The 57,671-nt window shown below is 42.0% G+C and carries 52 protein-coding genes, 1 tRNA gene and 2 pseudogenes (2 of these 55 cut by a window edge); 38 read left to right on the top strand and 17 right to left on the bottom strand.

The genetic code is table 11. From position 1 onward, the window contains the following. The 12 genes from ACYVIL_RS21525 to ACYVIL_RS21470 form a co-directional block, all read left to right on the top strand. On the top strand, nt 1–646 hold the 3' portion of the coding sequence (locus ACYVIL_RS21525; RefSeq protein ID WP_460314917.1) for an amidase. The gene continues 500 nt to the left of window position 1, outside the view; the window shows 646 of its 1,146 coding nt (coding positions 501–1,146); its start codon lies beyond the left edge, outside the window; the stop codon is at nt 644–646. After that, complete coding sequence (locus ACYVIL_RS21520) at nt 639–1,787, top strand: acyl-CoA dehydrogenase family protein (RefSeq protein WP_460314915.1); 1,149 nt, start codon at nt 639–641, stop codon at nt 1,785–1,787. Before ACYVIL_RS21525 ends, ACYVIL_RS21520 begins: the two co-directional genes overlap by 8 nt. Before the next feature lie 75 nt (nt 1,788–1,862). Next, entirely contained in the window at nt 1,863–2,222 is a 360-nt protein-coding gene (locus ACYVIL_RS21515; protein WP_303475203.1) for an IacB protein, read from the top strand. Between the two features lie 18 nt (nt 2,223–2,240). Continuing rightward, nucleotides 2,241–2,762, top strand: a complete 522-nt coding sequence (locus tag ACYVIL_RS21510; RefSeq protein WP_303475205.1) for a nuclear transport factor 2 family protein — start codon at nt 2,241–2,243, stop codon at nt 2,760–2,762. Between the two features lie 8 nt (nt 2,763–2,770). Further along, nucleotides 2,771–4,057 (top strand): aromatic ring-hydroxylating oxygenase subunit alpha, encoded by a 1,287-nt coding sequence (locus ACYVIL_RS21505; RefSeq protein ID WP_460314912.1) that lies wholly within the window; start codon nt 2,771–2,773, stop codon nt 4,055–4,057. An 11-nt stretch (nt 4,058–4,068) separates the two neighbouring features. Continuing rightward, nucleotides 4,069–4,551 carry an aromatic-ring-hydroxylating dioxygenase subunit beta gene (locus ACYVIL_RS21500; protein WP_460314910.1) on the top strand — a complete coding sequence of 161 codons (483 nt, stop codon included), beginning with the start codon at nt 4,069–4,071 and terminating at the stop codon, nt 4,549–4,551. Between the two features lie 9 nt (nt 4,552–4,560). Then, complete coding sequence (locus tag ACYVIL_RS21495; RefSeq protein WP_460314908.1) at nt 4,561–5,313, top strand: SDR family NAD(P)-dependent oxidoreductase; 753 nt, start codon at nt 4,561–4,563, stop codon at nt 5,311–5,313. Nucleotides 5,314–5,332: 19 nt separating this feature from the next. Next, nucleotides 5,333–6,289, top strand: a complete 957-nt coding sequence (locus tag ACYVIL_RS21490) for a PDR/VanB family oxidoreductase (protein WP_460314906.1) — start codon at nt 5,333–5,335, stop codon at nt 6,287–6,289. Nucleotides 6,290–6,387: 98 nt separating this feature from the next. Continuing rightward, complete coding sequence (locus tag ACYVIL_RS21485) at nt 6,388–6,579, top strand: 2-hydroxymuconate tautomerase (protein WP_216050392.1); 192 nt, start codon at nt 6,388–6,390, stop codon at nt 6,577–6,579. A gap of 34 nt (nt 6,580–6,613) precedes the next feature. Further along, the gene (locus tag ACYVIL_RS21480; RefSeq protein WP_460314904.1) at nt 6,614–7,546 is read left to right on the top strand and encodes a flavin reductase; all 933 of its coding nucleotides are present in this window, start codon (nt 6,614–6,616) and stop codon (nt 7,544–7,546) included. A 126-nt stretch (nt 7,547–7,672) separates the two neighbouring features. Then, nucleotides 7,673–8,926: an NRAMP family divalent metal transporter gene (locus ACYVIL_RS21475; protein WP_460314902.1), complete on the top strand. Its 1,254-nt coding sequence runs from the start codon at nt 7,673–7,675 to the stop codon at nt 8,924–8,926. Between the two features lie 103 nt (nt 8,927–9,029). Then, nucleotides 9,030–10,661, top strand: coding sequence for a thiamine pyrophosphate-dependent enzyme (locus ACYVIL_RS21470; RefSeq protein ID WP_460314900.1), 1,632 nt, complete (start codon nt 9,030–9,032; stop codon nt 10,659–10,661). A gap of 334 nt (nt 10,662–10,995) precedes the next feature. On the opposite strand, the gene ACYVIL_RS21465 is transcribed toward ACYVIL_RS21470, so the two are convergent. After that, nucleotides 10,996–11,895, bottom strand: a complete 900-nt coding sequence (locus tag ACYVIL_RS21465) for a LysR family transcriptional regulator (protein ID WP_460314898.1) — start codon at nt 11,893–11,895, stop codon at nt 10,996–10,998. A gap of 123 nt (nt 11,896–12,018) precedes the next feature. On the opposite strand from ACYVIL_RS21465, the gene ACYVIL_RS21460 reads away from it, so the two are divergent. Beyond that, nucleotides 12,019–12,753 carry an SDR family oxidoreductase gene (locus ACYVIL_RS21460; RefSeq protein WP_460314896.1) on the top strand — a complete coding sequence of 245 codons (735 nt, stop codon included), beginning with the start codon at nt 12,019–12,021 and terminating at the stop codon, nt 12,751–12,753. Nucleotides 12,754–12,961: 208 nt separating this feature from the next. Here the strand turns inward: ACYVIL_RS21460 and fghA are convergent, their stop codons facing one another. Genes fghA through ACYVIL_RS21445 form a run of 3 tightly spaced genes read right to left on the bottom strand, consistent with a single transcriptional unit; the run spans nt 12,962 to nt 15,373 of the window. Continuing rightward, complete coding sequence (fghA, locus tag ACYVIL_RS21455; RefSeq protein ID WP_460314894.1) at nt 12,962–13,801, bottom strand: S-formylglutathione hydrolase; 840 nt, start codon at nt 13,799–13,801, stop codon at nt 12,962–12,964. A 55-nt stretch (nt 13,802–13,856) separates the two neighbouring features. Next, nucleotides 13,857–14,987 (bottom strand): S-(hydroxymethyl)glutathione dehydrogenase/class III alcohol dehydrogenase, encoded by a 1,131-nt coding sequence (locus ACYVIL_RS21450; RefSeq protein WP_460314892.1) that lies wholly within the window; start codon nt 14,985–14,987, stop codon nt 13,857–13,859. A gap of 59 nt (nt 14,988–15,046) precedes the next feature. Beyond that, entirely contained in the window at nt 15,047–15,373 is a 327-nt protein-coding gene (locus ACYVIL_RS21445; protein WP_460314890.1) for a DMT family transporter, read from the bottom strand. A gap of 141 nt (nt 15,374–15,514) precedes the next feature. On the opposite strand from ACYVIL_RS21445, the gene ACYVIL_RS21440 reads away from it, so the two are divergent. From ACYVIL_RS21440 to miaE (ACYVIL_RS21410), 7 genes and pseudogenes are all read left to right on the top strand, one after another. Then, nucleotides 15,515–16,381: a LysR substrate-binding domain-containing protein gene (locus tag ACYVIL_RS21440; protein WP_460314888.1), complete on the top strand. Its 867-nt coding sequence runs from the start codon at nt 15,515–15,517 to the stop codon at nt 16,379–16,381. A gap of 455 nt (nt 16,382–16,836) precedes the next feature. After that, nucleotides 16,837–17,082 carry a type II toxin-antitoxin system ParD family antitoxin gene (locus tag ACYVIL_RS21435; RefSeq protein ID WP_303475233.1) on the top strand — a complete coding sequence of 82 codons (246 nt, stop codon included), beginning with the start codon at nt 16,837–16,839 and terminating at the stop codon, nt 17,080–17,082. Next, on the top strand, nt 17,075–17,365 hold the full coding sequence (locus ACYVIL_RS21430) for a type II toxin-antitoxin system RelE/ParE family toxin (protein WP_460314886.1): 291 nt from the start codon (nt 17,075–17,077) through the stop codon (nt 17,363–17,365). Before ACYVIL_RS21435 ends, ACYVIL_RS21430 begins: the two co-directional genes overlap by 8 nt. A 33-nt stretch (nt 17,366–17,398) precedes the next feature. Then, a pseudogene (gene miaE, locus ACYVIL_RS21425) lies at nt 17,399–17,530 on the top strand (tRNA isopentenyl-2-thiomethyl-A-37 hydroxylase MiaE); the annotation flags it as partial. A gap of 64 nt (nt 17,531–17,594) precedes the next feature. Then, on the top strand, nt 17,595–17,873 hold the full coding sequence (locus ACYVIL_RS21420) for a type II toxin-antitoxin system CcdA family antitoxin (RefSeq protein ID WP_303475235.1): 279 nt from the start codon (nt 17,595–17,597) through the stop codon (nt 17,871–17,873). Further along, entirely contained in the window at nt 17,870–18,169 is a 300-nt protein-coding gene (locus tag ACYVIL_RS21415; RefSeq protein WP_303475236.1) for a CcdB family protein, read from the top strand. The genes ACYVIL_RS21420 and ACYVIL_RS21415 overlap by 4 nt, the downstream gene beginning before the upstream one ends. An 8-nt stretch (nt 18,170–18,177) precedes the next feature. Then, entirely contained in the window at nt 18,178–18,945 is a 768-nt protein-coding gene (gene miaE, locus ACYVIL_RS21410; RefSeq protein WP_460314883.1) for a tRNA isopentenyl-2-thiomethyl-A-37 hydroxylase MiaE, read from the top strand. A 7-nt stretch (nt 18,946–18,952) separates the two neighbouring features. Here miaE (ACYVIL_RS21410) and ACYVIL_RS21405 read toward each other — a convergent pair whose 3' ends face one another. Continuing rightward, nucleotides 18,953–19,096, bottom strand: a complete 144-nt coding sequence (locus tag ACYVIL_RS21405) for a hypothetical protein (RefSeq protein WP_460314881.1) — start codon at nt 19,094–19,096, stop codon at nt 18,953–18,955. A gap of 265 nt (nt 19,097–19,361) precedes the next feature. Here ACYVIL_RS21405 and ACYVIL_RS21400 point away from each other — a divergent pair, with 265 nt between their 5' ends. Then, a complete protein-coding gene (locus tag ACYVIL_RS21400; RefSeq protein WP_460314879.1) occupies nt 19,362–19,541 on the top strand; it encodes an SEC-C metal-binding domain-containing protein in 180 nt (59 codons plus the stop codon). A 77-nt stretch (nt 19,542–19,618) separates the two neighbouring features. Here the strand turns inward: ACYVIL_RS21400 and ACYVIL_RS21395 are convergent, their stop codons facing one another. Further along, entirely contained in the window at nt 19,619–20,527 is a 909-nt protein-coding gene (locus ACYVIL_RS21395) for a hydrogen peroxide-inducible genes activator (protein ID WP_460314877.1), read from the bottom strand. A gap of 236 nt (nt 20,528–20,763) precedes the next feature. On the opposite strand from ACYVIL_RS21395, the gene ahpC reads away from it, so the two are divergent. From ahpC to ACYVIL_RS21380, 3 genes are all read left to right on the top strand, one after another. Continuing rightward, a complete protein-coding gene (gene ahpC, locus ACYVIL_RS21390) occupies nt 20,764–21,327 on the top strand; it encodes an alkyl hydroperoxide reductase subunit C (RefSeq protein WP_460314875.1) in 564 nt (187 codons plus the stop codon). 96 nt (nt 21,328–21,423) lie between these two features. Further along, nucleotides 21,424–22,974: an alkyl hydroperoxide reductase subunit F gene (gene ahpF / locus ACYVIL_RS21385; RefSeq protein WP_460314873.1), complete on the top strand. Its 1,551-nt coding sequence runs from the start codon at nt 21,424–21,426 to the stop codon at nt 22,972–22,974. 265 nt (nt 22,975–23,239) lie between these two features. Next, a complete protein-coding gene (locus ACYVIL_RS21380; protein WP_460314871.1) occupies nt 23,240–24,775 on the top strand; it encodes a methyl-accepting chemotaxis protein in 1,536 nt (511 codons plus the stop codon). A gap of 87 nt (nt 24,776–24,862) precedes the next feature. Here ACYVIL_RS21380 and ACYVIL_RS21375 read toward each other — a convergent pair whose 3' ends face one another. Continuing rightward, a complete protein-coding gene (locus ACYVIL_RS21375; RefSeq protein ID WP_460314869.1) occupies nt 24,863–26,947 on the bottom strand; it encodes a M13 family metallopeptidase in 2,085 nt (694 codons plus the stop codon). Between the two features lie 565 nt (nt 26,948–27,512). Here ACYVIL_RS21375 and ACYVIL_RS21370 point away from each other — a divergent pair. Further along, nucleotides 27,513–28,781, top strand: coding sequence for an RNA polymerase sigma factor (locus tag ACYVIL_RS21370; RefSeq protein WP_460314867.1), 1,269 nt, complete (start codon nt 27,513–27,515; stop codon nt 28,779–28,781). Nucleotides 28,782–29,210: 429 nt separating this feature from the next. Here ACYVIL_RS21370 and ACYVIL_RS21365 read toward each other — a convergent pair whose 3' ends face one another. The 3 genes from ACYVIL_RS21365 to ACYVIL_RS21355 all read right to left on the bottom strand — a co-directional run bounded on the left by ACYVIL_RS21365 (nt 29,211) and on the right by ACYVIL_RS21355 (nt 30,973). Next, a complete protein-coding gene (locus tag ACYVIL_RS21365) occupies nt 29,211–29,561 on the bottom strand; it encodes a YciI family protein (RefSeq protein ID WP_460314865.1) in 351 nt (116 codons plus the stop codon). Between the two features lie 134 nt (nt 29,562–29,695). Further along, nucleotides 29,696–30,436: a UDP-2,3-diacylglucosamine diphosphatase gene (gene lpxH, locus ACYVIL_RS21360; protein WP_460314863.1), complete on the bottom strand. Its 741-nt coding sequence runs from the start codon at nt 30,434–30,436 to the stop codon at nt 29,696–29,698. Nucleotides 30,437–30,478: 42 nt separating this feature from the next. Then, nucleotides 30,479–30,973 (bottom strand): peptidylprolyl isomerase, encoded by a 495-nt coding sequence (locus tag ACYVIL_RS21355; RefSeq protein ID WP_303475260.1) that lies wholly within the window; start codon nt 30,971–30,973, stop codon nt 30,479–30,481. Nucleotides 30,974–31,173: 200 nt separating this feature from the next. Between ACYVIL_RS21355 and cysS the strand changes: the two genes are divergently transcribed. Beyond that, the gene (cysS, locus tag ACYVIL_RS21350) at nt 31,174–32,550 is read left to right on the top strand and encodes a cysteine--tRNA ligase (RefSeq protein WP_460314861.1); all 1,377 of its coding nucleotides are present in this window, start codon (nt 31,174–31,176) and stop codon (nt 32,548–32,550) included. Nucleotides 32,551–32,720: 170 nt separating this feature from the next. Here the strand turns inward: cysS and ACYVIL_RS21345 are convergent, their stop codons facing one another. The 3 genes from ACYVIL_RS21345 to gloB are packed head-to-tail and all read right to left on the bottom strand — an operon-like array spanning nt 32,721 to nt 36,340. After that, nucleotides 32,721–33,776, bottom strand: a complete 1,056-nt coding sequence (locus tag ACYVIL_RS21345) for an ion transporter (protein ID WP_460314859.1) — start codon at nt 33,774–33,776, stop codon at nt 32,721–32,723. A gap of 34 nt (nt 33,777–33,810) precedes the next feature. Then, entirely contained in the window at nt 33,811–35,502 is a 1,692-nt protein-coding gene (locus tag ACYVIL_RS21340) for a LysM peptidoglycan-binding domain-containing protein (RefSeq protein ID WP_460314857.1), read from the bottom strand. A gap of 43 nt (nt 35,503–35,545) precedes the next feature. Further along, a complete protein-coding gene (gene gloB, locus ACYVIL_RS21335) occupies nt 35,546–36,340 on the bottom strand; it encodes a hydroxyacylglutathione hydrolase (protein ID WP_460314855.1) in 795 nt (264 codons plus the stop codon). A 76-nt stretch (nt 36,341–36,416) separates the two neighbouring features. On the opposite strand from gloB, the gene ACYVIL_RS21330 reads away from it, so the two are divergent. Both ACYVIL_RS21330 and ACYVIL_RS21325 read left to right on the top strand, forming a co-directional pair. Continuing rightward, entirely contained in the window at nt 36,417–37,196 is a 780-nt protein-coding gene (locus tag ACYVIL_RS21330; RefSeq protein WP_460314853.1) for a methyltransferase domain-containing protein, read from the top strand. 30 nt (nt 37,197–37,226) lie between these two features. Next, nucleotides 37,227–37,334, top strand: a pseudogene (locus tag ACYVIL_RS21325) (RHS repeat-associated core domain-containing protein); the annotation flags it as partial. Between the two features lie 248 nt (nt 37,335–37,582). Here the strand turns inward: ACYVIL_RS21325 and metG are convergent. Continuing rightward, nucleotides 37,583–39,625 (bottom strand): methionine--tRNA ligase, encoded by a 2,043-nt coding sequence (gene metG, locus ACYVIL_RS21320; RefSeq protein WP_460314851.1) that lies wholly within the window; start codon nt 39,623–39,625, stop codon nt 37,583–37,585. A gap of 117 nt (nt 39,626–39,742) precedes the next feature. On the opposite strand from metG, the gene apbC reads away from it, so the two are divergent. Then, entirely contained in the window at nt 39,743–40,804 is a 1,062-nt protein-coding gene (apbC, locus tag ACYVIL_RS21315) for an iron-sulfur cluster carrier protein ApbC (protein WP_460314849.1), read from the top strand. A gap of 89 nt (nt 40,805–40,893) precedes the next feature. Continuing rightward, on the top strand, nt 40,894–41,484 hold the full coding sequence (gene dcd, locus ACYVIL_RS21310) for a dCTP deaminase (RefSeq protein WP_303475280.1): 591 nt from the start codon (nt 40,894–40,896) through the stop codon (nt 41,482–41,484). Nucleotides 41,485–41,502: 18 nt separating this feature from the next. Here the strand turns inward: dcd and ACYVIL_RS21305 are convergent, their stop codons facing one another. Both ACYVIL_RS21305 and ACYVIL_RS21300 read right to left on the bottom strand, forming a co-directional pair. Beyond that, entirely contained in the window at nt 41,503–42,522 is a 1,020-nt protein-coding gene (locus ACYVIL_RS21305; RefSeq protein WP_460314846.1) for an AraC family transcriptional regulator ligand-binding domain-containing protein, read from the bottom strand. Further along, nucleotides 42,515–43,429: a GGDEF domain-containing protein gene (locus ACYVIL_RS21300; protein ID WP_460314844.1), complete on the bottom strand. Its 915-nt coding sequence runs from the start codon at nt 43,427–43,429 to the stop codon at nt 42,515–42,517. Before ACYVIL_RS21300 ends, ACYVIL_RS21305 begins: the two co-directional genes overlap by 8 nt. A 334-nt stretch (nt 43,430–43,763) precedes the next feature. Here ACYVIL_RS21300 and ACYVIL_RS21295 point away from each other — a divergent pair, with 334 nt between their 5' ends. The 3 genes from ACYVIL_RS21295 to ACYVIL_RS21285 all read left to right on the top strand — a co-directional run bounded on the left by ACYVIL_RS21295 (nt 43,764) and on the right by ACYVIL_RS21285 (nt 49,523). Continuing rightward, nucleotides 43,764–46,454 carry a TonB-dependent receptor gene (locus tag ACYVIL_RS21295; protein ID WP_460314842.1) on the top strand — a complete coding sequence of 897 codons (2,691 nt, stop codon included), beginning with the start codon at nt 43,764–43,766 and terminating at the stop codon, nt 46,452–46,454. 130 nt (nt 46,455–46,584) lie between these two features. Further along, nucleotides 46,585–47,553 carry a metallophosphoesterase gene (locus ACYVIL_RS21290; protein WP_460314840.1) on the top strand — a complete coding sequence of 323 codons (969 nt, stop codon included), beginning with the start codon at nt 46,585–46,587 and terminating at the stop codon, nt 47,551–47,553. A 2-nt stretch (nt 47,554–47,555) separates the two neighbouring features. Continuing rightward, nucleotides 47,556–49,523, top strand: coding sequence for a phytase (locus tag ACYVIL_RS21285; protein WP_460314838.1), 1,968 nt, complete (start codon nt 47,556–47,558; stop codon nt 49,521–49,523). 55 nt (nt 49,524–49,578) lie between these two features. Here the strand turns inward: ACYVIL_RS21285 and ACYVIL_RS21280 are convergent, their stop codons facing one another. After that, nucleotides 49,579–50,262, bottom strand: coding sequence for a PEP-CTERM sorting domain-containing protein (locus tag ACYVIL_RS21280; RefSeq protein WP_460314836.1), 684 nt, complete (start codon nt 50,260–50,262; stop codon nt 49,579–49,581). A gap of 271 nt (nt 50,263–50,533) precedes the next feature. Here ACYVIL_RS21280 and ACYVIL_RS21275 point away from each other — a divergent pair. The 5 genes from ACYVIL_RS21275 to ACYVIL_RS21255 form a co-directional block, all read left to right on the top strand. Continuing rightward, nucleotides 50,534–50,610: transfer RNA gene (locus ACYVIL_RS21275), tRNA-Pro, on the top strand. A 1,124-nt stretch (nt 50,611–51,734) separates the two neighbouring features. Continuing rightward, nucleotides 51,735–54,242, top strand: a complete 2,508-nt coding sequence (locus ACYVIL_RS21270; RefSeq protein ID WP_460314834.1) for a TonB-dependent receptor — start codon at nt 51,735–51,737, stop codon at nt 54,240–54,242. 119 nt (nt 54,243–54,361) lie between these two features. After that, nucleotides 54,362–55,633: an MFS transporter gene (locus tag ACYVIL_RS21265; protein ID WP_460314944.1), complete on the top strand. Its 1,272-nt coding sequence runs from the start codon at nt 54,362–54,364 to the stop codon at nt 55,631–55,633. Between the two features lie 116 nt (nt 55,634–55,749). After that, a complete protein-coding gene (gene gtfA, locus ACYVIL_RS21260) occupies nt 55,750–57,237 on the top strand; it encodes a sucrose phosphorylase (protein ID WP_460314832.1) in 1,488 nt (495 codons plus the stop codon). 42 nt (nt 57,238–57,279) lie between these two features. After that, nucleotides 57,280–57,671: the beginning of a LacI family DNA-binding transcriptional regulator gene (locus ACYVIL_RS21255; RefSeq protein WP_460314830.1), read on the top strand. Its footprint extends 655 nt past the window's final position; the window shows 392 of its 1,047 coding nt (coding positions 1–392); its start codon is at nt 57,280–57,282; its stop codon lies off the right edge, out of view.

Here is a 57,671-nt window from a genome sequence, read left to right as displayed (position 1 = left end):
TACAGCAATGGGATGTATTGATAGTACCTTTGCCCCTGTTTCCATCGATAGACCGATTAAACTGGCGCGGGTAGAAGTCGCTGCCGACGACCAAATAAATCAATTAGTCAATGAAGCCATTGATAACCAAAGCGTCGAATTGGGTCATACCTCCTTACCTTTAATAGAGGACGCATTTGATGCTGCTTTGAAATTAATGAATTTTGAAATGTGGCAAGCGTTCGGTGACTTACTCAATACCGCTGAGTTGGGCAGCGATATCGAAATGAGATTGCAAGGGGCAAGTCAAATTGACCCTAAAATCGTCTTTGAAGCTGAAACTATTAGACAAAATTTCAGCCAGCAAGTTGACGATGCATTAATAGGTGTTGATGCCCTCGTATTACCAACACTGGCCTCTTTCCCACTTAAACGTGTGGATGCATTAGCAGGTAAAAACGACCTTATGATTAGCTCTTTAACCAGACCTTTCAATTTGTCTGGGCATCCTGCCATTACTATCCCATTGACTAACGAATTGGGAAAACCGGTAGGAATGCAGCTGGTAGGTGCCAAAGGAAATGATGAACTACTTTGCGAAATAGCTAGAAAATTAAGCCGTCCGAATAACAACAACACTGAAAGTGTGGAGAAAAACGATGTATAAAAATTCAATGGATATGACCCAGTGGGGTGGACCGGAAAAAGTAAATGCACTACTCGCTGATATTCGCGCCCGCAGAGGTGAATTCGAAGAGCAACGTTTTATTTCAAATGATGTTGTTGAACAATTTAAAGATATTGGAATTTATCGCTCTTTTGTACCTCAAGAATTTGGTGGTAGCGGCAAAACTCCAAGCGAATTTTTAAAGGCCATTGAAACTATTTCTGCTGCAGATGGTTCAGCTGGATGGGTTGCCAGTTTTGGTATGAACCCTGCGTATTTAGCGGCATTGCCCATGGATACGCTCAAAGAAGTATGGAAAGAGTCAGCGGATATCGTTTTTGCTGGAGGTATTTTCCCACCACAAAAAGCAAAAAAGGTCACTGGCGGATACATAGTCAACGGTCGTTGGCAATTTGCTAGCGGCTGCATGGGCGCATCATTATTGGGTGTAGGTGTTATGCCAGATGATGGCAGCAAATTACCTAAAATGGCTGTTATGCCTGCAGATAAAGTTAAAATTGAAAAAACTTGGAACGTTCACGGCATGGTTGGAACGGGCAGTTTCGATTTAATTGTTGAAGATGTGTTTGTACCCGAAGAATGGACCTTTGTTCGTGGTGGAACACCCACTGTCGACACGCCGTTTTTTAAGTACCCTTCATTGTCATTTGCCGCGCAAGTTTTGTCTGTGACCGCTTTAGGTATTGCTCGTGACGCTATAGATGTGGTGGTTACATCTGCTAAAGGCCGAAAATCCGTTACTGGCGCACCTAACTTAGGTGAGCGTCATTATGCACAAATAGATATCGCCAAAGCTGAAGCTAAAGTGCGTTCATCCAGAGCGTTCTTCTATGAAGCTACTGACGAAGTTTGGGACGCAATTATGCAAGGCGATGAGCCAACTAAAGATCAAATTAGTCTCATTCGCTTGGCAACTACAAACGTGGCACGAGAATGTGCCGAAGCCACTCGCATTGCTTATCAATTGTCTGGCATGCAAGGAGCGTATGTTGATCACCCCTTATCTCGTTGCTTAAGAGATGCACATTTGGTCACTCAACATGCCTTTATGGGTGAGGTGACTTATCAAAATGCCGGGGCGATCATGTTTGGACACCCACCGTTTCCCGGATATTTATAATTTTAGAACTTATCAAGTCAGCATTTTTAAACGTAATTATTAAAAAAATAATAAACCCCATTGGAGGAAAATATTATGAGTGAATCAACTTCCCATCGCGTGTTGTTTTGTATCGGCGTGAATCAAAATTTTATGGACTCTACAAAAGAGGTCATGGGTGATGTTTGGCAAGCCTTTAGTGCCATGATGAAAGGCATTTCTGAGTTACCTGGTGTTAACGTGCTAGGCATTATGGACGATGATCGTATTCAAGTGGGTCCATCGGCTTCTGCGCCATGGACAGCCTATATTATGGCTGATGTTCCTGACCTCGAAACTGTCATTGCTGGCTGTGATTTCTTCCGTTCAACGCCAGTTGGTGATGGTACCTATAGCTTGTGGAAATATTGCAAAGTAGAAGCTCGCATTGGCCGCGAACTTGTTGTTCCAAGCTAACCTTTTGGACCAAAAATCATGATCTCATTACAACAATTAGATGCCTTGCAACAACGACTCTTCACTTTAGAGAATGAGAAAAGAGTGAGTGCCTGCATGAATCAATATATGCACCTTTGCGACGATTTAGCGCCAGGCTTTGAGCTTAAGATCTTGATGGATCTTTTCACTGAAGAGGCTATCTGGGAAGGCAAAGGTCAGCGTTATGCCAAGACTTTTGGCCGCTATGAAGGTAAAGCTGCCATTGAAGCTATGTTTGCTAAATATGCGACTTTGCCGGGGCATTTTAATTTGAATGTGCATCTGTTGGGTAATGAAGTTATTTCAGTTGACGGTAACAAAGCGACCGGAACGTGGTTACTCATGCAGCCTTCAGATTTTGTTGATGGTCGTTCACAGTTAAGTTGCGCAAAAATTACCGCAACATTTGAGCTAACTGAGCAGACTTGTCAAATATCTCACTTTGTTACTGAAAATAAATTCAGTCGTCCTATGGCTAAGCCATGGGATAACAGCGCGGCATTGCCAGTGCCAGAATAGGACCTCTCATGAATACAGAAATTAAAGTAAAAAACCTAAACAGTACGGCTGATTTAGTACTGGAAGACAGAGTTCATAAATCCTTGTACTCAAACCCAGAAATTTTCGATGAAGAACTAGATAAAATCTTCAACAATACTTGGGTATGGGTTGCCCATGAAAGCGAAGTGCCTGAAGCAGGTTCATACAAAACTGCATCAATAGGCCGCCAACCTGTCATTGTGGTTCGCGACCGCAAAAAGAACATCCATGTCATGCTCAATCGTTGTCGTCACAGAGGGGCAACGGTTTGTGAAGGGAAATCTGGTAAAACCAAAGCCTTCACTTGCCCTTATCATGGTTGGGGATATGGTTTAGACGGCAGTTTACGTGCTCTGCCGAAACCAGAAGAATATGAAAATATTCTTGATAAAGCCGAATTTGGGCTAGTTAAAGTGCGTACCGAGTCTTATAACGGAATGATCTTTGCCACCCTAAAAGATAATTTAGAGTCCCTCGATGAACATTTAGGCGGCGCTAAAAAGTGGATTGATTTATTTATGAAGCAGGGCGGTGGTTATCCTCTGCAAACCTTAGGCGATCACAGATTCAGATTTCCGGGTAACTGGAAGATCCAATTAGAAAATACCACTGATGCTTACCACTTCCCCATAGTGCATAAGTCATTTATTGCTTCGGTTGATGAAGAAGCCGCCGAAGTGTTTGATTTTCTTGATGGCGAAGGTTATGTGGAAGACTTAGGTAATGGTCACAGTGTTATGGTGATGATCCCTGAGCTGGTAGATTTAGAAGAAAATCTGGATGAGCCAATTCCTGAACGTTTCGAAGATTTGGCGAAAAGCTTAGCTGATGAAGGCCATTCAGATGAAGAAGTTCGTCGCTTAGTCAGAGCGGTGGGCGGTAGCGGATTTAATTTGAATTTGTTCCCGAATATTGCGTGTTCAATGGCGTTTTTCCGTAACTTAGTGCCTATCAGTGCAAATGAAACTGAAATTCATCATATTGCCATTGGTGGTAAAGGTGCGCCACAAGCTTTCAATCAAAAGCGTATTCGCTTACATGAACATTTCCAAGGGCCTATGGGCTTCGGTACACCAGATGATGGTGAAGCTTGGGAACGTGTTCAAGCGGGTTCAATGGCTGGAACTGATGGCTGGATCATGGTGAATCGCGGAATGTCTAAGTTATCTACTTCTGCTGATGGCAATGTTAAAGGGGCAGTATGTTCTGAAACCGGAATGCGTGCAGCGTATCAGAAATACAAACAAATGATGTCTGTGGAAAGCGGAAAATAAGGAGCGATAAAATGAAACTAGATACTCAATTATTAGCCGATGTCACTGCTTTTCTCAACATTGAAGCAGACATGCTTGATAACAAAGAATACCAACAATGGTTAGATCTATGGCTAGAATCGGGATTGTATATTGTGCCCGTTGAACACAATGCCACTGACTACGCCAATACTCTCAATGTGGCATACGATGATGATGAAATGCGTAAATTACGTATTGAACGTTTAACCAGCGGTGATGCTATTTCTACCCAATTAGGCGAAAAAACCGTGCGTACTATGTCGCGTTTTCGGATCCTAGACGATATTGATGGCTTTGTAAGAGTGCGCTGTGCATATAGTTTGTATGAGAACAACAAAAACGGCTTGCGTATTTATCCTGCGAACTTGCAATTTAAGTTAGTTCGTGACGGTGGCAGCTTTAAAATTGCTGAAAAGATCGTCAAAGTGATGAAATCAAGCGAGCATCTGACCACTGTCAATTACTTGTTTTAAGGGGCTGATATGAGTACCAACAAAAAAGTGGCGTTGGTCACCGGAGCTGCCCAAGGGTTAGGCTATGTGATTAGTGAGTCTTTATGCAAAGCAGGTTACTCGGTGGTGATGAGTGACGTGGACGTGTCTATGGCCGCCGAAGCCGCTAAGGTACTTGATCCCACAGGGAAAAAGGTCGTTGCCACTAAACTTGACGTATTAAGCAAAGACGATTTTGTTAACGGTTTAGCTTTTACAACTGAAACTTTTGGGGACTGCAACGTATTAGTGAACAACGCCGCAATGACGCCTACAACGCCACTAATGGACATCAGCCCAGAAGAGTTTAGCCAAGTGTTAGATATTAATTTACGGGGTAACTTCATTGGTAGTCAGGTGTTTGGACAATATTTTGCTGACAAAGGGTTTGGTCGAATCATCAATTTAGCCTCTCTTGCCGGGCAAATGGGCGGTACAGCCTCTGGCGCTCATTATGCTGCTTCGAAAGCCGGTATTACCACCTTAACGAAAATCTTTGCCAGACAGTTTGCTGACAAAGGTGTGACCGTTAATGCAATTGCCCCAGGCCCGGTAGATGTGCCTTCTGTGAGAGACAAAGTTCCAGCAGATAAACTTGAACATATTATTAATAACATGATCCCCGTTAAGGCGATGAGTAACCCTGAATTTATCGGCTCAATGGTCGTAATGTTGGCAACCGAAGAAGCAAATACGGTCACAGGTGCCACTTGGGATATTAACGGTGGAATATACATGCGTTAAGCATGACTAGGAGAATCTTGTGGATAATGAACTAATCGACGTTGTAATAAAGTCTCGAACTGAACAAGGCGCGGGTATCGCTGTCATGGATTTGGTCAGTGCCAATGGTGAATCTTTGCCTGCTTTTTCTGCCGGCGCTCACATTGATGTGCATTGCGGAGATGATTTAATACGTCAATACTCGTTGTGTAATGATCCAGCATCAAGTGAATCGTATCGAATCGGTGTGCTGAATGATCCTAATTCTCGTGGCGGTTCGGCTAAAATTCATGCTGAATTTGCCGAACAACAACATATTAAAATTAGTGCACCACGGAATCATTTCCCCCTTAATTTAGACGCACAGAAAAGTATTCTTGCGGGTGGTGGAATAGGTATAACGCCAATGATCGCCATGGCGTATGAATTGTTAAAGGCGAATAAAGAATTTGAGCTTCATTATTGTACTCGTACTAAAGGCGCAGGTGCTTTTGAGGAAGAGTTAGTTGCTGCTTTCGGTGATCGAGTTTGCTTCCATTATGATGATCAAGATAAATCTCAGTTGTTCTCCCCACAAACCACCTTTGGCTCACCGCAATCAGATACCCATATCTATGTATGTGGCCCTACTGGTTTTATGGATTGGGTGATAAACAGTGCCAAAGAATTGGGGTATCCATCGGAGCAAGTTCACTTTGAATACTTTAGTGCTGAGGTTGATACATCCGGTGATAGCTTTGAAGTCTACTGTGAACAAAGTGATGTCACAGTGACGGTAGGAAGCGAGGATACGATTGCTAAAGCCCTTAGAAAAGTAGGTGTGAAAGTGAACATGTCTTGTGAAGAGGGGGTGTGCGGCACCTGCATAACCGACGTCATCGAGGGTATTCCTGATCACCGAGACCATTTTTTAACTGACGAAGAAAAAGAAGACAACGACCAAATCGCATTATGTTGTTCTCGTGCTAAATGTGAACGTTTAGTGATTGATATTTAATATTATTACCGAATTTCGGGCGTTTTTGTCTAGCTAAGCTAGTGCACCTTAAACAACGGTTTATTAAGGGAAAAGCGCCATCAAAAATGGAGTCAACTATGCCAATAGTAAATGTAAATATGATGGAAGGTCGCTCAGTTGAGCAAAAAGAAGCGTTAATCAAAGCGGTTGCTGAAGCCGTGATGGATTCCATTGGTGCGCCGGAGGAAAATATTCGGGTGATCATTAGTGAATATCCAAAAGCCCATTGGGGAATAGGGACGTTACCGGCCCATAAAGCCGGGCGCTAGTCACTCATCAGAAAAAAACGTTAGGACAAAAATTATGACAGAGACTAAGTTTGATAAACGAGATTTTAGAACCGCGTTAGGCCAGTTTCCTACTGGGGTAACCGTGATCACCACTGTTGATGAAAATGGTTCTCCCATTGGTTGTACGGCGAGCAGTTTTAACAGCGTATCCATTGACCCCGCACTCGTCTTGTGGAGTATTGATAAAGGCGCATTCAGTAAATCCATTTTTGAAAGTGCAGAATATTTTGCGATCAACGTGTTAAGTGAAAATCAGGTTGAAATCTCGAATAAGTTTGCAGGAAGAGGAGAGGATAAATTTAAAGATGTCTCCTTTTCCAAAGGTCTAGGCGGCGCGCCGTTACTAACAGGATGCGGTGCACAATTTGAGTGTAAAACCTGGAAGGTTTACGAGGGGGGCGATCACCTGATTATTGTCGGTGAAGTGCTTAAATACAAACACGATGATTCACTTACACCTTTGGCATTCTCTCGGGGGAGTTACGCCATCACCTCAGCTCATCCAAGTGGTAATGTTCAGAGAGATCAAGCAGAAACTGGTAACGAATTTTTAGATAACTATTTGTTATATTTAATGAATTCTGCTATTTCTAAATACCGTCAAGATTTATATCCGAAATTAATTGATGGCTGTGATGTGACTCCAGAGCAGTGGCGGGTGGTCACGATTTTGTCAAACACCCCAGTGCATACCCTGAAGACTCTGTCAATTTTGGCCATGCAGCCATTGGAAGATTTAAGTGAATCAGTGGATACCCTCAAAGAAAGAGGGGCATTGACGGTTATAGACGACAAGCTTGTTCTAACAGATGCGGGCATGGCGTTACAGAAATCCTTACTAGAAGTTGCTGCTCAGCATGAAGAACATATGTTGAGTGACCTAAGTTCTGAGCAAACCAATGTACTCAAAACGGCGTTGAAAAGTATCATTGAAATGGAAAGCTAAAAAGCAGTCAAAAAGGTGATGCTAGATCACCTTTTTGGCTGTGTGATGATCGAATAACCTTCTAGCGAGCACATGTTTCAATATATTTAATAGCTTCACTTAAGAATAATAAAAGAGAAAGTAAATATGAAAGGAAAATATAGCTCGTTCCTGAGTGTCTTAGGACCGGGAATTCTGTACGCAGCAGCGGCAGTAGGAGTCTCTCATTTAGTCCAGTCTACCCGTGCCGGAGCAGATTATGGCTTAGGGCTAACATTTATTATTATTTTAGCCTGTTTAGTCAAATATCCAGCCCTACGTTTTGGTGGTGAATTTGCCGCATCTACGGGTAAAAACTTGATCACAAGCTACCGCACAGCGGGATGGTTTATATTTGCGATTTTTGCCTTCGCGGAAATTTTTAGCATGGTTTTTGTGGTCGGCGCCATCGCGCTTTTCACCCTAGGCTTATTTCAAGCGGCCTTTGATTTTTCGGTTAATCCAGTTCTAGGTGTCAGTGTTTTGCTGTCGGTTATCGCGTTATTTTTGATTAGCGGCCACTACAGCCTATTAGAACGATTAACCAAGTATATTGTTTCCTGTTTTACCCTACTAATTATTATTACGGTGTTTTTGGTTGCAGGTAAAATGGAATGGTCTCCTTCAGTTTTCGCCATTCCTGCTATCGATTCCTCAGTCATTCTTTATGTGGTTGCGTTGATAGGTTTCATGCCTTCACCAACCGATGGTTCAGTGACCCAATCCCTATGGATTTGCGCTCGAGCAGAGGATACGGGGAAGTTGCCAACACCCCGGGAAGCCCGCCTAGATTTTAACGTGGGTTATGTGATGAGCGTGTTGTTGGCTCTGTGTTTCTTAGTTCTTGGCACCGGCTTAATGAACAATACCGGAGTGGCTATTGAAGCGAGTAATTCCGGCTTCTCACGGCAGCTAATGGCACTTTTTACCCAAACAATTGGTCCTTGGAGTTTCCCACTCATTGCGACTATTGCCATCTTCGTGATGTTCTCAACGCTGTTCGCGGTGGTTGATGGAATGACACGCGTGCTGGTTGGAATACTTGATAGCGGCGTTAACCGCCCTGAATTAAACCTGAATTCTAAGAAAAATTATAACATTGCCATGATCATATTGTGTATTGCAGCAATTCTGATTTTGGCGACCATGCTGAAGTCTTTCGCTACCTTTATCGATATTACTTCGGTCATTGTCTTTGTTATCAGCCCTATTTTGGCCTACTTGAATCATCGTGCAATGTGGAGCGAGGCTGTTCCTGAAGCGTTGCAGCCAAGCCGGTTTATGAAAATGTGGAGCTTGTGCGGGGTGTTTATCTTAACCACTTTCACGCTCATCTATTTTTACTATCGCTTATTTGCATAACGTTCTCATTTCGCATTTGTGGTTTAGATTTCTGCAAATGCTAAAACTGAATAATTTTTCACATCTAAATATAAATAAAAACATCAATGGAAGTTATTAGACTATGACACAAATTACCTGCTCAGACGCCATCATTCAATATCTGATTAAAAATGGTGTCGATACTATTTTTGGCATACCTGGTGCCCAAACCTATGCTTTTTTTGATGCACTCAGTCGATATCAGGACAAAATTAAATTGGTCGTGACCCGGCATGAACAAGGTGCTGGCTACATGGCTTATGGCTATGCCAAATCTACTGGAAAAATAGGCGTATATTGTGTGGTTCCAGGCCCTGGAGTACTCAATTCAACAGCGGCATTGTGTACCGCACATAACACTCCGGTATTATGCATCACCGGTGAAGTTCCTAGTGAGTTTGTGGGAATCGGACACGGCATGCTACATGAGCTTGATGATCAACTTGGGATCCTAAAAGTGCTGACCAAATGGGCTGCGCGCATCAATCATTCTGTAGATGCACCAGCCATCATGTCTAATGCATTTACGCAACTTAGTTCCGGTCGCAAGCGACCAGTGGCAATAGAAGTGCCGATGGACATTTTTGGGCAAAAAGCCAATGTCGATGTGAATTTTCCTGCCATTCCAAGCCCAGCTTATGAGCCTCTTGATAAGAAAATCAAAGCTGCAGTCGAGATTATACGAAAAGCAAAAAATCCGATGATAATGGTGGGTAGTGGTGCGGTTGATGCCAAAGATGAAATACTGAAATTAGCGAAATTACTGCAAGCACCAGTAGTGTCATTCAGAGGAGGTCGAGGCATTGTCAGTGATGACTCGCCTTATGGGTTTAACTGTGCTGCGGGGTATAAGCTGTATTCAGAAGTAGATGTAATGATTGGCATTGGCTCTAGAATGGAATTACCCGCGTTTCGTTGGCAAACCGGGGTAGCTACATGCGAATTGGTACGGATTGATATTGATCCTACACAACTGACTCGTTTACGTGGTGATGTGTCTATTGTTGCAGACGCGACCTTAGCGACTCAAGCTCTGTTAAATGTCTTAGAAGAAGATGCCACGGCTCGTCCCAGTAAAGAAGCCTATTTTAATGAAATCAAAGCACAAAGCTGGCAAGAAATTCAAAAAGTTCAACCGCAAATGACCTATCTAAACATCATTCGAGATGTTATGCCAAGAGACGGTTTTATCGTAGAAGAAATTTCCCAAGTTGGCTTTACATCTTGGTTGGGCTTTCCAGTATATGAGCCTCGCCATCTTGTTACTTGTGGTTACCAGGGCAACCTTGGCCACGGCATTCAGACGGGGATGGGGGTGAAAGTCGCTAACCCTGACAAAGTTGTGATGTCTATTGCCGGTGATGGCGGGTTTATGTTTGGCGTGCAAGAGTTAGCCACCGCTGTGCAATTTAAGATTGGCCTGATTATTCTACTGTTCAATAACAACGCATACGGCAATGTGAGACGGGATCAAATTAACTTTTTTGATGGCAATGTAGTGGGTTCCGAATTGACCAACCCTGATTTCGTTAAGCTGGTTGAGAGTTTTGGTGCCAAGGCTTATCAATCCAATTCACCTGAACACTTCAAAGAATTACTCGAACAAGCTGTTGTCGATTCAGAAGATGGTCCGGTTGTGATTGAAATACCCTGTGAGCGCGGCAGCGAAGCGTCCGTATGGGAATTCTTGATGCCAGCAGGATACGGTAATTAAGGTTTCAAAGTTAATTAATCGTTTCTAATTAGCAAACGATTTTTTACTTGCCAGGCAGTTAGTTACTCCGAAGCTAGCTGCCTTTTTTATGCAACAAGACATATGGCATAGGGTGTTAAGTTTTTCTATCCTAACCCTTAGCCTCCCACTCAGGTTTTCATCTTACTAGTTGATTTTAGCCTCACCGAATAATAGGCAAAGAGGCATTTAGTGAGTGAAGTGGGTAGTTGTTTGGCAGTTAGTTACTTTTACATATCAACATTTTCGACGATAATATTTACCACTAAAAGTGGAGCATACTTAGGGAAGCTTCATCATTTATGGATGCGTCTCATTATAAGTAGTTTGTATGAGCTTGAAATTGCAGAGCTAACCAATCAACAAAAACGCGCGTTCTTAAGGGAAGGTGTTTATTTTGTGGATACAATGCAGAAACTGGCATATTTGGCGGTGGGTAGTTGCATAACAATTCGACTAAGGTACCCGCTGTTAATTCCTTGGCTATTCTATAGCGGGGCACTTGTATCAACCCCAATCCTGCAATTGATGCGCAGGTATACATATCTGCACCTGCAACGATGATTGATGTTGCTAAATCAACACTAATGAGTTTTTTTCCCGACATAAAGTCCAGGGAAGTGGGTCTTGATTTCGCTTCTAATGAGTACCCAATGGCTTTATGTCGCTTTAAGTCGCCAATTTTAGTAGGCGAGCCATATTTGGCAATATAATCAGGGCTTGCAACAGTTACTTGTTGCATCGTTGCCAAGCGTTTTGCGATAAGACTGGAATCGGTTAATTCACCTGCCCGCAAGACACAGTCTACGCCTTCTGCAACTAGGTTTACTTGTCTGTCATCTTCTGCCACATGCATTGTTATATTTGGGTACTGGGTTAAGAATTTGTTTAAAAATGGCATTACAAAATGCTTAGCTAACGTGCCTTGTAAATTGACCCTTAGTAATCCTGAAGGTGAAGCTGGCGAAAATAAATTTTCAATTTCGTCGAGATCAGTCAGTAATTCACTGCAGCGAAGATAAAAGAGCTCCCCATCATGGGTTAAGTTGACTTGACGAGTTGTGCGTTCGAACAGTCGCGTGTTTACCCTAGCTTCAAGGCTTTTGATTAGGTTCGTCACAGTAGATCTTGGGAGCAGAAGATCTTCTGCCGCTAGGGTAAAACTTTTACGTTCAGCAATTCTGACAAATACTTGCATTTCCCTAAAACGATCCATAGGCACCTTCTGATAATTGTTAGCTATTTTGGAATAGTGTTTTCAATATTTATCTAATTATTTGTAAAAGTAAATCAGTAATACTGGGTTTCAATATCAATAGTAATGAAAGAGGATATAAAAATGTCTAAACCAAAAGTTGCTTTAATCACAGGTGGTTCCAGTGGTATCGGTGCAAGTATCGCGACGCAATTCGCTAAGGGAAGTATGAATATAGCTGTTAACTATGCACAAAATACTGGGCAGGCGGAGTCAATTGTTGAACAACTCAGACAATACGGTGTTAATGCATTGGCATTTAAATGCAATGTGGCTGATGCTTCCAAAGTTGAAGACATGTTCACTGATATTGAGAATACCCTTGGAAAAATCGATATCTTAGTGAATTGCGCTGGTATTATGAAACTGGCAACCTTGGCTGAAAGCGATGATAAATTGATAGACAGTCTTATAGCTGTTAATTTAAAAGGTACTTTTAATACACTGCGACAAGCGGCCACTCGTTTAAATAGTGGTGGCCGTATTATCAATTTATCTAGCAGTGTCGTGTGCCTTAAACTAGAAACCTATGGCGTTTATGCAGCGACTAAAGCCGCAGTTGAGTCAATGACTTCAATTCTTGCAAAAGAGTTACGTGGGCGGTCTATTTCGGTCAATGCGGTTGCTCCAGGACCTACCTCTACAGAGTTGTTTTTATCGGAAAAATCTCCCGAATTAATTGAGCGATTCGCAAAAATGAACCCTTTTGAACGACTTGGCAGCCCAAAAGATATAGCAAACATAGTTTCCTTTCTCGCTGGACCAAAAGGGGATTGGGTAAATGGTCAAGTTCTGCAATGCAATGGCGGACTGGTTTAATCAAATTGGAGGGAATGTAAGCATACCAACTAGAAAACCCTCTGTTCACTATCTGTTGTAAATAATAACACTGTTAATGTTGCAATTACCCCCCATTAACAGTGTTATCTGTATTCCCTTATTAAAATAAAAGATAAGGCGTTATATCACCGTTTCCGCTGCTTCTTGAAATACTGCGGCTTTTCAGTATTAAATGACACAACAAGGCTTATTGAAATAAGTGGCTTGCATGAAAACGCAAGTGTTCTTCAATGAAACTAGCGATAAAGTAATAGCTATGGTCATAACCTTCATGAATTTTCAATTCAAGAGGGTAATTACGTATCTTCGCTGCAGCTTCTAACATTTCGGGTTTTAACTGCTCAAGCAGGAAATCATCAGCGCCACCCTGATCAACTTTTGCTGGCACAAAGTGAGTCGCTTGTTTCATTAATTCACTGGCATCATGATTCTGCCAAGTGGTTTTATCTTTGCCTAAATATGCACTAAAGGCTTTTTGTCCCCAAGGCGTTGATATGGGGTTACAAATAGGACTAAATGCCGACATTGAGCTATAGCGTGTAGGGTTCAACATAGCGATGCTGAGTGCGCCATGTCCTCCCATTGAATGACCACTGATGGCGCGTTTATCAGAAACTGGAAACGTCTCTTCGATGAGTTTCGGCAGTTCTTTAACCACATAATCATACATTTGATAGTGACGGTTCCATGGGGCTTGCGTAGCATTGACATAAAAACCTGCGCCCTGTCCCAAATCATAATGCTTATCATCAGCCACTTCTTCACCTCGAGGGCTGGTATCGGGAGCAACAATAGCGATACCCAACTCGGCAGCGACACGTTGAACACCAGACTTTTGCATAAAATTCTCATCGGTACAGGTTAAGCCTGATAACCAGTACAATACCGGAACCTTTTTGCCACTTGAAATGTGTGGCGGAAGGTAAATTGCAAATCGCATACTGCAATTTAACGCCTGCGATTGGTGGCTATATTGTTTGTGCCAGCCCGCAAAACTTTTGTTGGCACTTAAATTTTCAATTGTCATTGGAATACCTCATGGAATGCCCAAAATAATTACTATTTTGGGCAATGTAGTGACTTTATTTATCAAAATGAATGACGGTACGGATGCTTTCACCTTTGTGCATCAGATCAAATGAATCATTTATCTCTTCTAGAGGAATAGTGTGGGTGATAAAATCACTCAATTTAAATTCGCCCGCTAAATAACGTTCAACATAGTCAGGTAATTCTGAGCGCCCCTTAACACCACCAAATGCTGAGCCTCGCCATACACGGCCAGTCACTAGTTGGAACGGACGAGTAGATATCTCTTGTCCTGCACCGGCCACACCAATTACCACTGATTCACCCCAACCTTTGTGGCAACACTCTAAAGCAGAGCGCATTAGGTTCACGTTACCAACACACTCGAATGAGTAATCCACACCACCATCAGTAAGTTCTACAATGACATCTTGTATGGGCTTGCTGTAATCTTTTGGATTAATACATTCTGTTGCGCCCAGTTTTTTCGCCAGTTCAAATTTATTTTCGTTGATATCTATTGCAATAATGCGACTTGCTTTAGCCATAGTCGCGCCAATGATTGCGGACAGACCAATTCCACCTAGACCAAAGATAGCTACGGTTGCCCCTTCTTCAACTTTCGCGGTATTCATCACCGCACCCATACCCGTTGTGACTCCACAACCCAATAAACAAACCTCTTCTAGTGGTGCGGCTTTATTTACTTTGGCTAAGGATATCTCAGGTAATACAGTGTATTCAGAAAACGTAGAGCAGCCCATATAGTGGAAAATAGGTTTTCCATCTTGATAAAAACGAGTAGTGCCATCAGGCATCAAACCTTTACCTTGAGTTTCTCGGATCTTTTGGCACAAATTGGTTTTGCCTGAAAGACAAAATTTACATTCGCCGCACTCAGGAGTGTAGAGGGGGATAACATGGTCGCCCACTTCTACGCTGGTTACGCCTTCACCAACTTGCTCAACAATACCACCACCTTCATGCCCCAAAATAACTGGAAAAATACCTTCAGGATCTTCCCCAGATAGGGTAAATGCATCGGTATGGCATACACCTGAGGCGATAACCTTGATGAGTACTTCACCTTTTCGAGGTAGCATGACATCCACTTCTTCGATGGATAATGGCTGCTTAGGCCCCCAAGCGATGGCGGCTTTTGATTTAATAAATTTATCTGACATATTTTTCTCACTTTGTAGTTAGGTCTAATTTAAAAATAGCAATGTTTTGTGCTGTATCTTTAATGGGCGTGACCTTGAGATAGGTTAATGATGGCTACCCCTACAGCGACAAACGCCATGCCAAACCAGGTTGTTAGGTCAAGGTGTTGGCGATAAATGACCGTTGACAGTAGGGTGACAGTAATAATGGCAAGACCTGCCCATAGGGCGTGCACAATACCAATAGGCATGTTTTTCATAGCTTGCCCTAGAAACATAAACGCACCCAGGTGACAGAGTAACACTAGAAGACTTGGCAGCGGTTTGGTGAAACCATCGGTCTCTTTCAAAGCCACATGTGAAATGGCTTCAGCAGCGACACCTAAAAACAAAAATAACCAGCTCATCGTTGCGTCCTCTTAACGTTTGCGACATGAAACGCCGTGATATTTCACAGCATGTTTCGGATATGGCAGCCATTATAGTTATTTCTAAATAAGTGATAATATGCTATTTAATTAAATTACTTTTACGATATGGTAATAATCATGCAATGGGAAGGTATCATTGAATTTGTTTATGTCGCCGAAAACGAGAGTTTTACTCAGGCCTCCAAAAAAATGGCTATTTCGACCGCTCAAGTCAGCAGACAGATAACAGCGTTGGAAAAACGACTTAATACTAAATTGTTTTATCGTACAACACGCAAAGTATCCTTAACTGAAGAAGGGCGGGTTTTTTATCAACACTGTCGCAGTGTACTCGATGGGTTAGATGCAGCAGAGCGTGCCATAACAAACTTGCAATCGAAACCTCAGGGAAAAGTAAAGCTGACGGCTCCCGTAACCTTTGGTGAACAACAAATATTACCGCTAGTCAATAATTTCGCCTTGCAATACAGCGATATTGAGGTAAATGCGTTGCTGACTAATCAGAATTTAGACTTGGTGGAAGGAGGGTACGATTTAGCGATTCGGCTTGGCAGGTTAACTGATTCAACGATGATGGCGAAAAAACTGGGAAAGCGAACCAACTATGTGTGTGCATCATCAGAGTATATTGATAAACATGGCATACCTCACTCCTTGTCTGAATTGAGTACACACGTTTGTTTATTGGGAACTCTGGATTATTGGCACTTTAGAGAGTCAGGCAAAGAGAAAAATATTCGCGTGAATGGAAAACTTCGCTATAACAGTGGTTTTGGACTTGTTGACGCGGCATTAAAGGGCTTGGGCATAGTACAATTGCCCGATTATTATGTTCAAGAACACCTGCAAAGTGGAAGTTTGATTTCATTGCTGGATAATTATCGCGCCCCTGATGAAGGCATTTGGGCTATTTACCCTCAAAATCGCCACCTATCTCCCAAAATAAGATTATTAGTGGATTATTTGGCAGAGCAATTACATTAAAGGCCGTTATATTATTCAGCGTATCAATCTAATGTAATTGCAAGCATGGGGAGATTGAGATGTGATGTTATTTACGGCAGTATTAATTTTGTTCTTTATTGCCCAAGGGCGTTTTATCATCGTATTTTAAGAAGTCTTATTTGCCTGGAAACGTTGTTAATCCTCATCAAAAGCTTGTTGAGGTGTGACCCCCAAGATTGGTTAGACGTAGCTATCAAGCCTAAAATCTACCTACGTTATTAGTCGATCACGCTAACTGTGAGCTAAAGGCATAGGTGTGCAACAGTATTTGATACAAAATTTGTTTACGAGCTATTACTTTGTCCAGAGGTACCTATCCAGTAAATATCAAAAATCAATCCCAACTTTATACACTACAATTCCTTTTGTATAACAGTCGAATTGAACTATAATCTCATCAATAGTATGAATATTTCATATTTTGGGGGAGTATAATGTCAACAACTCGCAAAACTATTACGGTGACAGACCAACAAGATAAATGGATAAAAGCTCAAATTGCAGCTGGCCGTTATACTAACGATAGCGAATATATCCGCGCTCTTTTACGCAATGATCAGGAACAAAATAGCCATGATGACGCTATTAGAAAAGCATTAATTGAAGGCGAAGCAAGCGGAAAACCTCAGCTATTCAATGTAAGTGAATTCAAAGAAAGAATGAAGACTAAACATGCCTAGTTACCGTCTTGCTCCATCGGCTGAGCAGGACATGGAAGCTATTTGGGAATACTCTTTTGAACAATGGGGTATCAATCAAGCTAACATTTATATTGATGAACTGGTTTCAGCTTTTGAAGGTTTGGCAGCTTCATCTTCACAGGCGATATCCTGTGACAATATTCGGGTAGGATATAAATTCTATCGCCAAGGAAAGCATCTGATCTATTTTAAAACAACCAATTATGGTGTGGCGGTTATTAGAATTCTGCATGAGCGAATGTTGCCTAGTCTTCATCTTTAACCTTTATCTCTCAAAGGATACCCTTTCTTGCATATTTCAGAGCTACTTTCTCCAATAAACAATTTCCTACAATGCTCAACCCCACAAAGCTGGATTGATGAAACAATTAAAGGGGAAAATCTACCTACGTTATTAGTCGATCTCGCTAACTGCGAGCTAAAGGCATAGGTGTGCAATTGTTCTAACGACGGAGAAATAGCCAGTACGCCAACGTCCAACTTGACTGCGCATGAAATATGCGCATAATAAAATCAATGTTTTAGAAAAAGGTCTGTTTATGGCAACGACTAACAAAATTCCTTGCAACACATCAATAGACGCTCAACTAATTAATGAGGCTAGAGAACTTAAATTAAGCCCATCGGCGATTTTGGAAGAAGCACTAGGCAAAGCAGTGAAGCTAGCAAAATACCAACGTTGGTGCCAGGAAAACAAGCAAGCGATTGAAGATCACAATAATGTTGTAATGAAGCACGGAACTTTCTCTGAAAGAATTAGGCAGCTATGAATTTTACGCAATTTTCATTGTGTGAAGCCTATGAACAACGCTTAGTTATTCTGACAAATACACTCTTCAATGATGTTGAGAGTATTTTGGTTGCACCTATCCAAATTCAAGCAGAACGAATACTGATAAAGGGGTTACAAATTCCACTAATCATTAATGATACAAATTGCTACGTCGATTTGTTAGATATTGCGACGATTTCAAAGAAAAACATTAAACCTGTTGCCTGTTCTGATTTGTCAGAGTATCGAACTGCAATCAAAGCTGGCTTAGATTTATTAATTGATGGATTTTAAATAGCACAATGTCTGCAATCATTAACCAACTGCTTGAGCCAATTACCAATTTTCTCTATTGCCCAACCCCGCAAAGCTGGATTGATGAAGCCATCAAGCCAGAAAATCTACCTACGTTATTAGTCGATCACGCTAACTGCGAGCTCAAAGCCGCGCAAACTGCTATGTTGTTATTACGTCGCTATGCGGTGGATAAAGAAAGCGGCGACGCATTATTGGCTTGGCTAAAGCCTTTCGAAGACTTTGTCTATCGCAAAGTGGGTGATGGTAATTTTAAAGAACATGTTAACTTGTCTAAAAAGTTGATTAGCAAGTCAAACTTTGAGCATGGTGATGAGTTAATCAATAAAATGGTCATGCTGATCAAAGAAGAATTGCACCATTTTCAACAGGTGTGGGAGATTATGCAAAATCGCGGTATTGAATACGCTAACCTGACAGCATCACGTTATGCTCGAGGAATGATGAAGCGCGTGCGTACCCATGAGCCTGCAAAACTGACAGATACCTTGATTTGCGGTGCTTTTATTGAAGCTAGAAGCTGTGAGCGTTTTGCTAAATTAGCGCCTTTTTTGGATGATGAGTTAGAGACTTTCTATATATCTTTACTGCGTTCTGAGGCGAGACATTTTCAGGATTATTTGAGCTTAGCTGAAAAGATTGCGTTGCAACCAATCGACGACAGAATTGAATTATTTAAACAAAAAGAAGCGGAATTAATTCTATCTGATGATAGTGAATTCCGCTTCCATAGTGGTGTATTAATCGGTAACTAAACACCGATTAATTAACTGACTTTTCATCGTCGTTTTTTGCACCACAAAGTTGATCACCGTAGTAGTTATTTGCGTAGTTACAATTCGTTGGGTGGTTGTTTACTGTTTTTGCATTGAAGATAGACTTAACGTTTTTGATTAGAGTTTGCATGTTATTCACCTTGTTTGGAATGTGAGTTAATCATGAACTACATTTCATAAACTTTAAATTTGAATAAATCAATTATCTAATTCGATTAATTAGAATGACGCATTTATTAAATTTTTGCCAAATCCTGCCATATCGTCAACATACAAAAGTTTATTCATACAACACGTTTTTATAATTTTGGTAATGTTATAATATTGCATTATATTGATGTTCAGCGTAAATTTATTAGCGTTTTCAAAAATTATACCCATTATCAGGTTTTATTATGAATGAAGAAGAAAGTAAACAAAGCAACTCATTTTCAGAAAGTAAAAGTTCATGTTGTAGTAATACAAGTTGTTGCGCTCCGCAAACACCAGTAAAACGAGATTTACCCAAAGTAGGGCGCAATGATGCCTGTCCATGTGACAGTGGCCGTAAATTTAAAAAATGCTGTGGTCAATAAATATTAGAATACTGAGTGGCAGGTATCAATTAACCTAACTCTAGAAGAAATATCAACTTCTATCTTACTGATACGTACTAGAGGGGCCCGCATTTATCTGTCAGTTGCTTACTAAATATATCCCTTAAAATAGTCAATTCCGAGGTCCTCACATAATTGGGTCGAATGATTAGCGCAATGGTGCGGTGCGGACCCGGTTCGTTTAAATGAATCGCGCGTAATTCTGACTGGTGATGGATAAGTTGGTCTAAGGCCATTTGCGGAACTAAGGTGGTGCCTAATTTCCCAGCAACCATCTGTACTATGGTGTGCAAACTGGCGGAATCGAAATCTGATTGCTGTTTCTTGTTTTGCAAACTACAGGCCACCAACGCATGATCTTTCAAACAGTGCCCGTCTTTTAACAGCATCAATTTTTCTATTTCCATTTCTTCACTGGTAATTTCTTTCATTTGACTTGGGCTTTCATCTTTATGGCTTACCCAATAAAAGTCTTCTTCCCAAAATGGAAATGTCATTAAGCCATCAACGGGATAGGGCAGTGCAAGCACTGCTGCATCGATGTCACCATTACGCACTAAATCCACAAGTACATGGGACTGTTCTTCTACTATTTGTAGCTTGAAGTCTGGATATTGCCTACGGACTTCAGGGAGTACTTTGGGCAACATGTAAGGCCCAATGGTAGGGATCACGCCTAAGGTCATTGATCGAGATAGGGGCATTTTGTTAGTTTGAGCTAGTTGCAATAGCTCATCCATCTCTATCTTAATCCGTTTTGCTTTAGCGAGGATAATTTCACCATCTGCAGTTACTAACACCTGTTTATTGTTTCGCTCAAATACTTGTAAGCCAAGTTGCTTTTCTAATTCATTTATTGCCGTACTCAATGCCGACTGGGAAACATTGCAGGCTTCAGCGGCCTTTTTAAAGTGTCGAGTCTTATCGATTGCTAGGGCGTATTTTAATTGTTTTAAAGAAACCATAAGTGTTGTTCCAAAAAATTGAACATAAGTCCAAATTAATTCTAATTACAATTATTCTATCAGCAGCGATCAGTAAAGGCGTTACTTTTATAGTTCTAAAAAATAGAAGATAAGTATAGATTTAATTTAATTTAACTGCACGACCCTTAGGCCTATTATTGACCCCGTTGAAAGCAAACAAGCTTTTTAAGAAAAAACTTTTTTAAAGCTAAACATTAAACATGAGGAAATTAAACATGGCTCAGATCGGCAAAACTATCCCAGAATTTAAAGCAACCGCATTTCATAACGGCGAGTTCGTTGAAGTTACATCAGAAAGTGTAAAAGGTAAGTGGGGCATCTTCTTGTTCTATCCTGCTGACTTTACTTTCGTATGTCCTACAGAGCTTGAAGATATGGCGTCACATTACGAAGAACTTCAAGGTCTTGGTGTAGAAGTTTACGCAGTATCAACTGACACACATTTCTCACACAAAGCATGGCACGATTCATCAGACGCTATTGGCAAAATCAAGTTTCCAATGATTGGTGACCAAACTGGCACAATCACACGTGGTTTTGATGTGATGATTGAAGAAGATCACATGGCACATCGTGGCACATTCTTGGTTGACCCAGATGGCGTTATCCAAGTTGCACACATCCATGCTGGCGGTATTGGTCGTAACGCTAAAGATATGGTTCGTAACGTTAAAGCAGCTCAATACGTACGTGAAAACGACGGTGAAGTATGTCCTGCAGCATGGGAACAAGGTCAAGAAACCTTAACGCCTAGCTTGGACCTAGTGGGTAAAATCTAAGTTTACATTAATCCACTTAAACTGGCGGGTTAGGGAAGTCGAGGCTTCCACCCGCCATTTTTTTCACCAGTTTATTTGCAGTAAAAAGGTAACACTATGTTAAATAACGATATTTTAAATGCTCTAAAATCTTATACAAAAAATATGACTAACAGCGTGGCACTAGTTCTACAAACTGGTGAGCATGAAAAACGTCAAGAATTAGTCCAATTTTTAACATCATTGTGCTCAGTTTCAGACAACCTGAGGCTAATTGAGCGTGATGATAATCTACGTAGCCCTATTACTTTCAATTTGGAAGTTGACGGAAAACCAAACGGGGTTTCCTTCTCTGGCATTCCCAGTGGGCATGAGTTTAATTCCCTAATTTTAGCTGTTTTGCAATCTTCAGGAACGGAATTAAAACTCGATAAGACATTACAAACCATGGTGCAGAAAATCAAAGATGATTTGCATTTTGAAGTCTTTATTTCTTTGAGTTGCCACAACTGTCCAGATGTTGTGCAATCGTTAAATCAATTTGCATTATTGAATACCAATATAAGCAGTGAAATGCTCGATGGAGGCTTGTTTCCAGAGCTAATTGAGCAGCGTAATATTCAAGGAGTACCTAGTGTTTACTTAAACGGTGAGTTGTTCGCTAATGGTAAAATTGATACTGCCCAATTGGTCGATAAATTAATTCAACGTTACCCTTATATTGTTGGAGGTGACGACAACGAAACCTTACCTTTGCAAGACGTGACCGTTATCGGTGGTGGTCCAGCAGGGGTCGCGGCAGCGATTTATTCTGCTCGTAAAGGTTTGAACGTGACCATGATTGCTGATCGCATTGGTGGTCAGGTAAAAGATACTGTGGGAATCGAAAATTTAATCTCTGTTCCTAAGACAACAGGGACTGAATTAACCGGTAACTTGCTAGCTCATTTAAATGATTATGAAGTCAACATCAAAGAGTTTTTACGAGTTGATAAGATTGAAAAAGGCAAAACTAAGAAAATACATTTATCCAGCGGTGAAGTTATTGAAAGCAAAACAGTCATTATCGCTACAGGGGCAAAATGGCGCGAGTTAGGTGTCCCAGGAGAGAAAGAAAATGTGGGTTCAGGAGTGGCGTATTGTCCACACTGTGATGGACCTTTCTTTAAAGGCAAAGATGTGGCGGTTGTGGGTGGAGGTAACTCGGGTATCGAAGCGGCCATTGATCTAGCTGGTATGGTTGACCACGTTACTGTGTTTGAGTTCTTACCAGAATTAAAAGCAGACAAAGTGTTGGTGGAAAAAGCCGAAGCCAACAATAAAATTACCATTATCAAAAATGTCGCCACTAAACAGATATTGGCAGAAAATGGCAAAGTCGTTGCTTTAGAATACGAAGATAGAATTACAGGAGAAATAAAACAGCAGCCTTTGGCAGGCGTATTTGTTCAAATCGGACTTGTCCCTAATAGTTCATTTTTGAAAGATGTAGTTGAATTGAGTAAATTTGGTGAAGTGGTTATTGATCAAAAATGTGCCACGTCTGAACCCGGTATTTTTGCCGCTGGGGATGTAACCACTGTGCCATATAAGCAAATAGTCATCGCCATGGGAGAAGGCTCTAAAGCGTCTTTATCTGCCTTTGATTACTTGATACGCGAAAGTTAATCTTTTACTACAATTTAATCCTTTTGCTAAAAAGACAAGCTTCGGCTTGTCTTTTTTTTTGTACCCAAAATGCGATTTCCATTATACGTTTAGGTACTTTAGCCGATATTACAGCATAGAGTGACTATACTGTTACTTGCATACTGTTACCAATAAATTATCTCGCAAAATCAGTGAGCTTTTAACGAAAGTGATTTATAATGATAAATTCAAATAATTCAACACCTTAAGTGTTGATTGTAATGGATTAAGTGGAGAAGGGTTAATGGCTAAGCGCAATCAAAGTATTGTCGACCAAGAGGTTACTTTTGGCGTGAATGAAGAATTAGTCTCAGTTACGGATCTCAGAGGAGTAGTAACCTATTCAAATGACAAATTTTGTGAAGTTGCTGGCTTTCCAAGAGAAGAGTTAGTCGGTAAAAATCACAATATTGTGCGTCACCCAGAAATGCCAAAAGCTGCATTTGCTGATATGTGGACAAGACTAAAAGCCAAACAGCCTTGGCGCGGCGCGGTGAAAAATAGATGTAAAGATGGTCGTTATTATTGGGTTGATGCTTATGTTACCCCTGTCTACGAAAATGGCGAATTGAAAGGATTCCAGTCTGTTCGCCGTTTTTTACAACCTGAGTATCGCCAGCGTGCAGAAGCCCTCTATGCAAAATTAAACAAGGGAGAAAAGGCAGAAAGTAAATGGGCGCTAAACTGGGGAATGAAACACGCTTTATTCTTGTGTTTGTCCATAGCTATTTTAGCTCTAACCATGTTCATACCTTATTTTGCGGTGCTGTTAGTGGGTCTGCCTTATCTGATCTTTAAAAATGAAATGGTTAACTTACCGGGCTTTCTTAAACAGTCACAGCAAGATTATGACAGTGTTTCTCGATTTGTTTTCTCCGGTACCGGTATTGTTAGCGTAGCGGATTTTCCTGCAAAAATGCATCAAGGTGCTATTCGCACCATTATTGGCCGCGTTATAGACAGTTCGTCTTCACTTTATGATGTGGTTGTTGAGCTAAAATCCGCCGCGGAAAGGGCGACCGAAGGCGTTGAAAAGGAAACCCTAGAAGTGCATCAAGTTTCTGCAGCCATTGAACAAATGGGGGTGTCGATTAGTGAAGTTGCTAATAACGTTAATTTGACTTCGCAGAAAATTGAAAGTGCCAATCAGGGGTGTGAAAACGCGACTAAAGCCATGACCGAAACTATGCAAAAAGTCTCTAATTTGGCTGAAGATGTAGAAAGTTCGGCGAACGCTTCTGAACAATTGGCCGAAGAAGCTAAAAGTATCGGAACCGTTATGAGTGAAATTCAAGGTATAGCAGATCAAACGAATCTATTGGCGTTGAACGCAGCAATAGAAGCCGCTAGGGCAGGGGAGCACGGACGTGGTTTTGCCGTAGTTGCCGACGAAGTCCGCGCATTGTCGAGTCGCACACATTCGGCTACAGAACAAATACAATCTTCTATTAATGAAATTCAATCGACGTTATTGAAGTGGGCTAAATCTATGAATGAAGGGAAAGATGCAGCCATTGAATGCGTTGCTGATACTAGACAATCTCGAGAGTTGATAGAAGGTGTTTACCAGCAAATTTCCGAGATTTCGGGGTTGGCCTTTCAAATATCAACGGCCGCAGAACAGCAGAGAGTCGTATCCCAAGATGTCAGTAATAGCATTATGAGTGTGAGTAATATTTCCCAAGAGAATTTAGAACAAGTTAATTTTGTGAAACAAGCCTCAAATGATATTAATACTAAAGCGAAGGTCTTAGCATCGTTGGGCTTAACATTCGGATAGCTTTTAGTTGATTCGCGTGAGATTCAGATAGTTTTAAAAGTGGAAACAGCAAGCCCTTTTTGGTTGGGCTTGCTGCGTATTGGTTTGTTACCAGATACGTACCCGTTCTTCTGGAGCTAAATAAAGTGCGTCACCAGGTTGAACGTTAAAGGCTTTATACCAAGCATCGTGGTTGCGTGGTGCAACCGTTCTGTAGCGAGCAGGTGCATGGGGATCAGATTTCAATTGTGTCATTAGGCTTTCTTCAGTGCGTTTTTCGCGCCACACTTGTGCCCAAGCTAAAAAGAATCTTTGATCACCTGTTACCCCATCAATGACCGGGGCTTCTTTGCCATTTAGGCTCAGCTTGTAAGCATGGTACGCCATGGCTAACCCACCTACATCACCGATATTTTCACCTAAGGTAAGTTGGCCATTTACATGGCTACCTTTTATAGGTTCATAACCATCATATTGGGCAACAAGGGCATCTGTACGAGCATCGAATGCAGCTCTATCTTCATCTGTCCACCAGTTACGTTGGATGCCATTTTCATCAGATTTTGAGCCCTGATCGTCAAAACCATGGCCCATCTCGTGCCCTATGACGGCACCTATACCGCCATAATTCACCGCGGGATCGGCATTGGGATCAAAAAATGGTGGTTGCAAAATAGCGGCTGGAAAGACGATCTCATTAAATGAGCTGTTGTAATAGGCGTTCACTCGTTGTGGTGACATGCCCCAACGTTCACGATCCGTTTTTTGCAGCTCTTTTGCAACACTATCATCCCTAAAGAATTGGCGAATTCTGAAAATGTTTCCCAACAAGTCATTATCTTTGATTTCTAAACCATCAAAACTCTGCCACTCATCTGGGTAGCCTATTTTTGGACGAAATGAAGCTAGCTTAGCGTGGGCGTTTTTCTTAGTTTCTTCTCCCATCCATTCCAAACTATCAATACGTTCACCTAAGGCGGTTCTAAGATTTTCAACAAGTTCTGCCATTTGTGCTTTGGAGCTTGCTGGGAAATGTTTTTCTACATAACTTTTACCAATGGCAAATCCCAGGGATTGAGTTCCTGACATCTGCGCTATGGCGCGTTTCCAGCGAGGACGGGGTTCTTGTTGCCCATTTAAGGTTTTACCATAAAACTCAAAGTTTGCTTTGAACATTTCGTCAGACAGCAATTCAGCTTGATTGGTGATCGTATGATAGGTCATATAATCTTTCCAAACTGAAAGGGGTTCATTGTTGATCAGTTTAATGACGTTTTTAATGGGCTCAGGTTGAGATATATTTAAGTGGGGCACCTTATAACCGGTTTCGGCAAAATAAGTGTTCCAATCAAAACCTGGGTAATCGGTGAACAATTGCTCTCGTTTAATTTGATTTAACGTTAAATCTCGGTCACGACGTTTTTCTCGTGGCCACTGAACTTCCGCTATCTGAGTTTCCAACGCTAATATGCTTTTAGCTTTTTCAGCAGCGTTCTCAACCTTAGCAAAGTTCAACATTTCTTCAATATGGGCAACGTAGGCTTCACGAATTTTTATAAAGCGTTCAGTGTCTTCTAAATAATATGAGCGATCAGGTAGCCCCAAGCCGCCAACACCGACAGACAATTGATATTCATCGGGATTTAAGCGGTTAAACCACATTCCACCATAAATTGGGCTTGCTAAGCCGTCGAGCCAAGCACGACCAAACATGGCTGTCAGTTCCGTTTTATCAGCAATACTGCTGATGCTGTCTAACACTGGTGAAATGGCAGAAATACCTTTTGCATTTACTGTGTCAGTATCCATGTAAGCTTTATAAAAGTTGGCAATTAATTGTTCTTCTGAAGTCAATTGGTTGCCGTCAGTGTTACTAGCGATTTCATCGATGATAGCTTTAATTTGCTTTTCACTGCGTTCAGCTAATTTTGTGAAGGCACCATATCTTACTTTATCGCTTGGGATGACAAAGTTATCGTACCAAGTACCGCCGGCGTAGCGGAAAAAATCGTCACCGGGTTTAACTGATTCATCTTTTGCATCTAGTTCGATACCAAAGCTACCTAACTCAGCCTTTGTTGTTTGTGTAGTGGCTGTCACTTCTTCATTGTTGCTAGTTGTCTCTGTCGCCTTATTACATGCGCTTAGAACAAATACGCTAGCTATACTTACTGCTATAAGTGTTTTTTTCATAAATCCTCAATTTGTCGCTTTATGATGTAGACATCACAATCCAAAGCAATATGAAACGCTGAATCCTGTGCCCGTTGTTTATTCAATGGTCACAGAAGTTTTACAAAGTCATTTAATTTACATTAACCGCGACACTCTACCTATAATCCAAGGTAAATTACATAGTTGTCAGATAAACGGTACATAATTTAAGAGTAAAGAACACAGGACAGAAAATATCTTCCTCATGCTGTAGCATGGTCTTTAGGCCATGGGCTGTGAAGGTCAATTAACCTCTCGGGGCCTGTAGCATGGTCTTTAGACCATGGGCTGGGAAGGTCAATTAACCCCTCGGGGCCTGTAGCATGGTCTTTAGACCATGGGCTGTGAAGGTTAATAAACCCCTCGGGGCCTGTAGCATGGTCTTTAGACCATGGGCTGTGAAGGTTAATAAACCCCTCGGGGCTAAAGCCGCCGACTACAGGCTATGGAATTATCGGTTTTGGGAACAATTATTATTTTCAATTTACATTTTTTCTTTGTATTACGTACACTTTATCCATGAAAATCGTAGACATACTGAAACATGACAAAGTGCGAACAGTTAGTCGCTGAACTCCAACTCTCACAAAGTCCCCGCTTATTAGCTGTATTGGTGAGGATTTTTGGTGTCCATAATTTTGACTTAGCCGAAGATGTCTTGCAGGAGGCCTTTTTTAAAGCGCTAGTCGATTGGAAAAGTAAGGGGATACCGTCAAATCCACAAGCTTGGCTAATGCAAACTGCAAAAAACCGAGCCTTGGATTGTATTCGGCAATCTCGTACCCAACGCAAATATGCACAAGATTTAAGCCATTTTTTAGAAAGCGAATGGACGGCGAATACAACTTTAGATTCAGAATTTACCGAACATCGGATTAAGGATGATCAATTACGTATGTTGTTTATGTGTTGTCATCAGCAACTGAGCTCTGAAAATCGTTTACCTTTTATGCTTAAGCATTTATGTGGCTTGTCTATTAATGCCATAGCCAAAGCACTTTTTACACCAGAAGCCACCATCAAAAAACGGCTTTTACGAACCCGTCAAAAGCTTCATGATTATCAATATACCCTTCCCAGTGAAAGTGAACTTCCACAAGCGTTGGATAATGTGCATACCGCACTATATCTGTTATTCAACGAAGGGTTTCATGCTGATCCTAAGGATAGGTCAGAAAAGCGAATATTCTGTCGAGATGCAATGGGACTAGTAGATCTACTTATTGATGAAAACAGCATTGCCAATCAGGATACATTCGCTTTGTTGGCCTTGATGTACTTTCAAATGGCCAGAATAGATAGCAAAAATGATCAGCAGGGACAGCCAATACCCATTGACCTACAAAAGCGCAGTATCTGGAACAAAGATATGATTTTCAAAGGTTGCACATTACTTGAATTAGCCGATAAATTAACCATATTGGGCACTGGCCGGTTTTATTTAGAAGCACACATTGCGTATCAGCATTGTAAGGTAGATTCCTTTAGTCAAACGCCTTGGTTCGATATTTATTGTTTATATCAGCAACTATTTGAATTGACGGGATCGCCAGTAACCCAGTTAAATTTAGCCGTCGCCCAAGGATATAGCGGAGAGATAAGCGCTGCCATTGAGTTGGTGACGGCCCTGAGTTTAGATCCTGTTTTTAAACAATCTCATTTACCTTTGGCCACGTTAGCCCACCTTAACGCGTTACAAGGAAATGAACAGCAAGCCTGGCAGTTTGCCAAACAAGCCAACGAGAAAGGTGGCGATAAGCATCAACAAAAAATCATGATGGCGCAAATTCAACGCCTGTTAGTATCTTCTTAAATCATATAGACACGGAAAACAGGGCCTGTAGCATGGTCTTTAGGCCATGGGTTGTGAAGGTCAATTATCCCCTCGGGGCTAAAGCCACCGACTACAGGCTATGGAATTATATGGAGGTATCAAACAATCCTCGGGGCTAAAGCCACCGACTACAGGCTGTGGAATTATCGGTTTTTGCGCGGGGCCTGTAGCATGGTCTTTAGGCCATGGGTTGTGAAGGTCAATTGCTCTCTCGGGGCTAAAGCCACCGACTACAGGCCATGAAATTATATGGAGGTATCAAACAATCCTCGGGGCTTGTAGCATGGTCTTTAGGCCATGGGTTGTGAAGGTCAATTGCCCCCTCGGGGCTAAAGCCGCCGACTACAGCGGGCTAAAGCCAGCGTTTACTGGCTTCGAAATAGCGATACCTTTGCGGATTAGATGAAACTAATCAATGTTTGCGATTTCTCTGATTTCTACCGTGATATCAGGATAAAGAAAAATAGGACACTTCTTCGCAATTTCTATGGCATCTTCCATGGTTTCTGAGCGAACAATGCTGTAACCCGTAACCAGTTCTTTAATTTCAGCTAAAGACACATCTGTCACCACGCCATCACCCGTTAACCGCTTGCCTTCATAATTTAATGGCGATCCTCCTGACACTAGTTGTTTGCGTTCTTCAAGCTCTGCCATCCACTGTCCCCATTTCTCCATGGCTTCGGCCATATCTTCTGGGCTGGTGTCAGTCATCCAGTCTTTGTTTCCACCACGATAAATCAACATATAATCATTCATAACGATTCCTTTTTGTAATTTTTAAGGTTGAACAGGAGGACAATCTACTGTCTTCCATAAGACTATGACGTTTGATGCCTAATAATAGGAGACAAATAAAAGAATAAAATTACAAAATAATAAAATGAGTTAACTTATGTTATTTTTTCAAGGTTTTCACTAAGCAGATCAATGGATTTTGGAGTGATTTTTAGCATACTACCTTGATCGTACCAATCACCTAAAACGATGCGCAGAGCGGGTTTATCATTTGCGACAAGTTGATGTATCGCAGGGCGGTGAGTGTGGCCGTGTATCAATTGTTGAACATTAAATTCCTGCATATAATTAACCACTTCTGAAGAAGTGACATCCATAATTTCCATACTTAGTTTTTGCTGATTCTGTTGGCTAGTTTTGCGTCCTTTTTCGGCGATTCTTTTACGTACCCATAACGGCAAGGTTAAAACCATTCTTGGCCACCACCAACCTCGCGCTTTTTTGCGAAACTTCTGATAGGCGAGGTCTAATGTACAGAGTTCATCACCATGCATCAAAAGAGTGGGGGTGCCATAGAGATCGATGACATGCTGTTCTGGTAATATTGTCATGCCTGCACGGCTGGCAAATTTTTCTCGAATTAAGAAGTCGCGATTGCCGTGAATAAAATAGATGGGCACGCCGGTTTGAGAATACTCTTTGAATAAACTCGCTACCTGTTCACTAAACTCGTTGCGATCGTCATCGCCAATCCAATATTCGAACAAATCGCCTAGCACATATAAAGCATCAGCACCTATGGCTTTAACCCGCAAAAAATCAGCCAAGCATTGGGTTATGTCTGGACGCTGGGCACTGAGGTGTAAATCAGAAATAAAGTAGGTAAATGGTTGCATAAGACGATCAAAAAAGGCTGATAAAAATCAGCCTTTATTTTTTTACTCCGTTATTTCAGCTTTTTGAATAACGACGTCTTCTACTGGCACATCATCGTGCATGCCGTGACGAGAGGTCTTCACCCCTTTAATTTTATTGACGATATCCATACCTTCAACGACTTCACCAAAAGCACAATAACCCCAACCTTCCATTGATTCACTGCGAAAGTTAAGGAAGCTATTATCTTTAAGGTTGATAAAGAACTGAGCAGTCGCAGAGTGTGGATCATTGGTTCTTGCCATGGCAATAGTGCCCGTGTTGTTGGCTACGCCATTATTCGCTTCGTTTTGAATTGCTTCGTTTGGCGTTTTTTGATCCATTCCAGGCTCAAATCCACCGCCTTGGATCATAAATCCATCTATGACTCGATGAAAGATTGTGTTGTCGTAAAATCCATCTTTTACATAGCTTAAAAAGTTTTCAACCGTCTTCGGTGCTTTGTCTTCAAAAAGGTTAAGTACGATTACGCCATAGTTTGTATGTAGTTTTACCATCAAGGGTTCCTGTGGATAAAATAATGATTTTAAAATTGTTTAAGCGGACTATTGTATCTCAATCATTCAAATAATTCAGCTATTGCGCGCATATTGGAATGATATTAGTGTGAATTTTTGCAAACACGCTGGTTTATGTCATCTTGAGTCAGTGCTAGAATCCCGCAACTAAATTAACCTAACCACATGGAACTCATATAATGCAGCAAATATATAACACCCTCACTCGACAAAAAGAGACTTTTAAGCCGCTGGTGGCTGGAAAAGTAGGGTTGTATGTCTGTGGTATTACCGTGTATGACGTTTGCCATATGGGACATGCCCGCACCTATCTAAGTTTCGACCTCATGGTGCGCTACTTGCGTCACAAAGGATATGAGGTGAATTACGTGCGTAATATCACCGATGTAGACGACAAAATTATTCAACGAGCTAACCAAAATGGCGAAACTCCTGAGCAGTTAACTCAGCGCACCATTGCGTTAATGCATGAGGATTTTGCAGCAATTAACTTGTTGGAGCCTGATGTCGAACCAAGAGTCACAACCCATATGCCGGAAATTATCGATGTAATTGAGCGATTAATTGCCAAAGGTCATGCCTATCAGGCGCCAAGTGGTGATGTGTTGTTCGATGTGAGTACCTACGAGCAATATGGCAAGTTGAGTCGACAAGACTTAGATCAGCTTAACGCTGGTGAGCGCGTCGAGGTGTCGGCTGACAAAACCGACCCATTAGACTTTGTATTGTGGAAAACTGTTAAACCTGGTGAGCCTTTTTGGGAGTCTCCTTGGGGGCCAGGTCGTCCAGGGTGGCACATCGAATGTTCGGCCATGAATAGCAAACATTTAGGCACACACTTTGATATTCACGGTGGTGGTTCTGATTTGATCTTCCCCCATCATGAAAATGAAGTCGCGCAATCTTGCTGCGCCTTTGATACGCCCTATGTGAATTACTGGATGCATGCTGGCATGGTGCAGGTTGACTCAGAAAAAATGTCTAAATCATTGGGTAACTTTTTTACTTTGCGTGATGTATTAAAAGACTATGATGCGGAAACCTTGCGTTATTTCTTAATGTCTGCTCACTATCGCAGTCAGTTAAGCTATTCTGAAGATAATATCAAGCAAGCTAAATCTGCTTTGGAGCGTTTATATACGGCCTTGCGTGATAGTCAGCCAAATTTGCACGTAGATATGAAAACAGGTGATTATTTAGAGCGCTTTGAAGCCGCTATGGATGATGATTTTAATACTCCGGAAGCCTTTGCAGTCATGTTTGATTTGGTTAAGGATATCAACAAAAGCAAAGGCCAGGAAAAATCAGATTTGGCGGGTGTTTTATTGAAGCTAGGGGATATTTTAGGGTTTTTACAAATGGATCCTGTGGATTATCTACAAGGTGGCGCAGCCCAAGGTGATGAGGCATCAGTGATTGAAGGTTTAATCCAAGCCCGAAATGATGCTAGAGCCGAAAAAGATTGGGCCGCTGCGGATAAAGCTCGCGACGCGTTAACCGCAATGGGCGTGGTGTTAGAAGACGGAGCCAACGGCACCACCTGGCGAAAAATCTAAATGTGTAGCCTGGTCTTTAGGCCATGAAATTGCAGGGTTTAGCGAGGGGCCTGTAGCCTGGTCTTTAGGCCATGGAATTACATGGAGGTATTGAAACCATCCTCGGGGCTAAAGCCGCCGACTACAGCGGGGCTTTAGGCCATGGAGGGTTTCGGGGCTGAAGCCGCCGACTACAATTGTGGCGGTGTGTTTGGGTCTGTTTCTTTGATTAAATCCGCGCTAGGGGATGTTTTTTCCTCAAACTCGGATTTCCAACGCTGCTGGGAAACGTGATGTTTTATCAATTCAATACACTCATTAACCACTGCCAGCACTTCATCATCTAAGGCTTCATCTTCACTCGAGAAACGACCAATCCCGTGTTTGACAAAATCGTCGATTTTTTCTGGGGTGACATCTTTAAGCAAATTGACTATCGATTGGGTCACAATATCGGTTACTGCCGACTCGAGTGTTCGTTCAATGGTTGAGCCTACTACCGGAACCAATTTTAAGGTGGAAATTTGCGGATTGCCCGTCACCGCTTTACCAACACTCTTACTCACATGTTGCCTAACCGATTCTCCGTGATCGTTGTGTTCGATTGACTCCCCAATATGGCTCATAACCGACGCTGTCCATCGAGTAATGACCGGCAGCCTAGACGCTAAGACATTTTGGGTAATGTCCTCCACTAAGGGAGATCCCGCTGCGATATCTTTTTGCGCATCCGACAGCACTTTTACAACAATACGATCAGACAGTTCTTCGACAAACACATCATAATAAAATGCCACAAAACGAAATAGTGCAGTGCGCCTGAGATCAATAATTTGATATTTGTGCAGGCGATGTAATATTGAAAATATCCTTAAAAATCGGAATATTCGAGCGGCGCCAAGTGGAATACAGCCAATCAAATCATAAAAATGGATAAACGGGAAAAAATACCATCTTAAATAGGTTTTTTTGACAATCGCCACTATCCAGCGCAAGCAAAATTCACTTAAGAATACTGCCACAAAGGCTAAATCGATTAACAGAAAGTTCTTGTGGATAGGCGCATAACCTGTGACCAAAGATTCCGACACATAAGCCAAGGATTGTTTAACAATTTCAGTGCTGTAGAGGGAGTCAAAAATGATCCAGATAAGATTAATAAATAATAATCCTAACATCACCAAATCGAGTAAAAGCCAAGGTCCTTCATGGCTCTTATTTAGATTGCTGCGATTAAACCCTAGCATCGATGCTCCCTTTTAACTCTGCCATTTCTGCCCTTTAGGTACGGGTGACGTCAACATAGACTTTAATCTTTTGGCCTGGCTGCAAATATTTACGCAGTTTATCTTGGTTCCAACGTTTTAAGTCGACCAAATTAACCTTAAATTTATTAGCGATCCGAGCCAATGAATCCCCTTTTCTAACGGTATAGGTTAAAGTGCGCATGACCGCATCTTTACGCTGAGACTCCGATGCCTGCTTGAGCCAGATCACTAAATCTTTACCCGGCATTAAGGGGTCGTTGGGGGCCATACCATTCCACTTGGCTAGACTGCGCATATCCACTTTGTACTTGCGGCTTAGATCCCAAAATGTATCACCACTTTGTACTTTGTGTTTTAAAGAGTAAGTGCCGCGAGGTTTAGATTGAGTACTCGCCAGTCGCTGATCTTGGGAAAGGGAATAGGAGTCTAAGGATTTTAAGGATACAGGGACTAAAATATATTCACCTAATCGTATCAGGTTCCCCTGCATATCATTCACTCCTTGAATGACATCCACGGTTGTATGATATTGTTTAGCCAGTTTTAATAAACTATCACCACTTTTGACTTTATGACGAACCCAGTTAAGGCGTTCATTCTCCTCAATATTATTCAAGGCAAGCTCAAAGTTTTCGACACTTTCAATGGGTAATAATAGTCTGTGAGGGCCGTCTGGATCCGTTGCCCAGCGATTAAATCCAGCATTTAATGAATGCAGCTCTTTGAGGGTTAAACCAGCAAGATCTGCCGCTAAAGCTAAATCAATTTGCGACTCAACATCTACCACCTTAACAAAAGGTTTGTTTGGGATGGCTGTCCATGCAATATTGTTTTCATCTGAGTCTTTTAAAATACTGCTCAGTGCTAATAATTTCGGCACGTAAGCCCGGGTTTCTTTGGGCAAGTCTAAAGACCAGAAATCAGTCGGTTTACCTGCTTTTTTATTTTTTCTAATGGCACTTCTTACTCTACCTTCGCCCGAATTGTATGCTGCCAATGCATGCAACCAATCGCCATCAAACATTTTATTCAGGTAAGTTAGGTAGGCAATAGCTCCTTCTGTGGAGGCCACCACATCTCGTCTGCCGTCATACCACCAGGTTTGTTTCATGCCAAAGCGCTTTCCTGTGCCGGGAATAAACTGCCACATCCCTGCTGCGCGTCCATGGGAATAGGCGAAAGGGTCAAATGCACTTTCTACAATGGGTAGAAAAACCAGCTCCAGAGGAAGTTGATTCTTTTCTATTTGCTCAACAATGTAGTGCATAAATGGCTTAGCACGGGTGGCAACGCGTTGCATATAATTGCTGTGCTTTAAGTACCAGTTCTTTTGCGCGTTTAAGCGCTCATTATCGGGGATAGGAAAGGTTAATTGGTGTTTAATTCTAAGCCAGAGGTTGTCTGGGCTTTCAGTTGAGTCTGGACTACTGGTTACTTCGTCGTTAGGTAATTCCACGTAATTGTCTGGTTCAACGGTTATTTCTACTATTTCTGTAGGATGAGTAACCGGAATTGTGCCGTGGGAGGCTGAGGTACAATCAAAAAGCTCATCGGCTAGCGCATGTTTTTGTTCGCAGGTTTTATTAATTTGCTCTGCGATGAGTTGTTCTTGATGGGTTTCTTTTTCCACGTCTGCATGGGAGTCCGCCATAAACGTTTGGCAACCCGCTAGCACCATAAGCAATGAAAATGATGTCATTTTCATTGTGGTTTTAAAGATACTTGTTTGAGTGTTGTCATTGGCTCCACTAAAAGTTGTCTTTCCACTTTCTGACTGCGGCGAAAACCTCGGTTTCGTTGGGTAACTTCTTGCCAACAAATTGTTCTGCATTATTTTTTATTTCATCCTGTTGCGCGCGTAAAAACGGATTGATCGCTTTTTGTTGTTCGATATTCGATGGCAGGGTGGGTAGTCCCTGATTTCGTTGTTGTTTTGCCCAATCTGAATAGGCTTGTAAAGCACTGTTCTGTGGCTCAACGTTTAACGCAAAGTCCACATTGGCTAATGTATATTCGTGGGTACAATAGACCTTAGTTTGCTCTGGGAGTTTCATTAATTTCCCTAAAGATTCATGCATTTGTTGTGGTGTTCCTTCAAATAACCGGCCACAACCAGCGGAAAATAAGGTATCACCACAAAACAGCATGTTTTGGCCATAAAATGCAATATGATCCAGGGTGTGACCAGGTACCTCTAGCACTGTTAATTCAAGATCCAAGTCATCTAGCACCACTGAGTCACCTTCTTGCAACTTTTTTGTTAATCCTTGAATACTACCATACTCAGGTCCCAACACAGGGATCTGCGGTGCGTATTTTACTAGGGACATAATTCCACCAGTATGATCACTGTGATGATGGGTGATTAAAATACCTTTTAAGGTTAAGCCTTCCGATTGAATGTGATCTATGACAGGGCTTGCATCACCAGGGTCGACTACCCAACAATTCATGCCGTCATGGATACACCAAATATAATTATCTGTGAAAGCAGGGATAGGAAAAACCCTAAGCTTTGATTGAGTTTGAGTGGTTTGGGACATAATTACCTTGCTTGTGTCGCTTCGCTAGTGTTGTACTATAAGAAGTTGTTGGTAGCTGCGCAATTGTTTGGACAATATGAAGCCTGCTTTAATCTCTAAAAAACCGATTTATCCCACATCTTGGCAAGCTCTGCCGGTTGGTGATGACATGAAACAGCATGTGCAAACTAATTTGGAAGCCTGCAGTCGACGTTTTTTCGGCTACCATATGGTGCGATTAGGCTGTTTGAGCAGTCAAATCGATTTACCTGAATGTGCAATTAAACACATTGTTAATGTGGTTGATGCTAAGTGCCTTGAGCAACATCAAAGCCTGCATGGGGTTAATGTGATTGCTCAAACCCACGAGCTTCCCTTTAGTGAAAACAGTGTGGATGCCTATCTGTTAGCCCATGAACTAGATTTTTCAAAAGATCCCCATCAAATTTTAAGGGAAGTGGATCGCACTTTAATTCCCAATGGCTATGTTGTTATTGTGGGGTTTAATCCCTTCAGTTTGGCTGGAACTTTTCGCTACCTACCTTTGAAGTCGAATAAAGTGTTACGGGAAGCGCGTTTCTTCAGCAGTATGCGAATAAATGATTGGTTGCATTTACTCGGCTTTGAAATTATCGAACAAGACCAACTGGTTTTTTCCAGTTTGTTGTTTAAGCGTAAATCGCGGATTTTTTCCCGAATAGAAACCTTTTGCCGACAATATTTACCGATTTTTTCTAGTATCTACGTCATAGTCGCTAAAAAACGTGTGGTTCCCTTGTCATTAATTAAACCGAAATGGAAACCGTCGCCCAAATTTTCCGCGGTGGGAGCAAGCGTACGTACTTCAATGCAGAAAAATAGTGTAGATAGTCGTTAGCTGAGGGAGATGAATAACCAATAAAGGTAAGTGCATATGAACGGGCGGGTGTACGACTACAACCTAGGCCGCTTTATGTCGGTAGACCCCTTCATACAAATGCCCGAAAGCAGCCAGAGTATCAACCCGTATTCGTATCAAGGTCATATTCACTCAAGCCATTTCAGTGGCTGTATTAAAAAGTTTTCAAGATTGAATCTTGATGATCTTTCCTTCAAAGATGAATTTTCTAAACTACCGCCAGACGTAAATCCAACACCGTAAAACAATAAGAACTGTTGTTTAAAAACTCCAGTTCGCTTATGACATACACTGTTTTAATTCATAAAAAAGGCGCTCACTAAGTGAACGCCTCTGTATCGCTGACTTCAACGGGGAAAATAGGCTTATTTAACCTTCATACCAGGTTGTGCACCTTCATGGGGTTCCATGATCCACAGATCTTTGCCTCCGGGACCCGCCGCTAACACCATGCCTTCAGACAAACCGAAACGCATTTTACGAGGGGCTAAATTCGCCACCATTACCGTTAACTTACCTTCGAGCTCTTCAGGTTGATATGCAGACTTAATCCCGGCAAATACTTGTTTAGTGTCACCGCCTAAGTCCAATTGAAGGCGTAACAACTTATCTGCTCCTTCCACATGTTCTGCTTTGGCAATTTTAGCAATACGCAGGTCCACTTTAGCAAAGTCATCAAAACTAATGGTCTCACCAATGGGGTCTTTGTCTAGTGGACCCTCTGTTGCCGTTGTTTTAGGTGCCGGGGCTTGTTTAGGTTCAAGGTTTTCTTTTGAATCTTCAATAATGGCATTCACCTTATCCATATCAACACGTTGCATTAAGGCTTTAAATTTGTTGATTTGATGCTTACCTAAATCACGTTGTGCACTATCCCAATCAAGACTATCGTTTAAGAAAGCTTCTGCTTGTTCAGCCAACTTTGGCAACACCGGTTTAAGGTAAACCACTAGTATACGGAACAGGTTGATCCCTAAAGAACAAACATCGTGTGTATATTGCTCCTTGCCTTCTTCTTTAATAGTTACCCAAGGTGCTTGGGCATCAATGAATTGGTTGGCTTTATCTGCCAGAGCCATAATTTCACGAATCGCACGGTTGTATTGGCGCTTTTCGTACATATCAGCAATGTCATCGGAGGCTTGTTTAAATTGCGCTAGTAATTCCGGCTCAATGACGTTATCAGACAAGGTAGCGTCAAAGCGCTTGGTAATAAACCCTGCACAGCGACTGGCAATATTCACTACTTTTCCGACTAAGTCAGAGTTTACTTTCTGGGCAAAATCTTCCAGATTTAAATCGATGTCTGTGACGCCATCACTTAATTTAGACGCATAATAATAACGCAAATATTCTGGGTTAAGATGGTCTAAATAAGTGCGCCCTTTAATGAAAGTACCACTTGATTTCGACATTTTCGCGCCGTTTACGGTAACAAAACCGTGCACGTTTACGCCAGTGGGCTTGCGTAAACCAGCCCCTTCGAGCATGGCAGGCCAGAATAGACAATGGAAGTAAGTGATATCTTTACCAATGAAATGGTAAAGCTCAGCATCTGAATCTGGATTCCAAAAACTATCAAAATCAATATCGTGTTGGTTACAGTAGTTTTTGAAGCTAGCCATGTAACCCACTGGTGCATCTACCCAAACATAGAAGAATTTATTCGGTGCACCGGGTATTTCAAAGCCAAAATAAGGGGCATCGCGGCTGATATCCCATTGTTGCAATCCTTCGTCAAACCACTCTTTGAGTTTATTGGCTATCTCTTCTTGCAGCGCGCCACTGACCAGCCACTCTTTGAGCATATTTTCAAATTTGGGTAAATCGAAGAAATAATGTTCTGAATCTTTCAATATTGGCGTCGCACCCGATACCACAGAACGCGGGTTAATCACCTCGGTTGGGCTATAAGTTGCACTGCATACGTCGCAGCTATCGCCATTTTGATTTTCCGCTTTGCAAGACGGGCAAGTGCCTTTAATGAAGCGATCAGGCAAGAACATGTTCTTTTCAGGATCATATAATTGGCTAATTGTGCGTTTACTAATGTATCCCGCTTTATCTAATCGATTATAAATTTCTTCGCACAGTTCTTTGTTTTCATCGGAATGGGTAACATAGTAGTTATCGTATTCAATATGAAAGTCTAATAGATCCTGATGATGTTCTGCACGGGTTTGCGCAACCATTTGCTCAGGGGTAATACCTAACTCCTGCGCTTTTAACATCACGGGGGTTCCGTGTGCATCATCGGCGCAAACACTGTAGCATTGGTGGCCTCGCATTCGTTGATAACGTGTCCATATATCAGTTTGAATGTGTTCCAGTAAATGGCCTAAATGGATAGAACCATTGGCATAAGGTAAGGCACTGGTGACGAGTATTTTACGTGGCTGATTTGGCATGTTTGATTACGAGTCTTGATTAGTTGAAAAAAGGACGCAAATGGTAACGAAAATGCAGCCTTAATGCATTAGTAAAACGACAGAAATTCAGATAAATTGCATCAAAAGGAGTCCCCTTTGTCGAATCTCATCTTTAATCCACCCCAGATACAGCAAATTTGTCAGCTTATTGGCCAAATGTTGAGCTTGTCTGAATCGCAAACCTTGGCGTGTCTCACCTCAACCCAGCAAAACCTGCAATTTTGTTTTCCATTTGCCTGTGAGCAGGATTTTCCGGTGATCTTAGACGCTATCAGCGAATTGGGAGTCGATGGCAGCAAAGTGCTATTAGGTTGCGAAATAGCCGCAAAAAAAACCAAAATAAAGCGATTGGCGAAGATCAAAAATATTATTGCCATTGCCTCAGGAAAAGGCGGTGTGGGTAAGTCTACCAGTGCCGTCAATTTGGCGTTTGCGTTACAGGCACAGGGGGCGAAAGTGGGGATTTTGGATGCAGATATTTATGGTCCTTCGGTGCCTATCATGTTGGGTAATCCACATGCAAAACCTGAAAGTGAAGATAATAAACACATGATCCCGTTGAATTGTCATGGTGTGGTGGCAAATTCCATTGGCTATTTAGTCCCTAATGAGGATGCTGCGGTGTGGCGGGGGCCAATGGCCAGTAAAGCCTTACAGCAAATATTGAATGAAACCCTATGGCCTGAGCTAGATTATTTGATTGTGGATATGCCGCCAGGTACCGGCGATATTCAATTAACCATGGCGCAACAGGTACCGTTAACTGCGGCAGTAGTGGTGACGACGCCTCAAGACATTGCTTTGGCTGATGCAACAAAGGGAATTGCCATGTTTAATAAAGTAAGTATTCCTGTTTTAGGCGTGGTTGAGAATATGAGCTATTACCAGTGCCGCAAATGCGGAAATAAAGAGTTTGTGTTCGCCACAGGTGGCGGAGAAAAGCTAGCCGAGCAGCAACATTTAGCGTTACTTGCTCAATTCCCCTTAGATATTCAAATACGTGAGCATGCTGATAATGGTCAACCGTTAATTATCCAGCAACCCAACAGTGAATTGGCTCAAGCATATTTGCTTGCGGCTAAAAAAATGTCACAACAGCTGGCCTACAACGAAACCTTAAATAGCGATGATTCAATTCCAATTGTTGAAAAACATTGAACAACCGCAGCTAGGCGATCATAATGTGCGCGAATTGAGCTTTAAACCAAACACCGCAGGTTGCGCGGTACACTTACAGAGAATATTTCATGCGCTTATGTGATAAAGATATCTATCAATACATAAAAGAAGGCAAAATTTCGATTTCTCCTGAACCTGATTACTCTGAAATCAGTGGTGTAACCGTGGATATCCGACTTGGTAATAAATTTCGGGTGTTCGAAGATCATACCGCGCCTTTTATCGATCTTAGTGGTCCTAAAGCGGAAGTTCAAGAAGCCATGAATACAGTGATGAGCGATGAAATTGTTGTTCCTGATGACAAGTCGTTTTTCTTACATCCCGGAGAATTGGCCTTAGCAGTAACCCATGAGTCTGTAACCCTACCGGCAAATATTGTGGGTTGGTTAGATGGGCGTTCTTCTCTTGCGCGCTTAGGATTGATGGTCCACGTCACAGCCCATCGCATAGATCCAGGTTGGTCTGGCAATATTGTGTTGGAGTTTTTCAATAGCGGCAAACTGCCACTGGCATTAAAACCTAAAATGAAAATAGGGGCTATCAGCTTTGAAGTTCTATCAGATTATGCTGAAAAACCCTATAGCAGTCGTGCAGATGCCAAATATCGTAATCAAGATGGTGCTATAGCTAGCCGCATCAGCGCAGACGACAAATCCTGAAACCGTTAATTCAGGGGGTTAACTCACAATGTTGTGGGTGGCCATTCTGAGTTGACTTGGGGTTAAGCCCGTCCAACGTTTAACCGAACGCCGAAAATTAGGAATGTCATTAAACTGCATAAGGTTGGCGCTTTCTTCATTGCTTAATTGCTGCACTTGCAATAAATAAATTGCTTGTTGTTTTCCCACTTCATCTTGTAGTTGCTGAAAACTGTAACCATGTTGTTTGAGTTTTCGCTTAAATGTGGATGGACTCATTAAAAATTGTTCGGCAGCAGTTTGTAGGCCTAAATGCTGCTGAGCTATTGCTTTGCGAACCGCCGCTAAAAATCCCAGTTTTGGGATAGCACTGTTCTTACACTGGCGTAAGGCATGCCATTTGAGGCTGTCACTGCGATGTAAACAGGTTTTTGTAAGCCATTTGTTGTCAAAACTGACGCTCATCACTGGCTGTGAAAAACGCAAGCGATGGCTCAGATGCACTTCGTATTCTTGAATGTATTTTGGACGAGCAAAGGGAAAGTTAAACTCATACGGAATACGTTCGCCAAACAGTAACTTTGTGCCCGCAACCAAGGCAGTACAATAGAGTTCTGCAATGAATTGAAATTGCTCTTTACAGCCTATGGCATCGGTAAATAGTAGGTAATGATGGGACTGGGTTGCATACCCTTTAACATCTAAAAACGGACAAATTTGATTGAGTTGCTGGTGTAACACTCGAAAGGCATCGGTTAAATCTCGACTGTGCATTAGGGCATTCGAAATCGCCCCATAGTTGCCAGGGAACAGCCGTTTTCCGAGTAAAAAAGCACAATCGTTTCCCGGCGTTAAGGCTTGGGCGTTGCTTATGAGTTGCAACAGTTGATAAACACTTAGTTTTCTATCTGAAATCACATCTTCATTAAATATTCCGGTACCGCGTAACAATTTATGCTTATTCACTTCGCGAGAACGACTGAAATCCAGTACGCTGGCAGCCAATTGGTGAGCGGGTACGACTTTATCCTCTAAACTGTAAAAATCCCTTTTAACCATGTGCTGGACCATTTTGTTTAAAATTTTCCAAACGACGGTTTACCCGCTGTAAAAGGCTTTCACTCACGTCTCCATACTTGGCCGTTTCGGCTGCAAAGGTGAGTTGATGAAATACTGACTCCCCCGACAAGGCAGGTTTAAAAGCAATATTAGCGATGGCCTTTTTTATTTGTTCTGCAATGTGCTCCGCTGTGGATAAATCTGTATTGGGGAAGAATAAAATAAATCTGTCTCCAGCGTAGCGACAGGCCAGATCGCTGGGGCGCAGATTCATTAAAATTAAATCAGATAACTCACGCAAAAGTTGATCGCCTTTATCGTGTCCATATTTGCGGTTAAATACGTCGAAGTTGTTGATATCTAGCATAGCCACCGCAAAATCCGGGCTTGGCGTGTTGGCTAATTCTGAGTCGATTTGTGAGCGCATGTACTCTGCGCTATATAGCGCGGTAATGAAGTCCACCTGATGGTGTTGTCGTAAAGACGATTCCCGCTTGTGTAATTGTTTGTTCAATATCAATTGCTCTAGGTGCCATTGATACAGGGCATAACTCATGATAATCATGCCAACCCCCGCAGGGATTGACTCAACCATGCTTAACCCTTCAGCGCTATTTTCATAAAACATGAATTCATCAACTAGATCCAAATTAGCGGAAAATAGAAAGCAGCTTAAGCCGACCACTAGCGCTGTGGTGACCCTGCCTGGAGGGCGACTGACCAATATGAAAAATATCCACAGTAAGGACAAGAGGGACACGCTACCTTCCCCTAAAATATCGAGCCAAGATATGTCGGCTAAGGGTTTAAGCTGTCCAATACCGATGCTCAAGGTAATAGATAAAGTGACTGATGCACACGCTAATGAAAAGAGTCGTTGATGGCGTGCTAGAAGTGAAAGGTTCATGTTAATACTCATTTAATGCTATGCGATTGATGCTGTGCAAGGACAATGCTGACACAGTTTTATTTCAGCGCAGGGGTCATATTGGCTCACTAAGATGACAATATAATGAATGTCATTGCTTTTTTGCGTAAGGGATTTACGACAATCCTTTGACTCATAAGGGATAGCAGGGAGGTCAAATAAGCTCACTAAGGTTAATAATGCTTGCTAAACAGGGGATTATTGCAGGTGATTGCGGCAAGTATTTGATTGCCTGTCATAAAAATGTCATTGCTGCTACTTAGGTTGTCTCGCCATCAAACACCATCCTTAGAACGCAACCAGAGACGTTATAATGAAAATGATTAAATCCACTTTAGCCATGGCGTGCTTCGCCGCACTTTCCTGTCAAACTGTTTTAGCTGAAGACGGCGGTATTCAAGGTTTACTTACTGATAAAAGTCAAACTAGCTACATTCAAGGGGCTGAAGTTAATATCAAGGAACTCGGACAAAGCACCGTTTCTAGACGAGACGGAAGCTTTCGTTTTGTTAATTTGCCTGAGGGTAACTACACCCTAGAAGTGAAATATTTGGGTACACCCACTATCGAAGTGCCTGTGACTATTCGCGGTGGAAAAATTCTGCAACAAGACATTAGCGTAGGAGCGCCGGCTAAAGAGTTAGAAAATGTCATTGTATACGGTCAGCGAGCAGGGCAGGCGAGTGCGATTAACCTGCAACGCGTTGCAGACAGTATCAAATCCATTGTATCGGCAGATGCTATTGGTCAATTTCCAGATCAGAACGCAGCAGAAGCATTGCAGCGTTTACCGGGTTTATCCATTGAGCGAGACCAAGGCGAAGGACGCTTTGTTGGTATTCGCGGTATCGATCCAAACCTGAATAATGTCACCATCAATGGCGTCAATGTGCCGTCCCCTGAAGGCGGTGTGCGCTCTGTGGCGTTAGATGTCATCCCTTCGGAGTTGATCCAAGGGTTGGAGGTATCTAAATCAGTTACCTCTGATATGGATGCCGACGCCATCGGTGGCTCCATTGAAGTGAAAAGTTTAAGTGCATTTGACCGCCAGGGTACCAGCGCCAGCGTTAATGTGCAGGGGAGTCAAAATCAGCTGCGGGATGAAATGAGTCCAAAAATATCTGGCAGTGTCACCAATGTCTTCGATGATGTGTTTGGGGTGGCTGCTGCATTATCATATGCAAAACGTGACTTTGGTTCAGACAATATTGAATCCAACGGTGATGATGAAATAGAGCAACGCTATTACAGTATTTCAAGGGAGCGCATCGGTGCTGCGGTGAATTTAGACTTTCGTCCTGATTTTAACAACCGTTATTATTTACGCACCCTTTACAGCAGCTTTGCCGATGATGAATATCGTATGGCCAATACCTTTACATTCGATGGCGAAGATTCAGAAATTGAACGCGGCAGTAAAGATCGTGAAGAGACACAAACCATCTTATCTATATCTGCTGGTGGTGAGCATCACTTAGATGATTGGTTAGTTGAATACCAAGTGGGCTATTCAAAAGCCGATGAGGATGATCCTCAAGCCTTGTATTACACCTTCGTGGGTGAGGAAATGGCCATCGATTCTGATATGCAGGGGCAGATCCCGCAAATCACCCAAGATGCCGCCGCGATGGATTTAGCGAATTATGAATTGGATGAAGTGAGTTTAGAAAAGAGTCTTGCCGAAGATACTGAAACTATGCTCAAAGCGGATTTTACCCGTTTGTTTGATTTACAAGATGGCTCGTTTGAGCTGAAATTTGGGGCCAAATACCGTGGGCGAGAAAAAACGACTACGGCAGACATCTTCATTTACGATGGTGATTTTGATGACATCGACCCCACAATGTTTTCAGTTGATCAGCCAGATTGGGGATTAGGCGATTTTGGACCCGGTTTAAATCGTTCAGGTTTACGTAACTACTTTAACCAAAACAACACTAGCTTCGAATTGGCCGAACTGGATTCCGAAGTTGAATCTAATGGCGCGTCCTATGTGAGTAACGAAGATATATTTGCCGCTTACATTATGGGACGCTACGAGTGGGAAAAACTAACTGTGGTAGCAGGTGTTCGCTACGAAGATACGGATTTCAATACCTCGGGTATGCGTGTAGAGCTCATCGAAAATGAACAAACTGACGTAGAAGAGGTTGTTAATACGCCGTGGGAAAGCGATAGAAGTTACGATCACTTATTACCCAGTTTGAATTTGCGTTACGAGTTCACCGATAAACTCATTGCCCGAGCAGCGTTTACCCAAACCCTTTCGCGTCCTAAATTCGAAGACGCGGCGGCATTTCAAATTATTGAATCTAAAACCGAAGAGGACGAAGGAGAATTTATTACCGAGCGCGAAGCAGAAGTGGGTAACCCTGAGTTGAACCCATTTGAGTCTGATAACTTTGATTTAACCTTAGAATATTATCCGGGTGATATTGGCGTGCTTTCGGCAGGGTACTTTTACAAAAATATAGACAATTTTGTGATCATTGCTGACGTCGCTGATTCACCAGAATGGGACGGTTTTGATGAAGTGATGCAACCTATTAATGGCGAATCAGCTAAGGTCAGCGGACTTGAATTATCTTGGGTAAAAGCCTTCGATAACGGTTTGTTGTTATCTGCAAATGGTACCTTCTCAAGCTCGGACGCCACCACTTTATTAGACGGTGAGCGTTTTGAAACATCTTTGCCAAATCAATCGGACAAAATAGGTAACTTCACTGTTGGATATGAAAGTAACCTAATGAGCTTACGTTTAACCATGACCTACAAAAGCGAAAACTTAGAAGAAATAGATGGCGATTTAATCCGTATGGAAGATGATCACCAGCAACTCGACTTTACCAGTAAGTACTTTATTCAACAGAACATGTACCTGTACTTCAATGCGATTAATATCACCGATGAAGGCTTCTACAACTATTTCGACCAGCGCAGCATCAATGCGCAGTATGAAGAATACGGTCGGACGTTTGAACTTGGATTTAGTTGGATGTTGTAACTTGCATAAAGCGAACATCCTTTAATGGGGTGTTCGCAATTAAGGTATTGAGCTGTCGTTTCACAGTTCTCAATGTACGAGATGATGTATTGAAAATCTCGTTTGTCTTATTTCGTAATCTGGAATAACAATGTTAATTAGATATTTATTACTGCTGGGGTTATGTTTAAGTTCCATCGATGCTTTTGCCAAGCAGGTTTATGATCAGAACTTTTATAATACCCATAGTGTGCAAGCCCTTGAGGTTCCTGAAAATAGTCTTAGCTTTTTGATTTTGGGGGATTGGGGCCGCAATGGTCATTATCAGCAAAAGCCTGTGGCTAGAATGATGGACATTGCCATGCAGCGCCTTGATGGTGAGTTTATTGCGACAACCGGTGACAACTTTTACTCAAACGGTATAGCCTCAGTAGACGACCCGTATTGGCAAACCTCCTTTGAACAAATATATAATGGCCCGAATTTATTTGAAGATTGGTACCCCACATTGGGGAATCACGATTACCGTGGTAATTGGCAGGCGCAAATAGATTATTCTAAACGCAGTCGTCGTTGGGAATTTCCCGCGCCTTACTATGCTAAAACCTTTGCGGTGGGTGATAACAGCCATATGTTAGTTTTGTTTATTGATACTAATCCGCTTAATCCCGAGTACAAAACTCGTGCTAAATATGCCGAAACCCAAAAGCAAGATGGTGAAAAGCAGTTACACTGGATTAAACAGAAATTAGCTAATTCTACCGCTAAATGGAATATTGTGATTGGACACCATCCTTTGTATTCCAGCGGTAAACGTTATGGTAAAACCGCAGGAATTCAGCAGGTATTGGAACCGATTTTTGAACAGTTCCAGGTGGATGCCTACTTCGCTGGCCATGAACATGACTTACAACATAATCGCCCTGAGGGTAAACAGGTAGAGCACTTTGTGTCTGGTGCAGGATCGGAACTACGTCCGGTGCAGCAGCGAGAATTTACGCAATATGCTATTAGCCAAGCCGGGTTTTTAACTGTCTCCGTGGGAGATGACACTATGCTAGTACAATTTGTTAGCGCCGCAGGCGAGCGCCTGTATCACTATAGTATTGGCAAGGAATAAATATGAAATCACTTTATTTATGGATTGCGGCCTCAGTTGTTCTGTGTGCCTGTCAAACCGAAACTGCGGTCACCTCCAGGCAAGCCGCCGACTCCCATCATCCAACCGAAATTAAGCAAACGCGTCCACTATTGGCCGACGAAAAGCAAGTGGTGGCGGGTAAGTCCGCGTTACCTATTTTGCACAATAAACAGCAATATTGGCTGTTAACTAGCGAAGTTAATGGCATTTCATTAGTTGATGAACATGGACAGATCCTCAGTACCTTTGCCGGTAACATGGAAATGCTCGATTGGCGGGATAATATCCAAATAGGCAATGACACCTTTGGCTTAATAACAACCAACGACAATAACAATCAAGAAATACTGGTGCTCGGTCTGGACTGGCAAAGCAAACAGTTATCGTTGCTGACGACCCTTGCACACCCTGAAGGGCAGGTGGAGGCACTTTGTTGGTATCAAATGCCCCAAGGACACTTGTCAGTATTTATCGCCGACGCCCAAGGCACGGTGGAGCAACGTATTGTGGTTGATGGTACTTCTGAAACCTTAGTCGACATGCCTGTCCATGAATTTATCGGTACCCTTCAAACTAAAAGCTGTGGGGTAGATGACCAAGCAGGCATTTTGTATTTAGTCGAAGAGAATATTGGTTTGTGGCAGTATCCCGCTGATCCAGAGGCGGAACTTGTTAGAGACTTAGTGGCTGCAGTTAAACCTTTTGGCCAGTTACAAGGGGAAATAACCCATGTTGACGTGCTAGAAAACGGTGATGTGTTACTCAGCACCCCAGATCAACAAGGTGTGTGGCTTATACATGGACAGAACCGAGAAAATACTCGTTTTATACCTTTACCCGGGATACAAAAACCAGAAACGACGAATGGAGTGCTCCACTCTTCAAAACTGTTGTTGGGGATCTTTGATGATGAACACACGGCATATTCCCAACTTGAACTCAACTTTCCAAGTTCAAAGCAAACGGCTTCTCAACCTAGTTTTGCCACTGTTAAGGCATATGCTCAAACACAGCCCATGGAAGTGTTTGGTGATGCAGCCGATGACCCTGCTATTTGGGTAAATACCTCTGAACCTGCACAAAGTAGAGTGCTTGGCACCAATAAAAAACAAGGCATGATGCTGTACGACTTGCAAGGTAAGTTATTGCAACAGCTTAATGTAGGGCGCGTAAACAATGTGGATATTCGTTATGGTTTTACCTTAGGGGAGCGTACTTTCGATTTAGCCGCGGCCAGTAACCGTTCCACCAATAGCATTAGCTTGTTCTCATTGCAGCCAGATAGTGGTGACTTAGCGTATTTGTCAGATATTCAAACAGATTTACGGGATCTCTATGGCCTTTGTATGTATCAACAAGATGACCAATTTCATGTTTTTGTAAATGATACCGACGGGCGTTTTCAACAGTATTTATTAATACCGGAAAACGACAAGATCAACGCTAAATTAATTCGGGAGTTTCGGGTGCCCAGCCAGCCTGAAGGTTGTGTGGCTGATGATAAGCATCATCAGCTGTACTATGGTGAAGAATCTACCGGTGTTTGGCAAGTGAATGCTCGTCCTACCAAAGCTGCTGCTAGACTGATCGCAACCACCTCAGACACTTTCGTGGCCGATGTTGAAGGCATGGGCATTTATAATCTCGATGACAAACGTTATTTGGTGGCATCCAGCCAAGGTAATAACAGCTTTGGCGTGTTTGACTTAGATGAGAACACGCGCTATTTAGGTAGTTTTCGCATCGACATGGATTTAGCGGCGGGTATCGACGGTGTTTCTGAAACCGATGGTTTAGAGTTAACTTCCCAACCGTTAGGTTCACAGCTCCCAGACGGCTTATTGGTGGTGCAAGATGGCCGAAATCGGCTACCCAATGCCCCGCAAAACTTTAAGCTGGTGGATGGAAAGTTAATTAAGCAGCTGATACAACAATGGTTAAATAAGTAATACGAAAAAGCCCCGTTAAATCGGGGCTGTTTGGATATTAGTAAACGAATTTAGATTAGTGTTTTTTAAATTGGCGTCTACCTAACATTAATAAGCCCAAGCTTAAAATTGCAATTAATGAGGGCTCTGGAATATCGTTTGGATCTGGTTCAACAACCTCGGCTTCACCAGCAACACCAATGGTGAAACCATGCCAATACTCAGTTAAATGAGTAAAACTAATTGAGGTGTGACTCCCTGCTGCAAGCACCACACCATGCAATTCGCCACTAGCGGTGAAACCGGTATTGTCACCGTTCACGGTTGCTGTGCCACTACCCCAGTAGCCGGTGCCTATACTTTCAAATTCAATTTCTGTATCGAATAACACATTTTGGCCATTCCAACTATTGAGCGCGATATAGACATTTTCAATGGCTGAACTAAAGGATATAGTGACTTCACCTGCCGCGCCTAATGCTACTTGTTCACTAGGCAATGGTGCATTATCAATGCTACCGTTGGTATAAGCATTGCCTGTCCAGTAGTTAGTAGCTGTGCCGGTTTGTACAAAATAGTGACTGCTGCTGTTCGTATACGTGACATCAATTATACTACCGCCAATGTCTAATTGCCCAGTTGCAGAAGAAGCACTATCCTCACTCATCCAGTCAGTCCAATACACAGGGAAACTGTGGGCTTGTAAACTAAATAGGCTGAAAAACAAAGCTATACTCAAAATCTTGGGAAATAATTTCATTGATTTGTCCTCTAACATAACAATATTACGTCTTTGTGCAAAAAATAAGCAAAAATACTGCCAAAGTGCTAACTGCTTGTTCTTAAATTACTTGTAAATTGTTTCGTGGTAGTAGTTGTAATTTGTGTTAAAAAAATTGACATAATTCTTTGAAAAGACATGAACACAAGCTAAATGAAAGGAAAAACTGGTCAATCTATCAACAGTTAACAATTCAATCGATATTTGTCGTTGCAAAGTGTCGAAAAATAAGTAAACTGCGCAGCTCGGTCGGTGTGTAGCGCAGCTTGGTAGCGCACTGTCATGGGGTGTCAGGGGTCGGAGGTTCAAATCCTCTCACACCGACCAATTAATCTGCTCCCCTTATCTAGCTTGACTCTCAAGCGTTTTCCATATCAGAATATCCCTAATTTATTGAACACAAGAAAGCCATTGGGTCACCTTTTGGGTCACTACCCCATGGCCTAAAGACCATGCTACCGATTTTATATCTTGTAGGTGGGGGATTTATCCCCTACATGTGTCCTTATCATCCATGGCCTAAAGACCATGCTACCGATTTTATATCTTGTAGGTGGGGGATTTATCCCCTACATGTGTCCTTATCCTCCATGACCTAAAGACCATGCTACCGATTTTATATCCTGTAGTCGGGGGATTTATCCCCTACGTATGTCCTTATCATCCATGGCCTAAAGACCATGCTACCGATTTTATATGTTGTAGGTGGGGGATTTATCCCCTAGGTGTGTGTCCTTATCATTTATGGTCTAAAGACCATGCTACCGATTTTATATCCTGTAGGTAGGGGATTTATCCCCTAGGTGTGTGTCCTTATCATCCATGACCTAAAGACCATGCTACCGATTTTATATCCTGTAGGTGGGGGATTTATCCCTTGCGTTTTTGTTCTCATGTTTCATGGCCTAAAGACCATGCTACCGGTTTTATATCCTGTAGGTGGGGGATTTATCCCCTAGGTGTGTGTCCTTATCATCCATGGCCTAAAGATCATGCTACAGGGGGCTGTATTCTTCCCTCGGTGTTGTAGGTGGGGGATTTATCCCCTACATGTGTCCTTATCATTTATGGCCTAAAGACCATGCTATCGATTTTATATCCTGTAGTCGGGAGCTTTAGCCCCGAGAAGGTGCTGTCAGCCCTCAGCCTAAAGACCAAACTAATCGCAAAATACGCGTTGTGACTCTTGCACCAAGAATATCTGGAATCAACAAGCTGCTAACAATAAATTCGCCATAAATGGCTGTTTGAACGAATTTGTTTTTAACTAAATTTCTAATAATAACAATCAGATAAAATTATTCCTCATCGTCATGTTAAATTTTTGTTTACAATCTGCGTCCATTTAACTAACATTTACTTAATCGATTAAGTAAATCGTTTCTTAAAAACTAGAATTAACAGATCTACCAATATATATACAATAATAAACTTAACATGAGGCACTCAACATGAGCTTTAACTACAAAAGATCAACACTGTCCCTAGCAGTGCTCTTTGCGATAAATAATACCGCAGTAGCACAACAAAACTCTGAAGACACCGAAGTAAAGCAAGAATTTGAAACTATCGTTGTGACGGCAGTGCCTACTGGCGTCGAGGCTCAGGAGGCTTCAGTATCAGTAAGTACTCTGATCCCAGACGACATTGTTAAGTTGGCACCGCGCTCGACAGCTGAAGTATTTCGAGGGCTGCCAGGTATCCGCGCCGAATCCTCAGGAGGTGGCGGTAATGCAAACATTACTATCCGCGGTATTCCTCTGGCCACAGGGGGCTCGAAATTCATGCAATTACAGGAAGATGGATTACCCGTTCTTGAGTATGGTGATATCAACTTTGGTAATGCCGATAATTTCCTGCGTTATGATTGGTCAGTTGGTTCAATACAGTCGGTACGCGGTGGCTCAGCTTCAACATTTGCAAGTAACTCACCGGGTGGCGTAATCAATATGATCAGCAAAACAGGTGAGTCTGGTGGCGGTGCTATTGGCGCGTCTTTTGGCGTGGATTATGAAGAGTTTCGTTTAGACTTCTCCTACGGTGGCGAAATTAGCGATGATCTGTATTTCCATGTTGGTGGCTTTGCTCGTGGTGGTGAGGGCACCCGTGAAACTGGTTACAATGGTGATCAGGGCGGTCAAGTTAAGTTTAATATTACCAAAGTATTGGATAACGGTCATATCCGTTTTTACTTCAAAAACTTAGATGACAGAGTAACGACCTACTTGCCTGCACCGGTAAAAGTTAACGCTAATGGCGATTATGGGCCGGTTGAGAATTTTGATGCAAGTAGTCAAACTTTGCACTCTGCTTATACAACGAATGTATCTACATTTGATTCGTTTGGAAATCCAGTAAACCGTGATCTTACCGATGGTATAGAGTCTCAGGTAACTTCCTACGGATTTGAAGTTGATTTAGAAGTTGCGCCTGAATTGTTTTTAATCAACCGATTCAGAATGTCAGATGTTTCTGGTAGCTTTATTTCTCCATTTACCGACACTTTCGGTGCATATGGACCGCAATCGGCCAATGATATGGCCTCTGCTATTTGTGATTCGGCTTTAGATGGCGATGGTAATTCATTTAATTGTGCCTCCACCTCAGTAACGCTGGCTAATGGTCCTGGTGCCGGAAACGAATACAATGGATTGGCTTTTCTAAACCTGTTGTTCGATACCTCATTGAACGATTTGGGGAACGTCATAAATGATTTAAATCTGACTAAGCAATTTGATAATGGAGTGTCGGTAACAGCGGGTTATTACTACTCAAAACAAGACATTGCAGCAAGCTGGAATAGTTGGAACACCTTCATCCAAACGGTGGATGGTAGCAATTCTCAATACTTACATATTGAAGATGCCGATGGACAGCCGCTAGTCAATAATGGTCTTTGGGCACCGAGCTTTTTATCCTGGGAATGGGATCTTAATTACACCACAACTGCGCCTTATATCAACATTGGTTTTGAGCTTGGCGATGATTGGTTGTTCGATGTCAGTGCGCGTCGTGATTCAGTTCGAGCAAATGGTGAGTTAATTAACTCATGCTGTGGTGGGAACTCTGATTATGATATTAATGGCGACGGGGTGATTGCAGGAAATAGCGAAGATGCGTCTGCGTCGAATGGTTTTGGCTTTGGTGGGGGGGTAATTAACCTGAACCGTGCTGGAGCTGCCAGTCAAATGGTCAATTATGATGCTAATAATACCTCGTTTTCAGTTGGGGGTTCATACCTTTATAGCGACAACATGACAATGTTTGCACGTTACAGTGAAGGCGGCAGAGCGCTTGCTGACCGGTTATTGCAAATTGCAGGAACCTTAAATAGCGATGGTAGTTTAACAAGCACTACATCGGGCTTTGATGAAACTGAACAACTTGAGTTTGGTATTAAGTACGGGACTCGCGATTTCATGCTAAATGGTACTTTCTTTAGTACTGTCACCCAAGATACCCAAGCAGAAGTAACCAGTGGTTTAACGTTTATTCGTGAATATGAAGCTACCGGTATTGAGCTTGAAGGACGCTATAATTTTGGCAATGGTTTTACGGTTTCGGGTAATGGTACTTGGACAGACGCAGAAATTAGTAAAGATCAGTTCAATCAAGCTTTAGTAGGCAAAACGCCTCGCCGTCAAGCCGACTTCATCTATACATTAACACCGCAATACGATTCGGAATATTTCTCTGTTGGCGCTACTTTTCAAGGTTCAACTGACTATTTTGTACAAGATTCAAATGAGTTAAAACAGAATGCTTATACCATCGTTAATCTGTTCGCTACTTATTATATTTCTGACGCTTTTTCAGTGTCATTAAACATTAATAACGCGACGGATCAATTCGTAATAACTGAATCTGAAGAAAGTAATGCACAAGTTGGCGATATTATTAGAGCTCGTCCTCTTAATGGTCGCACAAGCTCTATTCAGTTGAAGTATACGTTTAACTAATTGATGAAAACACAGGGGCGCAAGCCCTTGTTGTTTTCCTTGAATACGCAGAGGTGACCATGTCAAATGCTGTTGCATCACAGAAAAACCTATTGTTAATCAGATGGTTGACTTACTTGATGTTTATGATGTTTGCAATGACATCTGACTCGGTAGGAGAAATTATTAAGGAAGTTAAACTAGAGTTTGATGTTTCCAATACCCAAGCGAGTTTATTGCATTCTCTATTTATGGTGGGAATCGCATTTTCAGGCTTGTTTTTAGGATTCCTCGCCGATCGTTTTGGTCGAAAACCAACGCTTATTTTAGGCTTAGCATTATTTGCAGCTTCTTGTTATTTGTTTTTAATTGGGGGAAGTTTCAATTTTATTCTTGGTCTAATTACCCTATCGGGATTAGCGGTGGGGATTTTTAAGACGGCTGCATTAGCGCTAATTGGCGACATTTCCAGCTCGACTAAAGAACATACTGGGACAATGAACGGTGCTGAAGCTTTCTTTGGCGTGGGGGCTATTATTGGACCTCTATTAGTTGCTTATTTACTGCGCAACGGTGTCGATTGGATTTGGCTATATGTTATTGCTGGCGGTTTATGCACTTTATTGATCATAATCGCCTTGCTGGTTAAATACCCTAAAACTGTCCGCCCTGTTAATACTAAACCCAGCAGTCTTGGCAGTAGTTTGAAATTATTAAAAGATCCTTATGCGATGGCTTTTTCAGTTGGAGCCTTTCTTTATGTGGCGGCGGAAAGTGCTATTTATGTCTGGATGCCAAGTTATCTAGTTTGTGATGCTGGAAGTGTAAACGATATGTTTTCTTGCTATTCCAGTGATACTAATAAGTTGCTTGCTTTATATGCTGTATCAGTGTTCTTTTCACTTAGAGCTGTCGGTCGCTTCGTCGGTATTTGGATGATGCAACGCTACGAGTGGAGTCGTGTGCTGGTATGGTTTAGTTTCGCTATCCTTCTTTGTTTCATGGGTGGCCTAATCGGTGGTAAAGCTATTGCGGTGTATCTATTTCCACTGTCAGGTATCTTTATGTCAGTGATATATCCTACCTTTAATTCTAAGGGAATCAGTTGTTTCGCAAAGGCACTGCATGGCTCTGTCGCTGGCGTTATTTTATTTTTTACCGCAGCTGGTGCCGCTGCAGGCCCGTTGATTATGGGCATAGTAACTGATGCAAATGGCGGGGATGCAAAATATGGATTTATTGTTGCCACTGTATTTTCGGGATTGCTGTTTTTGGGCTTGCTGTACAACACGATCAAAAAACCTACAGCACAACGCTTGGCAGAGGTTGAGCGTTCAGAATATGAATCAGAACCTATTCCAAATATTGATGAGAATGCATTGCGGCTTGCGCCAGAACCTGGATCTAAATAGGAGTTATCTCTGTCAATGCTGCTAGTGCAAGGCAATAGAATCCTTGACGCTATTGCTGTTGTGCAATTCTAGGTTAAAACGATCTAACACTTATAAAAAATATATGGAGTAAATTTATGCTTGCTAAAAATAACGTTCAACTTATTACTTATGTTGATCGTTTCGGGGCCACAACACTTAATGAGTTAGACACCCTTTTAACACAAGATTTGAATGGGATTTTTGGAGGAGTACATTTGCTACCTTTTTATTATCCTATTGACGGCGCAGACGCCGGATTTGATCCCATTGATCACACGATTGTTGATAATCGCCTTGGTCGCTGGGCAGATGTGGCAAAAATGGGTAAAAACCTAGATATAATGGCAGATATGGTTGTCAATCACATGTCTGCAAAGAGTAATGCCTTTAAAGATGTTCTTGAACATGGAAAGGCATCTCAATATTGGCCGTTATTTCTGACTCGTGATTCGGTATTTAATGATAATAATGCGTCTGATATCAGCAAAGTTTTTCGTCCGCGACCGACCGAATGTTTTTCTAATTACACCCTAAAAGATGGCACTAGCGTACCATTTTGGACCACATTTACCGAAAATCAAATCGACATTGATGTAGAGTCGCAACAAGGAAAAGCTTATCTTGATTCAATATTAACTGTATTTGCTGAAAATAATATTAAACTTATTCGTTTAGACGCGGCAGGTTATGCGATTAAAAAAGCTGGAACAAGTTGTTTTATGCTAGAGCAGACTTTTGAGTTTATTCAATCTCTCAGTGAGCGTGCATCTGAATTAGGTTTACAATGTTTAGTGGAAATTCATAGTCATTATCAAACCCAAATAGAAATCGCAAAACGCTGTAACGCTGTGTATGACTTTGCCTTGCCCCCGTTGATTTTGCACACCTTATTTACTCGAGATGTAACTGCGTTAAGCCATTGGCTAGGCATATCGCCGCGCAATTGTTATACGGTGCTAGATACACATGATGGCATAGGGATAATGGATGTCGGTGCTTCAGACGGTAAGCCTGGATTACTAAATAATGATGAGATAGATAGGTTAGTCGAAACTATCCACCAAAACTCCTTGGGGGGATCACGTAAAGCCACAGGTGAAGCAGCAAGCAACGTCGATTTGTATCAAGTAAACTGTACGTTTTATGACGCCCTTGGTCGAGATGACATGGCCTACTTAATCGCGCGGGCAATCCAATTTTTCTGTCCTGGGATACCTCAGGTCTATTACGCTGGATTTTTAGCTTGTGAAAATGATTTAACTTTGCTGGAAAAAACGAAGGTCGGAAGGGATATAAATCGGCCTTACGTCGGCAAGGATGAATTGAAACGAAGACTAGCAACTCCTGTCGTTCAAGGGTTGACAGAGTTGATTAAACTTAGAAATAAAGATGTGTTTAATGGTGAGTTTAGCTGTGCTACCAATGAAAAACAGCTAATCTTACGTTGGGATAAGCATGCAAATTATGCACAGTTGATAGTTAATTTGGAGAACTTAGACGCTAGTATTGAATTAGTTGAAAACGAGCAACTTCAGATAATCAAATTATCCAGCCTTATTACTTCATTGGAAAATAGCGTATGATGTGCAGTATAAATGGTATATCAATAAAGACATTTTCAGGAAATGAGTGGTAACAAGTTAGCAATAAAAGAGGTTGCACGCCGTCTAGGCGTGTCCACCGCAACGATCTCTTATGCGTTTAATCGTCCCGACCAATTATCAGAGAAAAGACGCAAAGAAATATTAAGTGCATGCGAGAAAATGGGGTATTTTGGTCCGAATAAGGCCGCTCGATCACTCCGCCAAGGCACGTCGAACATTATTGCATTGATACTGCCAGACGAATTAGCATATATGGTGAGTGATCCGGTCGCCAGTGAGTTTATTCAAGGAGTGGCTAAGGCCCTTAATTCGACAGAAAAACATCTCTTATTGTTCTCTGGAAACAACGACAATGTTAACGAAATTATTGACTTTGTTGATGGTTTTATTTGTTATGGTTCGCCAAGAAATCC

This window comes from Aliiglaciecola aliphaticivorans (genome assembly GCF_054782055.1).
Note: the sequence above shows the minus strand (reverse complement) of the source record. Positions and strands in the feature narration are given on the sequence as shown.

Excerpts from the sequence above, each read along its gene's own strand:
- ACYVIL_RS21520 (WP_460314915.1), top strand. The coding sequence starts at position 639 with ATGTATAAAAATTCAATGGATATGACCCAGTGGGGTGGACCGGAAAAA.
- ACYVIL_RS21515 (WP_303475203.1), top strand. The coding sequence starts at position 1,863 with ATGAGTGAATCAACTTCCCATCGCGTGTTGTTTTGTATCGGCGTGAAT.
- ACYVIL_RS21510 (WP_303475205.1), top strand. The coding sequence starts at position 2,241 with ATGATCTCATTACAACAATTAGATGCCTTGCAACAACGACTCTTCACT.
- ACYVIL_RS21505 (WP_460314912.1), top strand. The coding sequence starts at position 2,771 with ATGAATACAGAAATTAAAGTAAAAAACCTAAACAGTACGGCTGATTTA.
- ACYVIL_RS21500 (WP_460314910.1), top strand. The coding sequence starts at position 4,069 with ATGAAACTAGATACTCAATTATTAGCCGATGTCACTGCTTTTCTCAAC.
- ACYVIL_RS21495 (WP_460314908.1), top strand. The coding sequence starts at position 4,561 with ATGAGTACCAACAAAAAAGTGGCGTTGGTCACCGGAGCTGCCCAAGGG.
- ACYVIL_RS21485 (WP_216050392.1), top strand. The coding sequence starts at position 6,388 with ATGCCAATAGTAAATGTAAATATGATGGAAGGTCGCTCAGTTGAGCAA.
- ACYVIL_RS21480 (WP_460314904.1), top strand. The coding sequence starts at position 6,614 with ATGACAGAGACTAAGTTTGATAAACGAGATTTTAGAACCGCGTTAGGC.
- ACYVIL_RS21475 (WP_460314902.1), top strand. The coding sequence starts at position 7,673 with ATGAAAGGAAAATATAGCTCGTTCCTGAGTGTCTTAGGACCGGGAATT.
- ACYVIL_RS21470 (WP_460314900.1), top strand. The coding sequence starts at position 9,030 with ATGACACAAATTACCTGCTCAGACGCCATCATTCAATATCTGATTAAA.
- ACYVIL_RS21465 (WP_460314898.1), bottom strand. The coding sequence starts at position 11,895 with ATGGATCGTTTTAGGGAAATGCAAGTATTTGTCAGAATTGCTGAACGT.
- ACYVIL_RS21460 (WP_460314896.1), top strand. The coding sequence starts at position 12,019 with ATGTCTAAACCAAAAGTTGCTTTAATCACAGGTGGTTCCAGTGGTATC.
- fghA (WP_460314894.1), bottom strand. The coding sequence starts at position 13,801 with ATGACAATTGAAAATTTAAGTGCCAACAAAAGTTTTGCGGGCTGGCAC.
- ACYVIL_RS21450 (WP_460314892.1), bottom strand. The coding sequence starts at position 14,987 with ATGTCAGATAAATTTATTAAATCAAAAGCCGCCATCGCTTGGGGGCCT.
- ACYVIL_RS21445 (WP_460314890.1), bottom strand. The coding sequence starts at position 15,373 with ATGAGCTGGTTATTTTTGTTTTTAGGTGTCGCTGCTGAAGCCATTTCA.
- ACYVIL_RS21440 (WP_460314888.1), top strand. The coding sequence starts at position 15,515 with ATGCAATGGGAAGGTATCATTGAATTTGTTTATGTCGCCGAAAACGAG.
- ACYVIL_RS21435 (WP_303475233.1), top strand. The coding sequence starts at position 16,837 with ATGTCAACAACTCGCAAAACTATTACGGTGACAGACCAACAAGATAAA.
- ACYVIL_RS21430 (WP_460314886.1), top strand. The coding sequence starts at position 17,075 with ATGCCTAGTTACCGTCTTGCTCCATCGGCTGAGCAGGACATGGAAGCT.
- ACYVIL_RS21420 (WP_303475235.1), top strand. The coding sequence starts at position 17,595 with ATGAAATATGCGCATAATAAAATCAATGTTTTAGAAAAAGGTCTGTTT.
- ACYVIL_RS21415 (WP_303475236.1), top strand. The coding sequence starts at position 17,870 with ATGAATTTTACGCAATTTTCATTGTGTGAAGCCTATGAACAACGCTTA.
- miaE (WP_460314883.1), top strand. The coding sequence starts at position 18,178 with ATGTCTGCAATCATTAACCAACTGCTTGAGCCAATTACCAATTTTCTC.
- ACYVIL_RS21405 (WP_460314881.1), bottom strand. The coding sequence starts at position 19,096 with ATGCAAACTCTAATCAAAAACGTTAAGTCTATCTTCAATGCAAAAACA.
- ACYVIL_RS21400 (WP_460314879.1), top strand. The coding sequence starts at position 19,362 with ATGAATGAAGAAGAAAGTAAACAAAGCAACTCATTTTCAGAAAGTAAA.
- ACYVIL_RS21395 (WP_460314877.1), bottom strand. The coding sequence starts at position 20,527 with ATGGTTTCTTTAAAACAATTAAAATACGCCCTAGCAATCGATAAGACT.
- ahpC (WP_460314875.1), top strand. The coding sequence starts at position 20,764 with ATGGCTCAGATCGGCAAAACTATCCCAGAATTTAAAGCAACCGCATTT.
- ahpF (WP_460314873.1), top strand. The coding sequence starts at position 21,424 with ATGTTAAATAACGATATTTTAAATGCTCTAAAATCTTATACAAAAAAT.
- ACYVIL_RS21380 (WP_460314871.1), top strand. The coding sequence starts at position 23,240 with ATGGCTAAGCGCAATCAAAGTATTGTCGACCAAGAGGTTACTTTTGGC.
- ACYVIL_RS21375 (WP_460314869.1), bottom strand. The coding sequence starts at position 26,947 with ATGAAAAAAACACTTATAGCAGTAAGTATAGCTAGCGTATTTGTTCTA.
- ACYVIL_RS21370 (WP_460314867.1), top strand. The coding sequence starts at position 27,513 with ATGACAAAGTGCGAACAGTTAGTCGCTGAACTCCAACTCTCACAAAGT.
- ACYVIL_RS21365 (WP_460314865.1), bottom strand. The coding sequence starts at position 29,561 with ATGAATGATTATATGTTGATTTATCGTGGTGGAAACAAAGACTGGATG.
- lpxH (WP_460314863.1), bottom strand. The coding sequence starts at position 30,436 with ATGCAACCATTTACCTACTTTATTTCTGATTTACACCTCAGTGCCCAG.
- ACYVIL_RS21355 (WP_303475260.1), bottom strand. The coding sequence starts at position 30,973 with ATGGTAAAACTACATACAAACTATGGCGTAATCGTACTTAACCTTTTT.
- cysS (WP_460314861.1), top strand. The coding sequence starts at position 31,174 with ATGCAGCAAATATATAACACCCTCACTCGACAAAAAGAGACTTTTAAG.
- ACYVIL_RS21345 (WP_460314859.1), bottom strand. The coding sequence starts at position 33,776 with ATGCTAGGGTTTAATCGCAGCAATCTAAATAAGAGCCATGAAGGACCT.
- ACYVIL_RS21340 (WP_460314857.1), bottom strand. The coding sequence starts at position 35,502 with ATGAAAATGACATCATTTTCATTGCTTATGGTGCTAGCGGGTTGCCAA.
- gloB (WP_460314855.1), bottom strand. The coding sequence starts at position 36,340 with ATGTCCCAAACCACTCAAACTCAATCAAAGCTTAGGGTTTTTCCTATC.
- ACYVIL_RS21330 (WP_460314853.1), top strand. The coding sequence starts at position 36,417 with ATGAAGCCTGCTTTAATCTCTAAAAAACCGATTTATCCCACATCTTGG.
- metG (WP_460314851.1), bottom strand. The coding sequence starts at position 39,625 with ATGCCAAATCAGCCACGTAAAATACTCGTCACCAGTGCCTTACCTTAT.
- dcd (WP_303475280.1), top strand. The coding sequence starts at position 40,894 with ATGCGCTTATGTGATAAAGATATCTATCAATACATAAAAGAAGGCAAA.
- ACYVIL_RS21305 (WP_460314846.1), bottom strand. The coding sequence starts at position 42,522 with ATGGTTAAAAGGGATTTTTACAGTTTAGAGGATAAAGTCGTACCCGCT.
- ACYVIL_RS21300 (WP_460314844.1), bottom strand. The coding sequence starts at position 43,429 with ATGAACCTTTCACTTCTAGCACGCCATCAACGACTCTTTTCATTAGCG.
- ACYVIL_RS21295 (WP_460314842.1), top strand. The coding sequence starts at position 43,764 with ATGAAAATGATTAAATCCACTTTAGCCATGGCGTGCTTCGCCGCACTT.
- ACYVIL_RS21290 (WP_460314840.1), top strand. The coding sequence starts at position 46,585 with ATGTTAATTAGATATTTATTACTGCTGGGGTTATGTTTAAGTTCCATC.
- ACYVIL_RS21285 (WP_460314838.1), top strand. The coding sequence starts at position 47,556 with ATGAAATCACTTTATTTATGGATTGCGGCCTCAGTTGTTCTGTGTGCC.
- ACYVIL_RS21280 (WP_460314836.1), bottom strand. The coding sequence starts at position 50,262 with ATGAAATTATTTCCCAAGATTTTGAGTATAGCTTTGTTTTTCAGCCTA.
- ACYVIL_RS21270 (WP_460314834.1), top strand. The coding sequence starts at position 51,735 with ATGAGCTTTAACTACAAAAGATCAACACTGTCCCTAGCAGTGCTCTTT.
- ACYVIL_RS21265 (WP_460314944.1), top strand. The coding sequence starts at position 54,362 with ATGTTTATGATGTTTGCAATGACATCTGACTCGGTAGGAGAAATTATT.
- gtfA (WP_460314832.1), top strand. The coding sequence starts at position 55,750 with ATGCTTGCTAAAAATAACGTTCAACTTATTACTTATGTTGATCGTTTC.